Raw genomic sequence first — 47,282 nt, forward strand, 5'->3', positions numbered from 1 at the left:
GTTTCACTCCTACGGAGTGATTGATCTGCAACCGTATCAGAGCTACAAACTTCTCACTCCTACGGAGTGGTGATTTCCAACCATATCAGAGCTATCTCTTTTCACCCGACTAAAAACAGTTGAATGTTGTTGGTGTAAATTTTCATTTCTAAGAGCAGATCTGGCAAAAGGAAAGTTTTTTTTAAGATGGCATTCCTAAAGGAATGCAAACTTTCTTCGAACTATTTTTCTACACAGATACCGCTCCTCCAGAGCATTTCATGTTGTTTTTAGAAATAGAAACCCCGGTAAAATGGCGGAGTTACCCGTAAATTCTTGGTATCTTTAATGTGTTTCAACGTGGTTTTCTGTCCATCAAATCATTAAAAATAGAAAAACTCCGTAGGAGTTTAAAGTTTGTAGCCTACCATAAGTATAGCATGACGGCACTTCGTAGAAGTGCAAAGTTATTTTGGCGGTTTCGTATATGGAGGAAACCGGAAGGACAGCACCCAAACCGCATTAATCCCGCAAACGTTTCACTCCTACGGAGTGATTGATCTGCAACCGTATCAGAGCTACAAACTTCTCACTCCTACGGAGTGGTGATTTCCAACCTATCAGAGCTATCTCTTTACACCCGACTAAAAACAGTTGAATGTTCTGGACGTAAATTTTCATTTCTAAGAGCAGATCTGGCGAAAGGAAAGTTTTTTTTAAGATAGCATTGCTATGGAATGCAAACTTTCTTCGAACTATTTTTATACACAGATACCGCTCATTTCATGTTGTTTTTAGAAATAGAAACCCCGGTAAAATGGCGGAGTTATCTGTAAATCGGGACATCTTTAATGTGTTTTAACCTGGTTTTCTGTCCATAAATCATTAAAAACAGAATAACTCCGTAGGAGTTTACAATTTGTAGCCAACCGTAAGTATAGCATGACGGCACTTCGTAGAAGTGCGAAGTTATTTTGGCGGTTTCGTATGTGTAGAAAGCCGGAAGGACAGCACCCAAAAGGCGTTAATGGCGACAACGTTTCACTCCTACGGAGTGATTGGTCTGCAACCGTATCAGAGCTACAAACTTCTCACTCCTACGGAGTGGTGATTTCCAACCATATCAGAGATATCTCTTTTCACCCGACTAAAAACAGTTGAATGTTGTTGGTGTAAATTTTCATTTCTAAAAGCGGATCTGGCAAAAGGAAAGTTTTTTTGAGATAGCATTCCTATGGAATGCAAACTTTCTTTGATCTGTCTTTCTACACAGATGCTGCTCCTCCGGAGCAGAATCAAATCCTATTTATGGAGCGTTCCTGAGTAACGCTATCTCTTTTCAACCCACTTAAAACAGTTAAATATTGTGGTCGCAAATTATCATTTCTAAAAACAGATCTAACAAAAGGAAATTTTCTTAAGATAGCATTCCTAAAGGAATGCAAACTTTCTTCCATCTTTCTCTCTACACAGATACTGCTCCTCCGGAGCATTTGGTGGCGTTTTTGGGAAAGGAGGGATTTGTATTTATTAATCCTTCTCATATAGCGGAAACCTCTGTGAATTCGCGGTGATTTTAATGCGTTTGACTTGGGGTAATTGGGCGGGTAATCCTTAGCTATATTAAATTGCTTAGTTTTGCTCGAAATCCAACAATGAATTAAATTATGAAGAAACATGTACTCCTTTCTATCTTATTTTTGCAATTCCACTTATTTTATAGTCAGATTTCATCAAAAGAAAGGGATTATATCATTACATACCACCCGCAACGTATTGATATACAATTTACAAACCCTGTAATTGCGAAAGCCTATGGTGGTAAAAATCGCGACCTTGAAATACCGTTTGAAAATAAAGCATCTGATCAATACACCTATACCTTGCAGGATTTGCCGCCTAGCTCCATCATAAAATTGGACTATCAACTGCTTGGAGGCGGGGATGAGGGTTTTCGGACAGGCTTTATTGCGACACCCTCAAAATCATCGGGGACGATAGAGGTGTTTTTTAACCACCCTGTAGATACTAATTACAGCCAGGGCCAGAACGCGGTCAATCTGGGTAATACGCTGGATGACAAGCTGATATCCTATATCAATGGATGCAGCTCCACTTTGGACATTGCCATCTATAATTCGTTTTCGCCTAGCGCTACCGCAGGAATTGCAGGTGCGATAAATGATGCGTTTCAAAGGGGTGTGCAGGTGAGGGTGATCTATGACGGAGGCACGGGGAGTACGATGATCCCGCTGCTGAATAGTGCGATCCCTAAACTGGCAAGCCCCAAAAACATCAACTATGGACTGATGCATAATAAGTTTGTGGTGTTTGACGCGAATGCTGCCGACGCCAACAAACCCCTTGTGTGGACGGGTTCGACGAACTGGACGGTTGTGCAAATTGATGGGCCGGATAAGAATAGCGCCATTGTGATCCAAGACCAGTCGCTGGCTTTAGGATACCAGATAGAGTTTGAAGAAATGTGGGGTTCGTCCACCGCGACACCGATTCCGTTCAATTCCAGATTCGGGCCGTATAAATTGGATAATACGCCGCATACCTACAATATCGGGGGAAGAATTGTGAACAGCTATTTCAGTCCCAGCGACGGGGCGAATGAAAAGATCATTGAGGCGGTGAATAGTGCCGATACCGACCTGAATATCGCGACGATGCTCATCACCAGGACGGACATCAGCAGTGCCTTGATCGATAAGTACAGCAATGGCCTGCACGCCACGCAACTGGTGATGGATACGCAAAATCCGCAAGGGAACCAGAAGGCCCTGCTGCAAGCTGAGATTGGAGCGGCGAGAGTGCGGACAGATGCTTCAAAAGGGGTGATGCACCACAAGTTCATGGTGGTAGATAATTATAACAGTTTGTCGGATCCTTTGGTTCTGGTGGGTTCGCATAACTGGAGTTCTGCTGCGGAAACCAAAAACGATGAGAATACCCTGATCGTGCATGACCTGAATATTGCCAACCAATATTATCAGGCCTTTGCCTATCTGTACCAACTTTCGGGCGGAGTGATCATCAATCCGCTTTCGGTGGCCAATAGCCCGGAATTAGCCAACCACTATTTCATTTACCCGAATCCGAGCACCGGAATATTTAATATCAAGAGTGAAAAGGCGGTATCCGGAAATACCGATATAAGAATTTATGATGCCGCGGGGAGGAGAATTTATCATCAAATTGTTTCTCAATTCAGCAAGAGCAGCATTGATCTGACCAATCAGCCCAATGGAATCTATTATGTGGTAATTGCTAACGAAGCGGGGGTGAACCACCTGAAGATGATTAAGCATTAATGCGGTTTGGGAGCGGGTTTGCGGCGTTGGAGATGATGGTTTTTTGGTGAATAGCGGGTATGGGAATGGAATTGGGGTTTTGGTGGAGGGAGCTTTTACCGGAGAAATCCATGGCTAAACTTCGTTTTTTTCAGTATGTAAAAAAGAGCCAAAACCTGGCAATTTATTATTTAAAAACAAAGTAATAATACCTTTTGTGCAGCTCAACTATACACTTAAATCGCTAGAATACAATTGGTTATTTTAATGAAGTTTATTGAAAATATTGTTGAATGCAGATAATATGCATATATTTACGTGTTGGCAGCATGCTTAAAGACAACCTACAAAGACAAATTGACAAGAATGATTGACCGAGATTTTTGCGAATTTTTAGAATATGAAATGTGTAAAGTGTTTGAGCATTCAAACAATGACGAAATAAAGTGGTTTTGGTGTGACGGAGTTTTAACAGACCAACCAGACATTTACTACTCTCAAAAGTTTGTAAATGACAACAGACAGGTAAAATTGAAAGCTTTTATCGGCAATGACGGACAAACAGAATACGAATTGACTTTGAAATTTGGAAACAAGGCATTAAGCAGATATACAAGAAATTTGGACATTAAAGAATGTGTGCCAAACGCAGACAAACAAAACTGGTTTGACATTGACACTAAGCGAAATAAAATTGAGATACAACTTGACTAACGACAGAAAGCCAGCAGATAAAAGGCATTTGGCTCAATAGCGGGTGAAGTGGTTAACTGAACATTCTACCTCGCTTCAACTTTTGTGGTGTATTGACAGTTTTGTGCTCCGAAATCCGGCACTGCACCAAGCGCCAAAACGTTATCTGTAATTCCCCTACTCGAAAACGGAGTTGTTTTTAGCCGCTAACGAATAAAATTTCACTATTTTTATCTATCAAATATTAAAAATAAAAACACCTGATTACCAATGCTTTATTTTAACGTTAGTTAGGATCTCACAAAATATCACGTTTAATCGAATGGAAGAAGAATTATTAATTAGAAAAGAAGCAGAACAATTTTTTAAAGCAAAAATTGAGCGTTCAAGAAATTATTATCCAGTTCAAGATATTCATGAATTGAAAACAAGATTATATGATTTTTATTCAGAAGAAAATAAATCTATTTTCTTAGATGAAATTCTTAATCAAACAGTTTCATATTTTTCAAAACATAGAGATCAAGTTCATGGCGGGAAACCTGACCCTAAATGTTCAATAGATCAAAAATTTGAAAAATTATTATTCTACATAAAACAAGAAATAGATACTTTACCAAAAATTGCACATCAAAAATTTACTGATGAAAAAAACATTAGAGATAAGGTATTTATCAGTTATAGTCATGAAGACAAATCTTATTTAAAAGATATTCAAAGACATTTTAAACCATTTTTAGATAAAATCAACTATTGGGATGATTCAAGAATTGAACCTGGACAAAAATGGAAAGAAGAAATTGAAAAAGCATTGAAAGAAACAAAAGTTGGAATTTTATTGGTTTCAACCGATTTTTTAGGCTCGGATTTTATAAGGAATAAGGAGATCCCTGAATTATTAAACACAGCAGAAAAAGAAGGTGGCGTAATTTTAATCGTGATACTAAAACCATGTCTTTTCGAAGAATTTGATAAATTAAATCAATTTCAAGCAATGAATCCACCAAGCAAACCATTAAGTAAAATGTCAGAAGATGAAAAGGAGGAACTTTTGGTTAATCTGGTAAGACAAACAAAAAAAATTATTGAAAAAAGAGACTACAGCTAATAAGGGTAGCTGTTGCACAACCTCCCTTTTGAAATAAATTCAAGAATAAACGATAAAAAGCAGCCTCTTTTAAAATGATTTAAGGGAGGTTTTTATTTTTGCCGTTGAGAGGTTTCGGGGTTTCGGGTGGTTTTAAAGGAAGTGGTATGGTGGCTGCAAATGAATTAGCGATCACCGATTTCTTCGAAAAAAAATAGAAATAGAGGGAAGGCCCGTTGAGCGGGATTTTACTTCTGCTTGGGAAGAAATGGATATTTTTAAGTGGATGCGAATGGGTAATTCTTTGGAACACAATGGGATATTTGTTTTTTGGGTGGGAAATTTTTGTATATTTGGGTGTCATCTGCAAGCATTCACAAACTTTACACTAAATAAATATGGGATTAAAAATAAGTACAATCGCAGCTATTCCTGAAAATGTTGAAAGAAGTTATTATTTATATATTTTAGATTATTATAATTGGGATGAACCAATATCGAATACACTAAGAAACAGTTTTGACAAAATTGCAAAATTTGCTGCGGAAAATGATTCTGTTGCAATAACTGGAATTCCAGAAAGTCATTTTTATTCAGAATTATTATCATTTGATTCAATAAACGGCATTAAACCAGAAGATATACTTCCTGCTTTAATGATAACTACAATTCACCCTAAATATTTTGCACAAGGTGATGGAATACAAAGATATCGAGAGAAAAAACCAACTGACAAATTGATTTTCATTGAAATTGGAAAAATTTGTAAAAATCCAAACGATGTAATAAAAATTATTGAAAATATTTTCAAAGACATTAAAGAAAAAAAGGATTTAAAAGATTTTCAAATTAAGAAAGAACTAAAAGCTGGAGTTGGTCAAATTTTGAATGACACAATAATTCTAGAACCAAATATCGGAGGAATTGGTGTGAACATAAATAATATCTTTAAGTATTTTATGAAATGACACCTGCCGATAATAACTAAGCTTTAGCTTCGCCCAGTTCGGCTTCGCATCGGGTCGTTTTGTGTGAAAGATGGGAGATCGAAGGTTCGGAGGGGGTAAATGGGTAATCCTTTAGAACACAATAGGATATTTGTTTTTCGGGTGGGAGACTTTTGAATAGTTGGGTGTTGTAGGCAATTCTAAACAATACACTTTATGAATTTGAAGGCTAATTTTCAAATAATTTTTTTGACATTCATGATCCCTTTTCTCGTCACAAATTGCGGGAAATTTAGTCATGAAAAATTCAATTCTGAGACTTGGAAAAACGCAAACTTAACTTCTGAAGAAAATTTTAGTTTAAGATGGGATATGATGAACGATTTAAGAAATCATCATCAAATTATCGGAATGAATAAAACTGAAATCAAAAATCTTTTAGGAAATCCTGATTCTGAAACTCGTAATGAGTTTAATTATTATCTTGGATATTCCAAACATGGAATTAATACTGGAACATTATGGTTAATTTTCGACAAAAATAATAAAGTAGTAAAAATTTCTGTTTCCCAAGGATAAAATAAGAACTGCCTGCAACAGAGTATTTATACAAGCTGGTCTGAAGCTTTCATCGAAGATTTTTGCGATTAATTAAGATTTTAGCAAATAGAAAGATTTTGTATTTTTAGCCCGCCAATAGAAATACACAAACCGGTAGCAGCAACTGTCCTAAAAATCGTAACCAAATGAAATATAATAGATTATTGTTCATTTTTGCATTGTTGAGCTTTACAATTTTATACGCTCAAGTTAATTTGAAAGAACTAGAAAGAAAAGATGGAGTTTGGGCAAAAATTGGAGAAAAAAATAGTTATTCTGGTGAATTTATTGAAACTTTTGAAAATGGAAGTTTACAAGGAAAAGGAACTTTAAAAAATGGAACGCTAAACGGAGAAAGAATTTCATATTACGAAAATGGAAAAATAAAATTTCAAAGATTCTATAAAAATGGAATTACTGATGGAAAAAGTTTTGAAAATTTTGAAAACGGAACTTTAAAACAACAAGGAATTTTCAAAAATGGAAAAGAAGATGGTGAATGGAAATTCTATTATCCAAATGGAAAAATTCACGCAATTGTAAATTTCTCGGACGGAATTCAGCAAGGAGATTATTTTGAATATAATGAAGACGAAACACTAAAAGCACAATATTATTTCAGAGATGGAAAAGCGGGATATTCAGATGAACTTACAAAGCTTTCTGAAAAAGCATTGAGTTTAACTCGGAAATTTGAAAATGAAGAAGCTATAAAAGTTTACGACCAGGCGATTAAATTAAATCCAACTGTTGCGCAATTGTATTTCAATCGTGGTGTAACAAAAAGCAATTCATTTGACTTTGATTCTGCAATAAAAGATTATGACAAAGCAATCGAAATAAATCCAGATTATATGGAAGCTTACGGAAATCGAGGAAATGCGAAAATTAATATTCGAACATCAAAAGGAAATATTGATTTAACAAAAGAAGAGACTAAAAGTGCTTGTGAAGATTTTAAAAAGTCTGTTTCTCTTGGAGATTCTACAATGGCAACTGAAGACAATTTATATCTTTATTGCAGAGAAAAATAACTGCAGGTGACAGCGGCACAACCTCCCCTTTCAAATAAATCCAAGTAAAAACAATAAAAACCAACCTCTTTTATGCTTCGACAGGCTCGGCAACCGGAATTAAGGGAGGCGGAGGAAAAGCTGTTTTTCCATGACTAGAACTTTACCGGTGGAGCAGCCGCTCAGGAGGCATTGGCGCAGCTGATGGTTGTGCAGGATGGCCGCAATGATGCAAGCTGGTCTGCAACCTTAGGCAAAGAAAAGGTAGGCCAGAACCACCGAGGTAATGATCCCCACCAGATCTGCGAGCAGCATTGCGGTTACGGTATATCTGGTGTTTCTCACGCTCACCGCGCCGAAATAGACTGCGATCACGTAGAAAGTGGTGTCTGAACTGCCCTGTAGAACCGCCGCCAAGCGTCCCTGGAAACTGTCGGCACCGAAAGTCTGCATGGTGTCCACCATCATTCCGCGTGCTCCGGAACCGGAAAGCGGCTTGATCAACGCAGTGGGTAACCCATCTACAAACCGGGTGTCAAAACCTACGATGGACGCCACCCATTTCATCCCGTCAATGATCACATCGAACACGCCGGAAGTCCGCAGCAATGAAATCGCGATCAGCATCCCGACCAGGTATGGAATGATTTTCACGCAGGTCCAGAAGCCTTCTTTTGCCCCTTCGATAAAGGCATCGAACACATTGATCTTTTTGTAAACGGCTCCCAAAACGATGGCGAAGAAGATCAGCAGGATAATTCCGTTGCTCATCAGTTTGCTGAAATCATCCAACCCGTCCTTGCTTAAATTCACGAGGTAAACTACGAGCAGTGCTATGATGGCAGAAATACCGCCGACGTAGGCCAAAACAATTGGCTGGAAAAGGTTGATTTTCTGGTAAAGTGACACGATGATCATAGCGGCCATAGTAGCCGCGAAAGTGGCCATCATGCACGGCAGGAAAATATCGGTGGGTGTGTGCGAACCCATGGAAGCACGGATCGCGATGATGGAAACCGGAATTAAGGTCAGTCCTCCCGCGTGAAGGCAGAGGAACATGATTTGGGAGTTGCTCGCCCGCTCTTTGTCGGGATTTAAGGTTTGCAGACTTTCCATCGCCTTTAATCCAAATGGGGTTGCCGCATTGTCTAAACCTAAAAGATTGGCTGAAAAGTTCAGCAGCATGTGTCCAAAAGAAGGGTGGTTTTTTGGAATTTCGGGGAAGAGCTTGGAGAAGAAGGGCTGGATCAGGCGGGAAAGCAAATTGATACCGCCCGCTTTTTCGGCAATTCCCATGAAGCCCATGAATAGGGTCATGATCCCGATCAAGCCGAGGCAGATTTTCACTGCGGTTTCAGAAGTTCCGATGACGCCGTCGGTTTCCTGGACCCGGTAAACCTTTACCGCGGTTTTGGCGGAATCGGTTTTATAATGGATTCTGTTTTGCTCGAAATTGGGTTTTAATAAAAGGGAATTTTTGATTTCCGGATCCAGCTCGCTGATGTTTTTGGTAGCGATTTGCACGGTGTCGCCGCTTTTTCCAACGACCAAGTCGTTGTAGATCGCTTTGTAATTGGGAGAAAATAGATATTTGATGCTTGCGACGATGATCGCGACAATGATGAACGCGCTCCAAATCCTGCTTAAAACCATTTGCTAGAAATTTGGAGTAAATGTAATAAAAACTCGGAAGTCGCAAGGTGGAAGTAGGAAGAAATTCTTCGCAATTGATTTGCCGGCCGGAAGCATTGGGATGATTTGCCCCAAGTTTTCCACAAAAAAATCCTGACATCAGAGAAATCAGGACCGTCTTTGTTTAAAAAGAACAGTTTTACTGCATGGCCAAAAATTCCACTCCATGACTGCCGTCTTCACGGTGTTTTTTATCGAAATGGCGGTGGAAATCTGCATAGTAGTCCTCATAGTCTTTATGTCTTTTGAGCAGGAATTTTCTGATTCCAAAAATTCCTAACCCCAAGATTACCCCTAAACTTCCTGCCAATAATATTCCGGTTTCTTTTTTCATATTTAAAATTTTGCTGATAAAATTAAGCAATTTTTGTTCCCAACGTGGCCGGGAAAGTTTTAAAGTTTGTTAATGTTTGCGCAAATGGGCTAAAACCAATTAAAATCTCTATTTTTGAAAAAAGTTAAAAATGAGATTTAATTCACTGATTCTTTCTGCAGGCGTAGCTTTTTTGACGTCTTGCGGAACTCAAAAAATGACCAACAATTTTCATTATCCGGAAACCAAGAAGGTTTCCCACACGGACGAATATTTCGGCACCAAAGTAGAAGATCCGTACCGCTGGCTGGAAGACGACCGTGCCGAAGATACCAAAGATTGGGTAAAAAGGGAAGTAGCCTTTACCAATGACTATTTGGCAAAGATCCCTTTCCGGGAGGAAATCCGCGCCCAACTGAAAGATATCTGGAATTATGAGAAAATTGGGGCGCCCTTTAAAGAAGGAGATTTCACCTATTTTTACAAGAATGACGGCCTTCAGGCGCAATTCGTTTTATACAGAACCGATAAAAACGGAAACACGGAGGTTTTCCTGGATCCTAACAAATTTTCAGAAAAAGGAACCACTTCTCTGGCCGGAGTTTCCTTTAACAAGAAAGGAACTTTAGCCGCTTATTCTATTTCCGAAGGGGGAAGTGACTGGAATAAAATAATCATTATCAATGCTTTAACTAAGGAAAAGATTGATGAGACGATTGTGGATGTGAAGTTTTCCGGGGCATCTTGGCTGGGTGACGAAGGTTTTTTCTACTCCAGTTATGATAAGCCGAAAGGAAGCGAGCTTTCCGCGAAAACAGATACCCACAAAGTGTATTTCCATCAACTGGGGACCAAACAATCCCAAGATCGGCTGATCATCGGTGGTGAAAACTTCAAGAGGAGGTATATGAGCATTGGTGTTTCGGATGATGAACGCTTCGAAATCCTGAACGCATCAGAAGCAACGAATGGGAACGAATTGTATATCAAAGATTTAAGTAAGAAAACGGATTTTGTCCCGGTTCAAAAAGGATATGATTTCAATACCGATTTTGTGGATTCCAAAGGCGATATGATCTATGCTTTGACGGATAAAAACGCTCCAAATATGCGTTTGGTGAAATTCAATATCAATAATCCGGATGTTTGGACCGATGTGATTCCAGAAACCGAAAACGTGTTAAGCGTCTCTACCGGAGGAGGTTACATTTTTGCGAAGTACATGAAAGATGCAGTGACTTCGGTGAAGCAGTTTGATTATGATGGAAAACTGATCCGGGATATCCAGTTGCCCGGAATAGGAACTGCCAACGGATTCGGCGGCAAGGAAAAAGAGAAGGACTTGTATTTTTCGTTCACGAATTACATTACACCGGGAACCATTTATAAGTTCAATGCAGATGCCGGAAAATCAGAAGTTTACCAAAAACCGAAAGTGAAATTCAACCCGGAAGATTATGTTTCTGAGCAGGTTTTCTTTACCTCCAAAGACGGAACCAAGATCCCGATGATGATCAACTATAAAAAAGGGATCCAACTGGATGGGAAAAACCCCACGATTCTTTATTCATACGGCGGATTCAACATCAGTCTGCAGCCGGCATTTTCCGTGGTGAACGCCATCTGGATGGAAAACGGCGGAATCTATGCCGTTCCGAACATTCGTGGCGGCGGTGAATACGGAAAGAAATGGCACGATGCAGGAACGAAAATGCAGAAGAAAAATGTCTTCGATGATTTCATCGCAGCGGGAGAATATCTGCAGCGCAAAGGATATACATCCAAAGATTTCATGGCGCTTTCGGGAAGGTCAAACGGCGGACTTTTGGTGGGTGCAACCATGACGATGCGTCCGGACTTGGCGAAAGTCGCATTTCCGGGAGTGGGCGTTTTGGATATGCTCCGTTACAATAAATTCACGGCGGGAGCAGGATGGAGTTATGATTACGGAACAGCGGAAGATTCCAGAGAAATGTTTGAATATTTGAAATCCTATTCACCGGTTCACCAGGTGCGAAAAGGGGTTTGCTATCCTTCTACCATGATCATTACGAGTGATCACGACGATCGGGTGGTTCCGGCGCACTCATTCAAGTTCGGTGCGGAATTGCAGGAGAAACAAAGTTGTAACAATCCGGTTTTGGTAAGAATCGAAACCAACGCGGGTCACGGTGCGGGAAGAAGCACCGATCAAGTCATCGGCGAGAATGCGGATTTACTGAGTTTCGCACTTTATGAAATGGGCTTAAAAAATCTGAAGAAATAGAGCCAATTGTTGAAAACTTCCTGAGCACTTCGGGAAGTTTTTTCGTTTTAAAATGATTATTTTTGTAGGTTTAAGAAATGTCAGATATCATCAAACTTTTACCGGATCATGTAGCCAATCAAATCGCCGCCGGTGAGGTGGTTCAGAGACCTGCGTCCATCGTGAAGGAGCTGATGGAAAACGCGGTGGATGCCGGTGCCACAAAAATTGAACTCATTGTGCGGGAAGCTGGAAGGAACCTGATCCAGGTTGTGGACAACGGAATCGGGATGAGCGAAACCGACGCCAGAATGGCCTTCGAAAGACATGCCACTTCCAAAATCAGCACCACGGAAGACATCTTCCATATTTCTACCAAAGGCTTCCGAGGTGAGGCTTTGGCTTCCATCGCCGCAGTGGCTCAAGTGGAGTTGAAGACCAAAACGAAAGATGCCAAAACCGGAACCAATATCTATATCGAAGGGGGAGGTTTTCAGTTTCAGGAACCGATTCAGACCGCGGAAGGATCAAGCTTCTCGGTGAAAAATCTATTCTATAATGTTCCCGCAAGAAGGAAATTCCTTAAGAACAATAATGTGGAATTCCGCCATATCATCGATGAATTTCAAAGGGTTGCATTGGCGCATGAACATTTGGATTTCGAGCTTTTTCATAATGACGACATTGTATTTCGATTAAGGAAATCCAGTTTGCTGCAGCGGATCATCGATATTTTCGGGCGAAAACTTCAGCCGCTTTTGGTTCCCATTAAAGAAGATCTCGGTTGGGTAAAGCTCAATGGATTTGTGGCCAAACCCGAAGGTGCAAAAAAAGTCCGTGGCGAGCAGTTTTTCTTTATCAACGGAAGGTTTTTCAGAAGTGCCTATTTCAACAAAGCGGTTCAGGATGCATTTGAAGGTTTGCTTTTGCCTGGGTATATTCCGACTTTTTTCCTTTTTCTGGAACTCGATCCGGAAAAAGTGGACGTGAATATTCACCCACAAAAGACGGAAGTGAAATTTGAGGATGAAAATCTGATTTACGCACTGATTCGTTCCACGATAAAGAAATCCCTCGGGATTTACAATGTTGCGCCGAGTTTGGATTTTGACCGGGATTCCAGTATTGATGCCTTCATGCAGCAAAAACCCAATGCCGGAAGTTTCAAGGCGCCGGAAATTTCGGTGGATCGGAATTATAACCCGTTTATGGAAGAAGTTTCCGCAGGCGAAAAGATTGCGATGACCGAAATCTATCAGCAGAATATTCAGGCAGAGCCGTCCAAAATAAATTTGTTTGAAGACGAGGATTTCGACGAAGATCTGATGCGGCTTCCAAATGGCTACTGGCTTTTCAACCGGGGCGGGAAAACGCTGATGCTGGATTTGGGGAGAATGCACCGGTTGATCGTGAGCGAGCGGAATGCGAAGAAGAAAATCAGCAACGAAAGGCACGCACTGCTTTTTTCGCTGGAATACCACATGAATGAAATTGAAAAGAACAAGTTCCGTTCGATCAAGAAATATTTGCCGGAGTTGGGTTTTGAAATGGTGATTGCCAATGACAACGTATTGAGGATTGATGCGGTTCCAGAAGGATTGAAAGAAACCCAGGTGATGAAATTTATGGAAAACCTTTTCGATATTTTGGAATACAAAACCGAAGATGAATTCATGAATTTTTACCGGAATCAGTGGAACAAGATCCAGAGCAAATCCCGTTTCGATTTTCTGTATAAAATGGATGCCGAACAAGTCATCAAAGACTTCACGGAACTGGGTTTCCCCGAGTATTTACCCAATGGAAAAAGATGCTTTATCGAAATTCCATTAGAAGAATTAAAAAACAAATTTTAGAACATTATGTTTCCAAGACTTACACCGATCACGAAAAATATCATCATTTTAAATGTGGCATTTTACTTGGTTTCCAACTTTTTATGGCCGCAACTTTATGAGATCTTTTCCGCCTATTATATTGGTTCGCCGTTTTTCCGGGTGTGGCAGATTATCACGCATATGTTTATGCACGCACCGCTGGGACAAGGAATTGGCTTAACACACATTCTTTTCAACATGCTTACTTTGGCGAGTTTCGGGCCGGTTTTGGAGCAGGTTCTGGGCGAAAAGAAATATGTGATTCTTTATTTTCTGAGCGGAATTGGGGCCTATTTCTTGAACTGTGGCTGGAATTTTTTCGAAATTACGCAGGGTGTCGATTTACAGAAAATTTATTCCATACCCATGATGGGTGCTTCCGGCGCGATTTTCGGGGTTGTAGCTGCATTCTCTACTATGTTTCCGGATGCGAAGCTGTATTTCATGTTCATTCCTTTCGGGGTGAAATCAAAATACCTTTTGCCGGCCATCATCGTGATTTCGCTGTATTTAGGGTATAGCGGATCGATGGGGGGAATTGCTCATTTTGCACATATCGGTGGTGCGATCGTGGGATTTATTCTGGCAAAAATGTGGAAGGATAATGAATACAGGATTAATTAAATTTCATTTTCAATGGAGAAATTTCAGCGCATATTACTGGTGTTCCATTTCTTCATTGTCATTTTTTTGCTGGGAACTTTTCTAAACGGCTATATAAAGCCTGCCGCATTTCCGTGGTTGAATTTGCTTTCGTTGGCTTTTCCGGTTTTGATGCTGCTCAATATGCTGCTGATTATTTTTTGGGCTTTAGTTAAAAAGAAGACAGCCTTAATATTTATACTATGTTCTTTTTTTCTCATTCATCCTACAAGAAGGTGGGTAAATTTTAGCGGGAAATCGCAAGAAACGGGCAACCTGAAAATAGTCACCTTAAACGGACATTCCGGGATTATGGGCGAAGAGGCAATGCGAAGCTACTTGAACAGTGTACATCCGGATGTGGTTTTTTTTCAGGAATCCAGGTTTTATAAACATGAAAATCTGGAATTGAAAGATTTGAAATACCGTTACAAATGTTTCATTGTGGAACTGCATTCCAAGTATGAGATTTTGGAAGCCGGACCTATTTTGGACAATCCGCTTCAAGGCTCCTCCTTCTATGCGGACATCAAGATTAATGGTCAGAAGATTCGGTTGGTCAATGTGTACCTGGAACCATTTAGGTTCAATAAGAAAATGCTGAATTCTAATGTTTCGATTTCCACCGTCGGTCGGTTTATGAATACCTTTGAAAATATTTTCTTAGTTCATCAAGGACAAGTGAACATGATTAAGAAGTTTTTGGATGAATCGCCTTATCCTGTAATTTTGGCGGGTGATTTTAATGCGGTGCCGAATTCCTATGAATATTACCATTTGGGAAAAGATTTGAAAGATGTATTTATGGAAAGGGGGAATGGCATTTCAAGCAGCTTCCACGATTACAAATTCCCAATACGGATTGATTATGTTTTTTGTTCCCGGGAAATCAATCCGGTAAGTTATAAAGTGGACCGCTCGGTGAAGATTTCAGACCATTTTCCTGTAATTGCCGAATTTAAAATTGATTAAAAATGAAGGACCTATTATTTTTCACCCTTTTTTTGTTGCTTTTTTCATGTGGGAAAAACAACACTGAAAAAGTCATTTCCACGAATCAGGAAAGTGCAGTTCCACCTTATGACACCATTGCAAAGGATTCTTTTTCGGCGGGTGCGGTTTCTGTGGATGTGGCCAGAAGGATCAAGATGTCGTCTCAGAAATATCAGGACTCCTTGCGGGAAGTAAAAAGAAAATTGGAAGAAGAAAAATTGGCAAATAAATTGAAGGAAGAAAAAGATAAAGCAGACAAAAAATTGGAGGAGGAAAAGAAAAGAGCAGAGGAGGACGCCCGATTGAAAAGGGAAAAAGAAAAGCAGAAATCCGATGCGGGCATCTCTGAAACTCCCACCCATCCTTAGATTTAAGAACACCAAAATAAAATAGTATGAAAACCTTCTTTTTAGCAGCAGGATTTATTTCACTGAGTGTCATTGCCTGCAAAAAATCTGAAACTAAAATTGAAACCACTGAAAATCCGGATGGCAGTGTAACCACTACAACCATTGAAACCGAAAAAGCTACCACAGTGGATACCGCAAAAATCAATGCGACAATGGATCAGGCGAAAGAAAAACTGAACAAAGCCGGTGAAAAGATCGACGAAGCTGCAGACCATGCCGGTGAAAAACTGAAGAAAGCCGGTGAAGATTTGAAAGATGTCGCTGCAAAAGGTGCCGAAAAAGTGGAAAAAGGTGCCGAAAAGGTCAAGGAAGATCTTAAGAAAAAATAGCATTGAATCCGCTGATCTTTCCAGCGGATTTTTTTATTGATTCATTTTCAGGAGCGGATCGATATATTCTCTGTCATTGCTTAACCGGGGAACTTTATTTTGTCCGCCCAGCTTTCCGCGCTCAGACATCCATTGGTAGAAAAGCTGAGGTTTCGCAACGTGAACCACAGGTTTCTTTAGGGTCATGTTGTTATATCGTTTTGCTTCGTAATCGGAGTTGAGAGATTTCAGCTGATTATCGAAAACTTGGGTGAAATGATCCAAGTCTGCCGGATTTTTGCTGAATTCGAAAATCCATTCATGGGCACCGCTTTCGCCATTTTGCATAAAAACTGGTGCTCCGGTGAAATCGGTAACTGCGGAATCGGTAGCTTCACAGGCTTTAGTGAGCGCGGTTTCCACATTGTCGATCATCAGTTCTTCGCCGAATGCGTTGATATAATGTTTGGTGCGGCCGGAAATCCTGATCCGGTACGGATGAATGGAGGTAAACCGAACTGTGTCTCCGATGAGGTATCGCCAAAGTCCGCTGTTTGTGCTGATTACCATGGCATAATTTTTTCCAACCTCCACTTCTTCCAATGGAATCGCCTGTAAATTATTGGGATCAAATTTTTCCATCGGGATAAACTCGTAGAAAATTCCGTAATCCAGCATCAGGAGCATTTCATCACTCCTGGAAACGTCCTGGATTCCAAAAAATCCTTCGGAAGCATTATAGATTTCGTAGTAATTGATGTCTTTACCAATAATTTTCCGGTACTGTTCACGATAAGGTTTGAAACTGATTCCACCGTGAAAAAAAACTTCCAGATTGGGCCACAATTGCGCAATGGTGGAGTATCCAGTTTCGGCCAAAGTACGCTGAAGCAGAACCATCATCCAGCTGGGAACACCGGTCAAACTTCCCACATCTTCGTTTTTAACTTCGGAAATAATTGCTTTCAGCTTGCTTTCCCATTCAGACATGAGCGAAACCTTTTTACTGGGAGTGGTGGTGATTTCCACCCAAAACGGCAGGTTTTCGATCATGATGGCAGACAAATCGCCAAATTTCGTGTTGAAATTTTCATACAATTCTGAACTTCCACCGAGTCTGAGATTCTTATTGGAAAAGAGGTTGTTTTCGGGATGGTTGTTTGCATAAATCGAGAGCAGGTCTTTTCCCGCCTTGAAATGGCAGTCTTCCAGACTTTCCTCAGAAATTGGGATGAACTTGCTTTTTGCGTTGGTTGTTCCCGAGGATTTTGCAAATTTTCTGATATATCCCGGCCAAAAAATATCGGGATGTCCCTGTCTTGCCTTTTCAATGTAAGGCTCAAAATCCTCATAAGTGACGATGGGCACATTTCGCACAAAATCGCCATAATTTGAAATAGAGCTGAATCCGTGGATTTTCCCATAATCGGTATTTTCTGCGAAATAAAGCTGGGAAAAAAGCACGCCATTCTGGGTCTCAATCGGGTGTTTCATAAAGTTCTGAATCTGATCTATCCTTTGTCGGATAAACCAGTTGACCACCGTGTTGAAAAGAGCCTTTGTTGCCATCGAAAGCAAATATAATGTTTTTTGGCGGAATTAAATTGGCCGCAGCGGACGAATTTTTTTTTCCTGAATTTGAGGGGAATAAAAAAAAATTCCGCCCAGAACTGAACGGAATTTCATATCAACTAAAATTTTAGTTTAGCAGTATTCGTCATAAGCAGCCTGTAAATTTGCTGCGATTACTCCTGCCGGATTTCCCTCGATGTGGTGTCTTTCCAACATGTGAACCAATTCGCCATCCTTGAAAAGTGCCACACTTGGTGAACTTGGAGGAAATGGAGCCATGAATTTTCTGGCTTCTGCAACGGCCTCTTTGTCGTAACCTGCAAAAACGGTTACTAAATTGTCAGGCTTTTTATCGCCGGTCAATGAGAAAATTACTCCCGGTCTTGCTGCTCCCGCTGCACAGCCGCAAACGGAATTTACCATAACCAGGGTTGTTCCCTGTTTTTTGATGGCGTTGTCAACTTCTTCAGGAGTGGTTAAGTCCTGGAAACCTTTATCGGTAAGTTCATGCTTCATGGGCATTACTAAATCTTCTGGATACATATCTATATTTTTTTTTAAAATTAAAGCCCTCGAATTTGGAGCTTTGCTGGTGCAAATTTAGTAATTATTAAAATAATGTTCGTGTTAATATCCTTGCTAAAATTATTCCAAGTCCGCTGATTTGTCATTTTGTCATAGCTGGAACAGAAAGCAAGCCCCAGTAAAAAAGAAGCCCGGAACAGTTTTGCTCCGGGCTTCAACAATCAAATCGATATGCAAAGGTTGGATATCCCAGGTGAGTTAAGAAAGCAGTTTTTTCGCCATCTCCGAAATGCTTTTCCCGTCGGTTTTTCCTGCGAGGAGTTTGCTTGCGGTTCCCATCACTTTTCCTAAATCTTTGATGGTTTCCGCACCGGTTTCTGCGATTATTTTTCTAATTTCTGCTTCCAGTTCTTCCGTGGAAAGCTGTGCGGGAAGGTATTTTATGATTACCTGCATTTGGGCTTCTTCCACTTCCGCCAAGTCATTTCTTCCCTGTGCGGCAAACTGTTCGAACGAATCTTTTCGTTGCTTGATCATCCGTTGCAAAATGGCGATTTCCTGTTCTGCGGAAACTTCAGCGCCCTTTGCTTCGGTCTTTAATAATAAAATCTGCGATTTCACCGCCCTCAGAGCATCCAAAGCAACTTTGTCTTTCTCTTTCATGGCTGTTTTTATCGCTTCATTGATGGTATTTTCTAGACTCATGATGTTTTTTTTTAATCTGTATTTCTTGCCGAAATTCTGTTGGTGTTAATCAACATCCTTGTTCAAAAACCGGTTTTCTCTCACCTGCATTTTTCCGTCGTTTTCAGAGAGGAAATTGCTGATTCTTTGCTGAGATGCATTTTCGTTTCCGATGCTGATATTTTTTCGGCGGAATGCAGGTACCGACTCGAAATCGCTTTCTTCCTCAAGGTTTTGGTATCTTGAATTGAATTCCTTTAATTTATTTCTTCGCTCCTGCACTTTATCGTTTGGAGTTTTTTTGGTGATGAAAGTGAATTCGTCTTCTATCTCGAATTTCGTTAATTCTTCAGTTGCTGTCACCGGAATTTCTTGCACCTTTTCCACGATTCGCTGAACCGGTTCTTGTTTGATTTCTGCTTTTGGTTGCGGTGTTTCAACTTTCGGCTCCTCAATCGGTTCGTTTACGAAAAAACTGAATTCCATGGGCTTTTCTTCGGTGAAAGTAGTACTGCTATTCTCCGGTTGTTCTTCCACCTTGTGTTCTTCCACTTCAAAGCTGAAAGATTGTGAAGCAGGTTCTTCATACAAGTCGTCTTCGTAAGAAAACAGGTCCAGTTCTGCAGTGGTTTCTACTTCGGTTTCAAATTTCTGGTGGTGCTGTTCTACAGCTGGAGTGTCTTGAAGGTCAAAAAAACGAATTTCCGAAGGACTTTCTCTTTCGATGACCGCTTTCTTTTCAACAGATTTCACCTTAAAATCTGGAGTATTGAAGTCTTCTTCCTCATCCAGGACAAATAAGCTTCTGGTGGCGAAATCCTCTGTTTTGATTTCTTCTTTTTCAGCTCGCGGTTTAAAAGGAGAATCTTTTTTAACTGGTTTTTCCAAGGAGTCTGATAATGAAAACTTGATCGTTTCAGTGGTTCCGGAATGTTTGAGGTTGTCTTTTGCAAAACCGGTCGCGATCACCAAAACGCTTACGGAATCTCCTAATTCCTCATCGGAACCCACCCCAAAAATAATTTCAGCAGTGTGGCCTGCTTCTTTTTGGATGTGGTCCATAATGACGCCGATTTCATCCATGGTAACTTCTTCGGAACCACTTCTGATCAGGAGCAGCACATTTTTGGCACCCGTAATTTTATTGTCGTTCAGCAATGGGGAATCCAGGGCTTTTCTCACCGCTTCTTCTGCTTTATTTTCGCCGGAAGCAATTCCGGTGGACATCAATGCGGTTCCGGAATTTTGCAGCACTGTCTTTGCATCACGGAAGTCGATATTCACATCAAAATAACCGGTAATCACTTCCGCCATTCCTTTCGCGGCATTGGTCAAGACTTCGTCCGCTTTTGCGAATCCGGATTTAAAGCCCAGATTTCCAAACTGTTGGCGAAGCTTATCATTATTAATGACGATGAGCGAATCCACATTGTTTCTTAGTTTTTCAAGGCCTAATTCTGCTTGTTCAAGACGTCGTTTTCCTTCAAAACTGAACGGAACCGTCACGATTCCCACCGTGAGAATTCCCATGTCTTTTGCGGTTTTGGCGATGACCGGAGCGGCTCCGGTGCCGGTTCCACCACCCATTCCCGCAGTGATAAAGACCATTTTGGTATTTTGTCCCATCGCGGTTTTGATTTCCTCGATGCTTTCAATGGCTGCTTTTTCTCCTACTTCCGGGTCGGCTCCAGCTCCAAGACCTTCTGTGGTTGACATTCCCAACTGCACTTTGTTGGAAACCGGGTTATTGTCTAGAGTTTGCGCATCGGTATTGCAGATCACGAAATCCACACCGTGAATTCCTCTTTCGTACATGTGTTTCAAAGCGTTGTTTCCGCCTCCACCAACACCAATTACTTTAATGATGGATGAATTTCCCTTTGGCAAATCAAATTGAAATCCTGTGTCTGTTGTATTTTCCATTTCCTTTGTTTTTTTTTTGACTGTTTGATGAATGATAATTGGTTTTTTCTTTTGCAATGACAATCGATGGTTGAACTATCATTCATCAATTATCATCTATCATTGATTTTTATTCTACTTCCTCGAAAAACTTTTTTACGCTGGCCATGATTTTTTCGCCGATGGTCAGTCGATTCGGTTTTCTTTTTGCGGTCTGAATTTCCGGTTGCTCTTCGGTTCTGAATTCCGGTTGTTCCGCGGCCATGGTGTTTTCGGGCACCGTTTCGATGATTTCCACTTTTTCTTCCGGTTGTTCGGTTCCGTTTTTTCTATCGCGGATTTTCAAACTTTCCATTAAGAGTCCTATTGCGGTGGCAAATTCAGGCCCTTTTAGCAATTGGTTTTTATCATTGACGACATATTCATTTGCAAAGCCGATTCTGCTGTCAAAACCGGTGGTGTAATTGGCCAACTGACGAAGGTTGCGAAGATTGGAACCACCTCCTGTCAGAACGATCCCGGCAATCAGTTTTTTCTTTTGCTCAAAAGCGCCGTAAGCTTTCAATTCGGTATTGACCATTTCCAGGATTTCCTCCACTCTCGCGTTGACGATCTGGGCTAAAGTTTTCAATGAAATTTCTTTGTCGGGTCTTCCATGAAGTCCCGGAATGGTAACGAAAGTGCTGTCTTTTTCGAGATCGGGAACTGCAGATCCGAATTTCACTTTCAGCTGTTCGGCATGTTTTTCAATGATGGAGCAACCTTCCTTAATATCATCGGTGATAATTCCGCCACCATAAGGAATTACGCAAGTATGACGGATGATGTTATCCTTAAAAATCGCGATATCCGTGGTTCCACCTCCGATGTCCACGATCGCAACTCCTGCTTCTTTTTCCTCTTTGGTTAAGACCGCTTCTGAAGATGCAAGTGGTTCCAAAGTGAGCGCTTCCATTTCCAGACCTGCTTCGTGAACGCATCTTGCGATGTTTCGGATGCTTCCCATTTGTCCCACTACCACATGGAAATTTGCCTCCAATCGTTTTCCGTGCATCCCGATCGGTTCCTGGATTTCACCTTCGGAATCCACTTTATATTCCTGCGGAAGCACGTGGATGATTTCTTCACCCGGAAGCATTACCAACTTTTTCACCTGCTCTTTCAGGACTTCAATATCGTCTTCGGTGATGTATTGGTCCGGGTTTTCCCGCATGATATAGTCTGAATGCTGAAGCGAGCGGATGTGTTTTCCGGCGATTCCCACAGTAACTTTGTGAATGGGAACGCCAGAACTGGATTGTGCTTCTGCCACGGCGGATTTGATGGACTGAATGGTTTGGGAAATATTGTTCACGATTCCTTTGTGAACCCCCAAACTTTTTGCTTTTCCAACGCCGAGAACTTCAATTTTTCCGTGGGCGTTTCTTCTGCCGACGATCGCCACAATCTTTGTGGTACCGATGTCGAGGCCTACTGAATACTGGTGATTTTCCATTGTATGTCGATTTGATTTATTCAATTTTTATTTTTGCTTTGGGCTTGTTTTCCGGTTTTTTCTCGGGAGATTTGGCCGTGGTTTTTGGTTTTTCTGCCGGTTTTGAAGGTTCCGTTTTTGCAATGGCTTTTTTTGGGGTTGCTGCCGTGGCTTCTTTCTTCACTGGCGGTTTTGCGGGAACTTCTGTTTTCTTCTTTTCCGGTTCTTTGTTTTTTGGCTTTTCAGCAGTTTTTATTTCGGGTTTTTTTTCTGTGGGTTGATCTTCTTTTTTGATCATCGGAAGATTCAGCTTTTTCTCGGCTTCTTCCTTTTTTTGGTTCATGGCGGGCAGTTTCGCCAACTCTTTTTTCGCTACCGAAATGGCACTGTCATTTTCTTTAAAATTTGGATTTAAGGTGGTGACAATCTGATTGTTGTATTTCAGGGATATTTTTCGATATTTTTCCGGTTGTTGATAAACGAGGTATTTTTCAACAAAAGTTTTAAAACCTTTTACCTTAAGCTCAATTTGGTCTAAATCTCCAATTTCGATTTTGTAATTCCCTTGACTGGTCAATAGTTCATAATTGTCCTCTTCTTTTGAAATGCCGATGAAGTATTTATTGCTAAATTCATCGCTATTGATTTTACGGACCAACTCCGCCAGTTTAGGATATTCTGATTTTTTCACGTCTCCGGTGACCAACATGCATGGGAATGAAAAATTTTTGGAGATGGGGAACTCGGTTCCTTTTTCGTCCACGTAGAAGTCTCTGCCGTTGTGATTTAACCTGAAAGCCGGAACTCTTTGTTTAATGTCGAGATTCAGTTTTCCGTTGAGGTTCAGATAAACATTTGCACTGTCCACCGCCGGTAACTGGTTCAGCATTTTCTCCAGCTCCGGAATGTTGATGTCGCCGATTCTTTTGGTGGGGTTTGATTTTTTCACGATGTCTTTGATGTCTTTTTCGTCGATAAAGTACACCGGGCTTTTTGTTTTCACCATATTTACAGATACTTTCTCCATCGATTTGTCATTGAATCTTCTCAAAGAGAAGCTCAATAAAAATCCGAGGATGATTACCGTGATGGCAATTTTCAGTATTCTGTATTTGTTTTTCATTTTTTTCTGCCTTGTCTCGTTTTTAATTTCCGGTCAACCATTCCACAATCTCATCGTATAAGGTGTCAATATTTCCTGCACCTACGGTCAAAAGGACATCAAAATCTTTTTCTTTTATTTTGTTAAAAGCCTCTTCGAGTGTGGAGACTTCTTTTTTATCTAATATTACTTTATCCAAAAGCCATTTGGAGGTAACCCCTTCAAAATTTTCCTGTAATTCTCTTGCCGGATAAATGTCCAGCAGAAGAAGTTCATCGGCTTGGTTTAAGCTGTTTGCGAAACCCTCTGCAAAATCCCTCGTTCTGCTGAAAAGGTGAGGCTGAAAAACCACCAGCAATTTTTTTTCCGGATAAAAATGTTTGATCGAGCCGATCACCGCGTTCAATTCCGTGGGGTGGTGCGCATAATCGTCGATGTAGATTTTTCCGTTTGCAAATTGGTGTTTTGTGTATCTTCTTTTTATGCCTTTAAAATTGGCGATTCCACTTTTCAAAGTTTCCAGGTCCACCCCGAATGAATTCAACAGAGCGATTGCGGCGGTTGCATTTTCCACATTGTGGATGCCCGGTATTTCCCAGACAAAATCGCTTGCATCTGCGTTGGCTGAATGAAAATCAAAATAGATTTTGTCCCCAATTTCCCGAATGTTGTTGGAGTAGAAATCGGCTTCTTCATTGACCGCATACGTTTTTGCATTTCTTCCGATTTCAATTCCCTTTCGGATGAAAAGGTGGTTGTTTTCAGGAAGGAGTTGAGCGAAATCCCGGAATCCTTTTTCGAAGTTCGCTTTGTCTCCATAAATATCCAGATGGTCTGCATCCATGGAAGTCACAATCGCCCAATCGGGTGCAAGGTTTAGGAAACTTCTGTCGTATTCATCGGCTTCCACCACTGAAATTTCACTTCCATTGAAATGGAAATTCGATTTGAAATTCTCTGAAATTCCACCCAGAAAGCAAGAGAACGGAAGATTTGCCTCGTTGCACAAATGCGCCACCAAAGAGGAAGTGGTGGTTTTTCCGTGAGTTCCTGCCACTGCGATACAGTCTGTATTTTCGGTGATCATTCCGAGCACTTTTGCCCGCTTTAAAACCGTGAAGCCATGGTCATCGAAATAATGGAGGATGTCCAGTTTTTTGATGGCGGGAGTGTATATAACCAGAGTGTTTTCAGGAGTCAGGCTCCTGATTTCTGGGGAGATTTCGTCTTTAAAAACAATATCGATTCCTTCCGAAATCAGGGCGGAAGTGAGTTTTGTCTGGGTTTTATCATAACCCGCAACATTTCCTCCGATGGATTTGAAATATCTTGCTAATGCTGACATTCCGATTCCGCCGATTCCGATGAAGTAGAAGTTTTGATAAGTATTTAAAGGTTTCATTTTTTATCGATTTTGCTGCCTGACTCCTGTTTTTTTTATATTGTTATGCTCTTGATTATTTCGTCCACAATCTCCTCTGTTGCGTTAGGTTTTGCGAAGAACTTCAGGTTTTCGCTCATTTCTTTACGCAAGTTTTCATGATCGCAGATTTCCATTAATGTGGGAAAAAATTTTTCCTTCATTTCGGAATCCTTCACCATTCTTGCTGCATTTTTTTCTACCAAAGTCGTCGCATTTTTGGTTTGATGGTCTTCTGCTGCAAATGGGAACGGAATCAGCAAAACGGGTTTCTGCGCTACTGCCAATTCCGAGATGGCGATTGCTCCGGCTCTGGAAACGATCACATCTGCTGCGGAATAAGCGATCGACATATTTTTGATGAATTCCACAATCTGAATGTGGCGATGCTGTTTTGTTTCAGTTTCGCTCAGCATTGCATTAAAATCTGTTTTTCCGGTTTGCCAGATCAGCTGGAAATCTTTAGCGATAATTTGGTCGAAATGTTCTTTCCAGGTGTTGTTCAGGGTTCGGGAACCCAAAGAACCACCGACGGAGAGAATGGTCAACTTATTTTTGTCGAAACCTAATTTTTCTTTAGCCAAGTCACCGTCAATCAAATCGGTGATGATGTTTTGGCGAATCGGATTACCTAAAAACAAGGTCTTTGTTCCGTGGAAAAATCTGTCCATTTGCGGATATGCCGTAAAGACTGCTTTTGCCTTTTTAGAAAGGAAGATATTGGTTTTTCCGGGCAAGGAATTCTGTTCCTGCACAAAAATCGGAATGCCTAATCTGGATGCCACAAACAAAGCGGGTCCACTTGCAAATCCACCGGTTCCAACTGCAAAATCTGGCTTGAAATTCTTAATGGTATTTCTTGCCTTCATCAGGCTGGAAATTACCTGGAACGGGAGTTTAAAGTTCGCCAACAAATTCCCACGGTTAAATCCGGCGATGTTTAATCCCACGATTTTATAGCCTGTTTGCGGAACTTTTTCCATCTCCATTTTTCCTTTTGCGCCAATGAAGAGGAATTCCGCATTGGGGAACCTTTTTTTGATTTCATCTGCGATGGCGATTGCCGGGAAGATGTGTCCTCCGGTTCCGCCGCCACTCATGAGAACGCGAAATGCAGCCTTTTCCCCTACTGGGGTAAAAGCGTTTGACTGTATGTTTTCGTTAGTACTCAATTTTCTGTTTTTTTAGTCCCTTTTCCGGATTTAGATGTTTATGCGATATCGTTAATTTCCTCTATGCTTTGTTTTTTGCCCATTCCTTCCTCATCGTAGATTTGGATTCGGGAACTCACATTTAAAATCAATCCGAGCTGGATGTAGGTGACCAGCATTGAAGTTCCCCCATAACTTATTAGTGGCAATGGCTGTCCTGTGACCGGAATGAGATTTACCGCGACAGCAATATTTACGGTGAGCTGCACGAAAATCATGATGCCGAGACTTATGACGAGCAGGCTGCCAAAAAATGCCGGCATTTTACTGGCTATCATCACGATCCTGATCATCATTATGAGGTAGAGTGCAATCAAAATGGCTGCTCCAATGAATCCATATTCCTCCACGATAATGGCAAAAATAAAATCGGAGGCAGATTGGGGCAGCATTTGTTTCAGCGCGCTTTTTCCGGGTCCCATTCCGGTGATTCCACCGTGGACGATGGCTGCTCTTGCCTGCATGACCTGATAATTTTTTGCCTTTAGACTTTCGTCTTCCAATTCTGTTGTTTTTTTAGAATTGGTGAATGTTTCGATGCGGCTCATCCAGGTGTGGACACGGTTGCTTCCAATCAAGTCGGTCTTCAGCGCTAAAAATAAAAACATACCAATCGCAACAGCGGAAAGTCCGACAAATCCGAAAATATATTTCTTGCTCAACTGGCCAATGAGCATTACTGCCAATGAAACCATCAGAATCATCAACGCGGTGGAGCCGTTGTCTTTCGCAACCAGTCCAAAGACCAAAAGTACGGGACCGAATATGTATAAGATGTTCTCAATGGGAAGCCGTTCGCGCTTGATCCTTTTGGTTAAATACCTGCACAGATAGATGACCAGCATTAAATAGGCGAATGAAGAAGGCTGGAAAGAAATCGGTGTACCGGGAATTTTAAGCCAACGGGAAGCAGATGCGCCATCGATTTTTTGTCCGGTGAACATGGTTAAGCCTAAAAGAATGACCATGAATCCGAGAAGAATTGCGCTGAGCTTTCCAATGTATTCGTATTTGAAAACTCCCACTCCGCGCATAATTGCCAAACCGAGCACCACAAAGAACAAATGCTTAATCAAGTGCGAAGTGGTGGTTCCATTATTCACGATGTATTCCAGGTTGGAACTTGCGGAATATACCGGAAACACGGAAAAGAACGAGATTAATAAAATCACGCTCCAAAGCACTTTGTCGCCTTTCAAAAGTTCGAATTTGCTTTCTGTTTCGTTCATATTTTCTCCCAATTCGGGGATTGTTAATTGATGTTTTTTTGTTCAGCCGGCTTTAAAACTTCTTCTTTGAATCTTCTTCCCCGGTCCTCATAATTATCAAAAAGGTCGAAACTCGCACAACAAGGGGAGAGCAACACAGTGTCGCCGCTTTCGGCCAGTGATTTTGAAATTTTCACGGCTTCTTCCATGCTGGATGTGCTGTAAATCAACTCTTTTTTTGCTTTGAAAAAATCTATAATTTTTTGGTTATCAATGCCTAAACAAACGATTGCCTTTACTTTTTTCTTAACCAGATCTTCAATTTCCGAGTAATCGTTTCCTTTGTCTGTTCCGCCCACAATCCAAACTGTTGGCTGTTTCATGCTTTCCAGCGCATAGTAGCAAGCGTTCACGTTGGTTGCCTTGCTGTCATTGATGAAGTTTACTCCGCCGATAGTCGCTACTTTTTCCAACCGGTGTTCCACTGCCTGGAAAGTCATCAGGGAATTTCGGATACTTTGGTTGCTGATATTCAATATTTTACCCGCAATGGAAGCGGCTAAACTGTTTGCAACATTGTGATTTCCAACCAAGGAAAGGTCTTCAATCCTCATTGAAAAATCATCTGCCCATTTGATTTCTATATTTTCACCTTGCACAAAGCCTCCTTCGTTCAGCATAACTTTTGTGGAAAATGGAATCATCTTAGCTTTGATTTCCAGTTTTTCCAGAAGGTTCATGCTCATTTCGTCATCTTTATTGTAAATGAAGAAATTGTCATTTTCCTGGTTTTCTGCGATGCGGAATTTGGCCAGCGCATATTCCTCGTAGTTGTAATTGTACTGATCAAGATGGTCTTTACTCAAATTCAGCAATAGGGAGATATAAGGTCTAAAGTTCTGGATATCATCTAATTGGAATGAACTCACCTCCAAAACGTAATAGTCGAAGTTTTCATCTGCGACCTGTCCTGCGAAACTTTTCCCGATGTTTCCGCCTAAACCGACATTGAAACCGTCATTTTTCAAGATGTGGTAAATCAGAGCGGTGGTGGTGGTTTTCCCATTGCTTCCGGTGATCGCGATGATTTTGGCGTTGGTAAATTCCGAAGCGAATTCGATTTCTGAGGAAAGCCGGATTCCCTTTTGATGGATTTTTTGGATGATTTCCGCCTTTTTTGGGATTCCCGGTGATTTCACGATCCAGTCAGCGCCCAAAATTTTTGTTTCGTCGTGTTGGCCTTCTTCGTACTCAATTCCGGCTTCGTTCAGAATCTTTCTGTATTCTTCTTTGATCGTGCCTTTATCGGAAAGGAAAACTTCCATTCCTTTCTTTTTCGCGAGACGGGCTGCACCCACTCCACTTTCGCCGCCACCTAAGATTACTATTTTCATTGTTTTTTCCAATCTTGATACTTAATGATAAATGAATAGCTGACTATCTGCACTATTATCTGATTTTCAAAGTGATTACACAAATGATCGCGAGCATTAATCCAATGATGATCATGCGGTTGACGATTTTGCTTTCGTGATAACCCTTTTTTTGATAATGATGGTGCAGCGGAGACATTTTAAATAACCTGTTGTTTTGGGCATATTCCAACCCATATTTTTTCTTTCTGTATTTGAAGACTCCTACCTGCAGCATCACAGAAACATTTTCGACCAAGAAAATGCCGCAAAGCACAGGAATCATGAGTTCTTTTCTTAAAATAATCGCCAAAACCGCGATCACTCCTCCTAACATCAGACTTCCCGTATCGCCCATAAACACTTGGGCCGGATAAGTGTTGTACCAGAAAAAGCCGATGACTGCTCCCACCATAGCTAGCGCGAAAATGGTGGTTTCACCCATATTCGGCAGAAACATGATGTTGAGGTAATCTGCAAAAATGATGTTTCCCGACAAATAGGCGAAAAGCGCCAAAGTGAGCAGTATGACGACACTGGTTCCCGCAGCGAGCCCATCGATTCCATCGGTGATATTGGCTCCGTTTGAAACTGCGGTCACTATGAAAATTACAATCGGGATAAAAACGATCCAAGACCACTCGTGAGCTTTTTCAGGTGACATCCAAAAGAGCATTCCGCTGTAATCGAACTCGTTGTTTTTGACAAATGGAACAGTGGAGACGGTTGATTTTTCGGTCGGCATGAAGTTTTTTTCCACATTGTTCCGATTCACCACTTGCGCATCTGCATATTTCCTTTTCACGGTAATATCTGGATGGAAGTACATGGTGATTCCCACGATCAAACCTAGTCCGACCTGTCCAATGACTTTGAATTTTCCGCTTAAACCGTCCTTATTTTTTTTGATCTTCTTCAAATAGTCGTCCACAAATCCGATCGCTCCCATCCAAAGCACCGAAATAATCAGCAATACGATATATATATTGAAGATTCGGGTAAATAGCAAAACCGGAATCAGGGTTGCGAGAATAATAATCAGGCCGCCCATTGTCGGGGTTCCTTCTTTTTGTTTCTGGCCTTCTAACCCCAAATCCCTCACGAGTTCACCCATCTGTTTATTTCTCAGATAGTTGATGATTGTTTTGCCATAAATTAGCGCAATGACCAGTGACAATAGAACTGCCATTCCTGCACGGAAGGAGATAAATCTGAACATCCGAAGTCCCGGAATGTGGATTCCGTTGGCGGTTAAATATTCGTATAAATAGTATAGCATCTTTGTTGGAGGTTTTAGGTTAAAGTTTTAGGTCCTACAGGTTTGTATTTGCCATTTTCAAATTATTTCGACATTAATCTTGAAAGTTCCATTACCATTTCTTTGTCGTCAAAATGGATTCGTTCGCCATTAATTTCCTGATAATTTTCATGACCCTTCCCGGCGACCAGAATGATGTCTCTGGGTTCCGCGAACTTGATCGCCATTTTTATGGCTTCTTTTCTATCCGGAATTGTAGTGTATTTGCTGAAGTTCTGCGGTTCCACGCCAGCTTCGATTTCTTTGATGATCTCATTCGGATTTTCCGTTCTGGGATTGTCGGAGGTGATGATGGCCAAAGTGGATTTCCGGGTGGCAATTTTTCCCATTTCCGGTCGTTTCGCGTGGTCCCGGTCGCCACCGCAACCGAAAACGGTGATTAATCTTTCGTTCTTGGTTCGGATTTCATTGATGGAATCCAACACATTTTCCAATGCATCCGGAGTATGCGCATAATCCACCACGAAGAAAATTCCGCCGTCGGATTTCAGGGTTTCAAATCTTCCTTTCACGCGCTGAAGTTTTGAAATGGCCTGTAAAACATCATCTTCGTGAAAACCACATTCCATTGCCACTGCAAATGCCAGAAGCAAATTGTAACCATTGAATTTTCCGGTCAAAGTTGTCCAGAATTCCTTTCCGTTAAAGTTCAGCAACATTCCGTTAAAATCTGCTTCCAAAATTTTACCGTGGAAATCTGCCATGGTTTTTAAAGCATAGGTTTTCTTTTTCGCTTTGGTATTTTGGAGCATCACCAATCCATTTTTATCATCTGCATTCGTGATGGCGATTGCTTCGGGATTCAATTCGTCGAAGAACCTTTTTTTCACTTTCAGGTATTCATTGAAAGTTTTATGGTAATCCAGATGATCGTGGGTAATATTGGTGAAACCTGCCATTTTGAAATGCAGCCCTTCAATTCTGTCTTGGTGGATTCCATGCGAGGAAACTTCCATAAAGGCGTATTCACAACCGGTTTCCACCGCCTTGCTTAAAATTTTGTTTAAAGTCAAGACATCCGGCGTGGTGTGCGTGGAAGGGATAACTTCCTCGCCAATTCTATATTCCACGGTTGAAATCAATGCCGATTTATATCCAAGAATTTTGAAAATCTCAGACAGCAGAGTGGTTACCGAGGTTTTTCCATTAGTTCCGGTGATTCCGATCAAATTGAGTTTTTCTGATGGATTTCCGTAGAAATTGGAAGCAATTTGTCCCAATGTTTTCGAGGAATTTTTCACTTTTAAATAAGTGGTTTTTTCATCCAAATTTTCCGGCAAGTCTTCGCAGACGATTACTGTTGAACCTTTCTCAATGGCAGCATCAATATAGGAATGGCCATCAGAAACAGTCCCCTTCACTGCGACGTACAGCGAGTTCGCGACTGCTTTTCTGCTGTCGAAAACAATTTCAGAAACTTCGGGGTTTTCATTTCCATGAAGTTCCAGAAATGGGGTTCTGTTTAATAATTCTTTTAGGTTCATTTTTTTTTCAGATTTTTGGTTTCCGGTTTTTAAATAATCATTTTGATGAACGAGGAAACGCTATGAGCTGTTCTTCTATTGCAGCTGCAGATAAATTTTCTGGTTTTTGTTGATAATTGTTCCTTCCAGCGGGAATTGTTCTTTTATCCTTCCAACACCTTTAAAGTCCACCCGATAACCGGCGTTTTCCAGTTGTGGAATAATATTTTTCCCGATCATTCCGACTACGTTGGGCATTTGGTTTTCATTGATGGCCAAAGTGGCGTTGGGTTCTATCATTTTGCTTAAGTCCACTTTTTTGTCGACCAGCATTTCCTGCTCCACGTTTTGTGGGGTTTTGAGGAATGTTTTTCCTGCAATTTCTTTAAAGACCGGTGCGGAAACTGTCGCGCCGTAAAATCCTTTGGAATTATCCGGCTGATTGACCATCACGATACAGGTGTATTTTGGATGGTCACTGGGATAAAATCCGGCAAAGCTCGCCTGATATTTTGGTGGTCCAGCTTTCCAGTATTCAAATCTTGCGGTTCCGGTTTTTCCGGCCATTTTCAGATTTGGCGTGAAGATACTTTTTGCCGTTCCTTTCTCTACCGCTTTGGTGAGCGAGGAAGTCATGAGTTCAATGGCTTTTGTGGATGCCATTTTGCCGACCATCACCTGTGGTTTTGCTTCATACAGCACTTTTCCGTCTTTCATTATTTTTTCGATGAAGAGGGGTTTCAGCATCTTTCCCTTATTGGCGATTCCGTTGTAGAATGTGGTCATTTGCAATAAGTTAAATCTGGATGAATAACCGTAAGCGAGTGATGCCAAGGTAGCCGCATTCCATCTTTTATCCTGTGGTGTTACAATATATGGTTTTGTAATTCCCGGAATTTCGATATCCATTTTGTCGAACATTTTCCATCTTCGCAGGTGGTCCAGGAAAACTTTTGGTTTGTCCGCATAAAATTTGGTGATCAGTTTGGCGGAGCCCACGTTGCTTGATTTTGCCAAGACGTCGGAAATCTCATAAATTCCGCCGCCGTGACCATCTGTGATTTTTTGTTTTGCGTAGGTCCAGATACCGTTTCCCACATCCACTTTTGTTTCTTCATCAATGAAACCATCGTCCATTGCGGCCAAAAGAGAAACGGTTTTGAAGGTGGATCCCGGTTCTGTAGCATCTTTCAACGCATAATTATAGGCATCCACATAAATTCCGGGTTCGGTTCTTCTCAGGTTGACCATGGCTTTCACTTTTCCGGTTTCCACTTCCATCACCAACACGCAGCCGTGGTCTGCATCGAATTTTATCAGCTGTTTTTCCAGTGCGGAATGGGCGATATCCTGGATTCGCAAATCGATCGTGGTGTAAACATCCTGTCCGTCGATGGGTTCTTTTACCTTCCAGTAATCAATTGGTTTCCATTGACTGGAGTTCACTCTTTGTTCCAAACGGGTTCCGTTTGTTCCGGTCAAATATTTTGAAAAAGCGCCTTCTAATCCGGATTTTGTGATGCCATTGTCCATTCCGATGGTTCCTGCTCCGATTTGGGTGGTTGCCAATTCTCGTTTAAAATTTCTGTCAATGATGAAACCTCCTTTGTTTTTTCCTTTTTTAAAGATCGGAAAGTTTCTGATTCGGTCATATTGATCAAAATCAAGTCCTTTGACTAACGAGTAATATTGGTTTTTTGCCTTTTTTTGTTGGTCTAGCCTGTCGCGGAAATAGCTTCTGGGTTTGCCGAACATTTTTGACAAAGAATCTGTCAAGGCCCCTATATTGTTGTTGTAAACAGTGTCTTTAATTACTTTGAAATCAAGGTAAACATCGTATCGCATCACGGTGGTGGCCAAGATGGATCCGTCAGAGGCGTAGAGATTTCCGCGGGCGGCATTCAGGGTTGCTTCGCGGTAATTTTTGTTGATGTAGTCGTCTTTAATTTCTTGTACGTTTGTGTTTTGGAGAAATAGAATTCTACCAAGAAACACCACAAACAGAATGAAGGCAAATCCTGCGAAAAGATAGCCCCATCTCAATGTCCTTGAGCGTTTTTTTTCAAATTCATTTTGCACCGCCATCAGTACTGTCTAGTTTTATTAAAAGTTTATGCGGGTGATTTTCCAGCGACAAAAGGGAATCCTGAACCATTTCTTTTCCCAGTTCGGACTCCAGTTTCACTTTGATCAACCTGCTTTGTGCATAAGCGTTTCTGGATTTATATTCTTCGGTCTGTTCTTTTAAATCGTTGACGTGCTCGATCTTTTTGCTCACCAAATGATTGCTGTAAATCATGATCATCAGCAGCAAAAACACGAGCAGGAAATATTTGTAATGAATTTTCACTTCATCACGGTTCAGAAAATTTCCTTTTATGATATCAATAAAAGTGAGTTTTTTCTGTGGGCGATATGTCCTCTTCTTGATTGCCACTTTCTGTTCCTTTTAAAATTCGCTATTTCCCTTTTGGAAATTCGATGCGATTCACAATTTTATTCCCGTTCTCAGTTTTGCACTTCTGGCTCTGGAGTTTTCCTCAATTTCTGCTTCATCGGGAACGGTTGCCTTGGTTTGCAGGAGCTCGAAAGCCTTGTCATAATTTCCGTAAATGTCTCGTTTTGGTTCGCCTTCGAACATCCCGTTTTTTAGGAATCTCTTTACCAACCTGTCTTCGAGTGAGTGGTAAGAAATCACCACCAATCTTCCTCCCGGTTTCAAAATCTTATAGGACTGCAGCAGCATTTCTTTCAAAACCTCCAGTTCCTGGTTCACTTCAATTCTGACGGCTTGAAAAACCTGTGCAAAAAACTTATTTTGCTTGTGCGGCGGAATATAACTGAAGAGTTTTTTCAGCTCTTCGGTGGTTTCAATCGCCTTTGTTTTTCTGTGGTGCACGATTTCTCTTGCCAGTTTTCTGGCTTCCCGCAGTTCGCCGTAATGATAAAAAATGTCCGCCAGATGTTCCTCTTCATAATCATTGATGACTTTTTTGGCATCCAAACTCTGCATCACGTTCATTCTCATATCTAAAGGAGCGTTGCTTCTGGTAGAGAATCCACGTTCCGCTTCATCGAATTGGTGTGAAGAAACTCCCAAATCGGCCAGGATTCCATCCACAGCGGTAATTCCGTAGATCAGCAGCGAGTTTTCCAGAAACCTAAAGTTCTGGTTGATCAGGGTAAACCTTTCGTCTTCGATGGTGTTTTCCAGGGCGTCTAAATCCTGGTCAAAGCTGAAGAGTTTTCCTTTATCTGAAAGTCTTTTCAGGATTTCCCTTGAATGGCCGCCTCCTCCAAAGGTTACGTCCACATAGATTCCGTCAGGATTTGTTACCAAATCATCAACACTTTTCTTCAGCAATACGGGGTTGTGGTAGCTCATTGTCAATTTGCTTTGCAGAGAATATGCAAATCGCTGCGCGGGCAATTTTTAGGTTCTGTATTTTTATCTAATTCGAAGTGAAATCAACCCTTCACTCCGAGGGAAGTTCACCGTTCACACCAAAATTTCCCATGATTTTCTCAGTCAATTGCGCGAAATCATTTTCATCGGTTTTGATGTTTTCTTCATAGCCGGATTTATCCCAGATTTCGAAATAATCGATCATTCCGGCGATTACTACTTCTTTTTCCAGGTTTGCGAAAGATTTTAAATCTCTGGCAATCAAGATCCTTTCGGCTTTGTCTATTTCCACGGTTTTTAGTCCCGCGGTATATTTCCGGATGAATTCTAGGTTTTGCTTCACAAACCGGTTCAGTTTTCCGATCGTCTCCATTCTTTGGTTCCACGATTCCATCGGATAAACTTCCAGGCAACTGTTGAAAACCGAACGTTTCACCACAAATTCACCGCCGAGATTTTCCAACTGCTTTACCAGTGACGAAGGCAGTTTCAGGCGGCCCTTGTCATCGATTTTACATTCGTATGTCTCGTAGAAATTAATCATTTGGGACAAATTTATATAATAATTTCGAAACTTTCCCACTTTTTCCCACTTTTTGACTTAATGTTAATAAGTTTTGAAAATGCGGGTTAATCTGCTGATAAAAAAGAAGTTAATGAAAGGTTGCGGTTTCGAAAAGCAAAATGAGGTGAAAATCATCCTATTAATTGATAATGGTCATATTAATCAATACTTTTGATAGGAAAAAAATTAATTTTGATGTTAAATTTGTATTTTTGCAATCGCCTATTGAGGAAAATCTATGTTATTTAAGAAGAAAAAGAATAAACAATTCAAATATCTCGCCGAAGGTGAAGGGCGCCCGATCGTGCTTTTACAGGGATTGATGGGGGGTCTGAGCAATTTCACCAAACTGATTTCCTATTTTTCAGCGAGGGGATACCGTGTATATTTTCCTGATTTACCCATTTACGATTTGCCTGTGCTCAATACCAATCTTACCTCCATCGCAAAGTTTGTGGCGAGGTTTATAGAAGAAGAAGTAGGGGAGTCTGCAATTGTGGTGGGAAATTCAATGGGTGGACATGTCGGTTTGATTTTAACTTTGGCTCGTCCGGATGTGGTGACGCATTTGGTGCTGACCGGAAGTTCGGGACTGTATGAGCGGTCTTTCGGTGATAGTTTTCCGCGAAAAAGTGACCGGGATTACATCAAGAAAAAGGCTGAAGAAGTTTTCTATGATCCGGAAATTGCCACTGAAGAATTGGTGGATGAGGTTTTTTCGATCGTGAATGACCGGGGAAAAGGGATCAAGACCGTGATGCTTGCAAGAAGTGCCATTAAACATAATATGGAAAAGGAGCTCCACAAAATCCAGGTTCCAACCTGTCTGATTTGGGGAAAGCAGGATAATGTGACTCCGCCGGAAGTGGCCATAGAAATGGATAGGCTGATTCCGGATTCCGACCTTTTTTGGCTGGATCAATGCGGTCATGCCGCCATGATGGAAAAGCCGGATGAATTCAATGAAATATTGTTCAAGTGGCTGGAAGGTCGAAAAAAATAGTGGAGGTGGAAGTTTAAACTTCCATTTCTTGTTTTACTGAATTTGAAAATTATAGAGATGCTTATCAAGACCGCCGAATTTGTAAAAAGCAGTGAGAAGTGGCAAAACTGCCCGGAACCGAATCTGCCTGAATATGCCTTCATTGGAAGGTCAAATGTGGGAAAGTCATCGCTGATTAATGCGCTGATGAACCGCAAAGATTTGGCGAAAACCTCTCAGACTCCCGGAAAAACGCAGCTTATCAACCATTTTTTGGTTAATGGCGAATGGTATTTGACCGATTTGCCAGGTTACGGTTACGCGAGAGTTTCGAAAAGCAGCCGGAAAGATTTTGAAAAACTGATCACGAATTATATCCTAAACCGGAAAAATCTTGTAAATCTTTTTGTTCTGGTGGATTCCAGACATTCCCCGCAAAAAATTGATTTGGAATTCATCGAGTGGTGTGGCGAAAACTCCATTCCGTTTTCAATTGTCTTTACCAAATCAGATAAACTGAAACCCAAGGAAACTGCAACGAAAGTGGAGGATTACAAAGCGGAACTTCTGAAAACTTGGGAAGATTTACCGGAGACTTATCTCACTTCGGCCGAAAAGAAAACCGGCGGTGACGAAATCCTGAACTTTATCGAGAAGACGAATGATTTCCTGATAAAAAATTATGTCAGTTTCGATTGATTTCGCGTTCCGGCTGATGATTATAAATAATTGATTGGAAATGAATGTGCTCTGGAAAATAAAGTCTTTCGAACAGCTGACCACAGATGAGCTTTACCGCATTATGAAAGCAAGGGTTGATGTTTTCGTGGTGGAACAAAACTGCCCATATCCGGAGCTTGACGGATTTGATGATAGGGCGGTTCACATTTGGGCTGAACTTCAGGATAAGGTGGTTGCATACTGCAGGGTTTTCGACAGGGATATCAAGTATCGTGAAGCGTCGATTGGAAGAGTGCTTACCGATCAAAAATACCGGAATTTGAAGCTCGGCAAAACGCTGATGGCAATTGCAATATCCGCCATTGAGGCCAGATTTCGGACTTCTGAAATAAGGATTTCCGCACAGGATTATCTTTTAAAGTTTTACACTGATTTGGGATTTAGAGACACCGGCAAAAAGTATTTGGAAGATGACATCCCCCATACCGAAATGCTGAAAAAGACACTGGATTTTTAATTTTAACGAGATAAAAAAGACGTTTCTGTGCTTTTTTTCATTTCGTCAAATTTGTTGTAATTTCGCCTGATAATCAAATTTATCACAACATTATTTGCATATTAATTCCGAATTATATACTTTTACAAAAAATCATTAAACTTATAAGATTATGAAAAAACTTTTACTTTCAGGTTTTGCCTTAGCAGCAATGATGACTCAGGCACAAAACAGCTGGATCGATCAAGGAACTAAGTTTGCAACAAGTTTTGGTGTTGATGAATTGGTTATCGTTGATGCGAACACTGCATGGGTCAATGCTTATGATGGAACTGGCGCCGGTACTTATCCTAAAGTAGTTTCTAGGACTACCAACGGTGGAACTACATGGACAGCATTTCCAATAACCGGACCTGGTACCAACAGTTTGGTTGGTGACTTGGCAGCCGTGGATGCTAATACCGCATGGGTGGCTACAGCCGGAACCAGTGCGTCACCGAACTCCAATGCGATCTGGAAAACTACAAACGGCGGATCAACATGGACCCGACAAACAATCGGTTATACAGGTGCATCCTTTACCAACTTGGTGTATTTCTGGAATGCCAACGAAGGTTGGACAGGAGGAGATCCTAAAGGTGGAGTGTTTGAAACCTACAAAACAACTAATGGAGGTACCACATGGACCGCTGTTACTGGTCTGCCACTTCCGGATGCTGCAGATGAGTACGGTCTGACAGGTGCGAAAACCGTGACAGGTGATCATATTTGGTTTGGAACCACAAAAGGGAGAATTTTCCATTCCACCAACAGAGGTGCTACCTGGACTGCCAATTACTCACCGGCTCTTGACTTCGGAGGAGGTGCTGCCGGAGGAGGTGTAGATGGATCATCTGCAAAAATGACTTTCAAAGACGGACTGAACGGATTCTTATTGACGGTTGACGGTCAGACTACAGGAGGAACGCCAAGTGCTGCCCTTTACAGCAGTTCAGACGGAGGAGCAACATGGGTGCCAATAACCCCTACAGGAACATGGTATTTCGGAGACATTACTTATGTTCCAGGTACGACCAATACTTTGGTTACAACAGGAATTAACGGAGCAGACGCAAGCTATATGGGATCGGCTTATTCCACAGATGGTGGTTTAACCTGGACCGGCATTGACGCAGGATCGCAAAGAGGTAAAGTGAAATTCCTTAATACTACAACAGGTTGGGCAGGACAGTTCAGTGACGGTCCTTCCGGAACTAAAGGAATCTTGAAATTCTCGGGCAATCTTGCATTGGCCACTTCAGAAAACGCTGTAAAATCTAGCTTGAAAGTTTATCCTAACCCTGCTACTGACATCGTGAACATTTCTTCAAACAGAAACATAGAATCAGTAACCATTACTGATCTTTCCGGAAAAAGAGTTGACAGTGGAAAAGGAAGCCAGATCAATGTTTCTAAATTAGCTAAAGGAACATACATCCTGCAGGTGAATTATGGCGGAGGTGCTGTTGAAAACACTAAATTGATCAAGAAATAATTTTTTCTAAATCATAATTGTTAAAAAGGGTCTGATTTTTCAGACCCTTTTGCTTTTCGGAATTCGAAATGATTTGCTTAAATTAGCGCAATTAAAATTTTACTTATGAAGCGAATATTATTACTGCTCACCTTTATGCTGAGCTTTTTACAAATCAGAGCAGATGAGGGAATGTGGCTTCTGTCTATGATCAAACGTCTCAATGGAGTTGATATGCAGAAGGAGGGACTAAAACTCACCCCCGAAGAAATTTATTCGGTAAACAGTTCTAGCTTGAAGGATGCCATCGTGCAGTTTGGCGGTGGATGTACCGCCGAAATCGTTTCCAAAGAAGGATTACTTTTTACCAATCACCACTGCGGTTACGGGCAGATTGCTGCGCTTTCTACACCGCAAAAGGATTATCTGACCAACGGATTTTGGGCGATGAAAAGATCTGAAGAAATTCCTGCAAAAGGACTTTCTGTAAGGTTTTTGGTCAGAATGGACGATGTTTCGGCAAGGATTAATTCAAAATTAAACAACAACCTTTCAGCCGAGGAAAGAAAAAACATCATCGATACAGAATCTAAGGCCATTCAAAACGAAAATTCCGAAAACGGAAAATACACCGTGGTAGTGAGAGATTTCTTTAATGGAAATGAGTTTTACTATTTCGTTTACCAAGATTTTAAAGATGTAAGACTGGTTGGTACCCCACCCAATTCATTGGGTAAATACGGAGGGGATACCGATAACTGGGAGTGGCCAAGACATACAGTGGATTTCTCTGTCTTCAGAGTTTATGCAGATGCCAATGGAAATCCTGCGGAATATTCACCGAGCAACGTGCCGATGAAGCCTAAACATGCGCTTCCGATTTCGCTTAAAGGCTACAAGCCAGGCGATTTCACCATGATTGTGGGTTATCCGGGAAGAACAAACCGCTATTTGACTTCGTTTGGAATTGAGCAAATGGTCAATAAAGATTATCCGGCTTGGGTTCAGTCGTCTAAATTGGCTATGGATGTGATGAAAAAGTACATGGACAAAGATCAGGCGACCAAACTTCATTACGCCTCCCAATATGCATCTGTGGCAAACTACTGGAAAAACCGACAAGGGACAATCGATGCTGTGGAAAAAAACGGAACGATTGCCGATAAAAGAGCTTTGGAAGAGAAATTCCAAACCTGGGCACTGCTTCCGGAAAATGAGCCTGTTTACGGAAGTGTCTTAGCAGAAATCCAATCCAATTACAAGCAGTTCTCTGACAGAAATGTGGAGCGAAATTATTCTTCCCAGTTGCAGCGAAATGCCAAATATCTGGGAATTGCATACCAGCTGGGTTCATTGCTGAAGACTTACGTGGATCAGGATGATGCAGGAAAAGCCGCGATGAAAACAAAAGTAACCGACGGAATTGCCAGAATGTATGACGGGCTGAACACTGAACTGGAAGGCGAAATGATCAATTCCATGGTAGCTCTTTATCAGCAGAAAGTCAGCAAAGACGTTGCTTCACCAACGCTTTTGTCAGTGGATGCAAGCACCCTTTCCACCGTTGCTTTTTCTTCCATTTTCGCTACCAAAGAATCTGCCACCAACTTTTTGAATAACCCAGACAAATTAAAACTGGATTCAGACCCATTATTGAAAATCGCTAATGGTTTCAGTGTAGATCAAAAATTATTGACCGAAAAATATTCGAAAATTGATGAGGCATTTGCGAAAAACAGTAGAATATTCCTGGATGGACTTAGAAAATCACAGCCGGAAAAATCTTTCTACCCGGATGCGAATTCAACGATGAGATTGACTTACGGTTCTGTAAACACTTTGCCAGAAAGAGCGGACAGAAACTATTATGGAATCAGTGAAAAAAACAACTATTACACCGATACCAGAGGAATGGTGGCCAAATACAAGAAAGGTGATGAGGAATTCGATCTGCCCCAAAGATTTTTGGATCTGGTGAAGAAAAAAGACTTCGGGCAATACAAAGACAAAAAAGGATTTATGCCTGTAAACTTCCTTTCCAATAATGACATTACCGGTGGGAACTCTGGATCGCCAATTCTGGATGCTCATGGAAACCTGCTGGGTCTGGCTTTTGACGGAAACAGTGAAGCATTAAGTGGAGATATCATCTTCGACAAAAAATGGCAGAAAACCATCAATGTGGATGTAAGAATGGTTCTTTGGACGATTGACATTTACGGAAAAGCAGGTCACTTGATCAGTGAAATGACTTTGGTAAAATAGCTATTTTATCATCAATAATAGGAAAGCCGCAATTTGAGTTGCGGCTTTTTTGATGTCTTAAAAATCAGGTTTTAAAATCATTTATGCATAAAATCAAATCAAGTGCTAGAAGGGGAGATCGATTTTTTCCGGATCAATAAAGTCATGAGAATACGGATCCTGAAGAAAACTGAGCATCGGTCTTTGGTGCCGGATGATATCCTCCTGCCGAATTCCGTAAACTTCCCAGTAATTGGCCAGCAATTGTGCGTAAACTTTTTGGTCCCAAAACCCGAAGAGAGGCCGATTCTGGTCAGCGGACATGGGAACCGACTCGATGATTACCTGGTTATCGGTAAATTCTATATTGTATTTTGGCCGGTATTGCAGAAGATAATCGGAATAGTGGAATTTGGCGTATAATTCCTCATATTGAACCGGGTGCAAAACGTAACCTTTCATTTTTTCCAAAAGTTCCTGCTCCCGCTCGGCAATCGCGCCGTTATCCTGCATGTGGATGATGAACCCGAATTGATCTACCCCCATCGTGAAAAGCAGGTTGATCATGTCATCGCGGTAGCTGAAAATATCCGCGGAGTATTTTAATGGAAAAACCACCAAAGACCAAGGTTTTCGCCCTTTGAATTTCACAGGTTTAATCACCGACTGAAGCATCAAATGAAATAAACCAAACCGTTCTTTCAGGTCTTTTGAAATCTGGAATTCTTCACCCCTTCGCGCCATCCTTTTCTTTTCGTGCTGGAATTCGTGGTGCATGATCCCATAAACGATTTTTGCCGACCACTGAAAAATCAGTTCCTCCTCCAACGCGGCAATTCCTTCATAGCCCTTTTGGTAGGCTTCGCGAAATTTTTCGTCCAGTTGGTCGAAAGCGTTTTTGACTTCAGAAGTGCACGGAAGCCGCAAATCCCTGTAGCGAAATATTTTTTCCTTTTCCATCATTTCAAACGGGTCGTCGCCAATTTTAAAATGATCCAGCAACCATTCGGGAAAAACTGAGACCGACTCCAGACTTAGCTTCCCGGTGAGGAAACAGAAACTTTCATCAAAAATTAATTCATCGAATGGGTTGTAAAGCTCTAATGCCATGAGGTTTTGTTTTGCCGATTTTGAAAGTGCAAAGATAGGGCTTTTCAGAAACTGGTCTGTCATGGAGCGGCTTTAAAATAGATTTCGAGGCTAAAGGGAAATCAACCAAAAACGCTCCAGCCTTTCCATAAAAAAAGTGGAGACTTATGCTCCACTTTAATTATTTTACCGCTTCCGGTTTCAGCATTCCCAATTCGCCGTAATGTTTTTTGAACTTGGCCACTTTCGGAGCCACTACTGCGCTGCAGTAAGGTTGGTTCGGATTGGCGTCAAAATATCCTTGGTGATAATCTTCAGCGGGCCAGAATTTCTCAAATTTCACAATTTGGGTCACGTATTTTCCATGCCATCTTCCGCTGGCTTCGGAGGTTTTCAGGGCTTGTTCTGCTCTTGCTTTTTCCGCTTCGTCTTTATAAAAAATCACTGACCGGTACTGGGTCCCGATATCGTCTCCCTGTCTGTTCAGTTGAGTAGGATCGTGCAGAAAGAAAAACACGTCCATCATCTGCTCATAAGAAATAACTTTCGGGTCATATCCCACCTGCACCACTTCGGCATGTCCTGTTTCTCCAGTGCAAACTTCCTGATAAGTGGGATTCGCTTTGTGTCCGCCGGAATATCCGGAAACGACCGATTCCACTCCTTTCAGGTTTTCAAAAACACCTTCTACACACCAAAAACATCCGCCACCAAAGGTGATGTATTCTAAATTCTGTTTATCCATTTTTTGATTTTTATTTAAAGGCCTTTTAGGTTCCTGTCCGTTGCAGCAAACTAGAATAAGGCAGGTCAAAATTACTAAAATCTTTTGCATATTTCCATAACGTTTTTCTATGGTGAAAATTTTGTTTTTTGATTAAAAATTTGCTGCGAGGTTAATTCTGGTGAGAATGTTTATTTTTGCCTTAAATCTTTAGATCCATGATTTTAGTAGAAGAAATTCAAACTGCATTAAAGGAATTGTCTTTGCCTGAAAAGAAAGATTTTTATCCCAGATTCTTCAAAGCGGGAAAAGGCGAATATGCGGAAGGCGACGAATTCATTGGAGTAACCGTTCCAGACCAAAGGAAAGTGGTGAAAGCTTATTTCCAAAAGATTTCTTTGCCGGAATTGCAGCAACTCCTCTCTTCAAAAATCCACGAACACCGGCACAGCGCAATATTGATGCTTGTTTCAAAGTATGAAAAATCAAAGGATCCGGGCGAAAGGTTAGAAATCATAAAGTTTTATTTAAAGAATAAGAAGCGCATCAACAACTGGGATTTGGTGGACAACTCCTGCTATAAGATTTTAGGAAGGCATTGTTTTGAAAATCAAGATGATGGGTTGCTCCGGGGGCTTGCCGAGGAAGATTATTTGTGGTCAAAGCGAATGGCGATCGTTTCCACCATGTTTCATGTCAAAAAGGGAAAATTCGAGTTGCTTAAAGAACTGGCGCTGAAGAATCTGTCTCACGAACACGATTTGATGCACAAAGCAAACGGCTGGCTTCTGCGCGAAATGGGACAAAAAAATCAAGGGGAACTCTTAACGTTCCTGAAAGCGCATTATGGCAAAATGCCCAGAACCACACTCCGATACGCTATTGAAAAACTGGATGAAGATTTGAGGCAGCAGTTTTTAAAAGGAACATTTTGATGGAAAATCTGGTCATTCTTCGGGAAGCCTTTCATTATTTTCTGCATTTGGTCTTTCCGGTTTTCATTGCAAAAGTTTTTTTCAGAAAAGACTGGCGAAAAGCTTACTTCATCTTGTTGGCTACGATGCTTGTGGATCTGGATCACCTTTTGGCAAATCCTATTTTTGACGCCAACAGGAACAGCATTGGGTTTCATCCGCTGCATACTTATCCCATGATTGCACTGTATTTTCTGGGAAGTATTTTTTTGAGGGGAAATTTCCGGATCATCGCGATTGGTCTTTTTGTTCACATGCTTACCGACTTCCAGGATTATTTTGTTTGGAAACAAATGTTAAAAATTTATTAATAAAATCAATTATCCGATAACTTTTAATAGATTTTATTTATTTTTGTGCCTGATATGAAATTCAAAAAACTACTTCACTGGACCATTGTTCTTCCCATCATTTCGGCTATTTTTTATCTTGCCGGATTTCTGAACGGTGGGAATGTTGGAAATGTTTTAGGGATAATTTTGCTTTTTGGGACGGTGTTTGCGGCGGTTCACCATGCAGAAGTGGTGGCGCACAAAGTCGGTGAACCGTATGGAACTATTATTTTGGCGATATGCATCACGATTTTAGAGGTAGGATTGATTATTTCATTCATGCTGTCCGGGACCGAAGGTGCAATGACTTATGCACGGGATACCGTTTTTGCTGCGGTCATGCTTATTCTCAATGGGATTCTGGGAATCTGTATTTGGCTCGGGAGCAGAAAATACAAGGAGCAGTTTTTCATCACCAGTTCGGCCACCACTTATTTGGTGAGTCTCATAGCCATTTTGGTTCTTACGCTCATCTTACCGAATTATACGCAAAGTATTCGCGGGCCGTTTTATTCTAATGCGCAGTTGGTTTTTGTTTCGTTGGCCTGTCTCACTATTTATGGCAGTTTCCTGATGTTTCAAACGGTGCGTCACCGAAACTATTTCGTGGTGGAAGAAGCGGACCATACTGCACATGAAGCCGAACCTCCTTCTGTTTTGCGTACCCTTATTAGTCTCGTTCTGCTTATTGTTTGTCTTGCTGTGGTGATTTTAATGGCCAAAGGACTTTCGCCAGTTATTGAGCATTTTGTAGAGACCATGGGAGCTCCCAGAGCTTTGGTGGGCGTGATTATTGCATCGGTTGTGCTATTGCCGGAAGGTTTGGCGGCCATTCGGGCGGCAAGAAATAATCAGATTCAAACATCGATCAATTTTGGGTTGGGTTCTGCTCTGGCCAGTGTGGGATTAACGATTCCAGCGGTTTCAGTAGTTTGTGTGATTTATGATATCCCTTTCGTTTTGGGATTGGATATGAAATCCATTATTTTGCTGGCACTTTCGGTATTCATCGTCATGCTGTCGCTCAGCCGTGGAAAGACGAATCATCTGTACGGAACGGTTTTGCTGGTGAATCTCGCGGCCTACATTTTCACGGTGATTGTGCCTTAAACACTCGTAGCCTTCTCGCCCACATCTCAAACCCGCCTTGCGATTTCCATTTTGTGTCCCATCAAAGTGGCAATATTACTGGCTTTGTAGATCGCCATTTCCGCCATTTCACCCTCAAAATTTTCTTCTACTGTTTCCGTCCATAGTTTTACCCAGTGCGCAAAATGATGTTTTTCCAAAGGAACTTGGGCGTTAATAGGAAAATGCACCGCCATTGGATTTCCTTTATAAGAAATCTGTCCAAAAAGCAAAGTCTCCCAAAATGCGTACATTTTCGGCAAGTGGTGGCTCCAATCCGTTTTCGCTACGTCATTAAAGAAAAACCCGATGGTGTCATCTTTTTGCACCTTCGTGTAGAAACTGTTGACCAAAAGTTCAATATCTTCCCTAGTCTTTAATTTTTTCATGTCTCAAAATTACTGAATTTAAAGCCAATCAAGGTATGACTGCGGTCAGCAATGATTTGATCGAACATCTCGCTCTATTCACTGTCTGCAGACAAGCAGCGTTCTTTATTCCTCGTTTGGCGGCTCCACTTCATTCCATCACTTCTGTGAAGTAACCGGTTCTATCGCGGCCACAGATCCGGCATTTTTCAATTGCATAAATAAAGCTTGCTTCATCTCATTGAAAATAATTTAGGTTAAGAGAAAGCAGTTTGCTTACCGGTTAAAGAAAAAATTTGTTTGGCTTAAAAAAAAATGATTCCGGAGGAATCTTATCTGTGTAGCTGAATCAAATCCTATGTATGGAGCATTCGGGAGGAGCGTTATCTCTTTTCAATCCACTTAAAAAAGTTGAATATTTTGGTCGCAAATTTTCATTTTTAAAAACATATCTAACAAAAAAAGTTTCTTAAGATGGCATTCCTAAAGGAATGCAAACTTCTTGCAGTCAGTCTTTCTACACAGATGCTGCTCCTCTGGAGCATTTCATGTTTTTTTAGAAATAGAAATCCCGGTAAAATGGTGGAGTTATCCATAAATTCGCGGAATCTTTAATGTGCTTCAACCTGGTTTTCTGACCACCAAATCATTAAAAACTCCGTAGGAGTTTGAAGTTTGTAGCCAACCGTAAGTATAGCATGACGGCACTTCGTAGAAGTGCGAAGTTATTTTGGCGGTTTCGTATGTGTAGAAAGCCGGAAGGACAGCACCCAAAAGGCGTTAATCCCGAAAACGTTTCACTCCTACGGAGTGATTGATCTGCAACCGTATCAGAGCTGCAAACTTCTCACTCCTACGGAGTGATTGATCTGCAACCGAATCAGAGCTACAAACTTCTCACTCCTACGGAGTGGTGATTTCCAACCATATCAGAGCTATCTCTTGTTGCCCAACTTAAAAAAATTGATTGCTCTTCTTGCAAATTACCGGTTCTAAAAGCAGATCTGGCAAAAGGAAAGTTTTTTTGAGATAGCATTCCTGTGGAATGTCCCCCCCTGCAGTCAGTCTTTCTACACAGATAGCGCTCCTCCGGAGTATTTCGTGTTGTTTTTAGAAATAGAAATCTCGATAAAGTGGCGGAGTTATCCGTAAATTCGTGGCATCTTTAATGTGTTTCAACCTGGTTTTCTGACCACCAAATCATTAAGAACAGAATAACTCCGTAGGAGTTTAAAGTTTGTAGCCAACCGTAAGTATAGCATGACGGCACTTCGTAGAAGTGCGAAGTTATTTTGGCGGTTTCGTATGTGGAGAAAGCCGGAAGGACGGCACCCAAAAGGCATTAATCCTTCAAACGTTTCACTCCTACGGAGTGATTGATCTGCAACCGT

The 47,282-nt window shown here is 41.2% G+C and carries 42 protein-coding genes; 21 read left to right on the plus strand and 21 right to left on the minus strand.

Annotated features, from left to right (window positions below):
- The first annotated feature begins 438 nt into the window (after positions 1-438).
- From ACM44_RS15365 to ACM44_RS11835, 7 genes are all read left to right on the plus strand, one after another.
- Positions 439-588 carry a hypothetical protein gene (locus ACM44_RS15365; protein ID WP_160304030.1) on the plus strand — a complete coding sequence of 50 codons (150 nt, stop codon included), beginning with the start codon at positions 439-441 and terminating at the stop codon, positions 586-588.
- Positions 589-1,646: 1,058 nt separating this feature from the next.
- The gene (locus tag ACM44_RS11805; RefSeq protein WP_048500256.1) at positions 1,647-3,299 is read left to right on the plus strand and encodes a phospholipase D-like domain-containing protein; all 1,653 of its coding nucleotides are present in this window, start codon (positions 1,647-1,649) and stop codon (positions 3,297-3,299) included.
- A 384-nt stretch (positions 3,300-3,683) separates the two neighbouring features.
- Positions 3,684-3,992 carry a hypothetical protein gene (locus ACM44_RS11810; RefSeq protein ID WP_206540196.1) on the plus strand — a complete coding sequence of 103 codons (309 nt, stop codon included), beginning with the start codon at positions 3,684-3,686 and terminating at the stop codon, positions 3,990-3,992.
- Positions 3,993-4,293: 301 nt separating this feature from the next.
- Positions 4,294-5,079 carry a toll/interleukin-1 receptor domain-containing protein gene (locus ACM44_RS11815; RefSeq protein WP_048500258.1) on the plus strand — a complete coding sequence of 262 codons (786 nt, stop codon included), beginning with the start codon at positions 4,294-4,296 and terminating at the stop codon, positions 5,077-5,079.
- Positions 5,080-5,456: 377 nt separating this feature from the next.
- Entirely contained in the window at positions 5,457-6,026 is a 570-nt protein-coding gene (locus ACM44_RS11825) for a hypothetical protein (protein ID WP_048500260.1), read from the plus strand.
- A gap of 195 nt (positions 6,027-6,221) precedes the next feature.
- Entirely contained in the window at positions 6,222-6,584 is a 363-nt protein-coding gene (locus ACM44_RS11830; RefSeq protein WP_241477180.1) for a hypothetical protein, read from the plus strand.
- Between the two features lie 167 nt (positions 6,585-6,751).
- Positions 6,752-7,639 carry a tetratricopeptide repeat protein gene (locus tag ACM44_RS11835; RefSeq protein WP_083993725.1) on the plus strand — a complete coding sequence of 296 codons (888 nt, stop codon included), beginning with the start codon at positions 6,752-6,754 and terminating at the stop codon, positions 7,637-7,639.
- A gap of 228 nt (positions 7,640-7,867) precedes the next feature.
- Here ACM44_RS11835 and ACM44_RS11840 read toward each other — a convergent pair whose 3' ends face one another.
- Positions 7,868-9,271, minus strand: a complete 1,404-nt coding sequence (locus tag ACM44_RS11840) for a nucleoside recognition domain-containing protein (RefSeq protein WP_048500262.1) — start codon at positions 9,269-9,271, stop codon at positions 7,868-7,870.
- 178 nt (positions 9,272-9,449) lie between these two features.
- Positions 9,450-9,644 (minus strand): hypothetical protein, encoded by a 195-nt coding sequence (locus tag ACM44_RS11845; protein ID WP_048500263.1) that lies wholly within the window; start codon positions 9,642-9,644, stop codon positions 9,450-9,452.
- Between the two features lie 130 nt (positions 9,645-9,774).
- Here ACM44_RS11845 and ACM44_RS11850 point away from each other — a divergent pair, with 130 nt between their 5' ends.
- The 6 genes from ACM44_RS11850 (at position 9,775) to ACM44_RS11875 (ending at position 16,119) form a co-directional block, all read left to right on the plus strand.
- Positions 9,775-11,889 (plus strand): prolyl oligopeptidase family serine peptidase, encoded by a 2,115-nt coding sequence (locus ACM44_RS11850; RefSeq protein WP_048500264.1) that lies wholly within the window; start codon positions 9,775-9,777, stop codon positions 11,887-11,889.
- A 77-nt stretch (positions 11,890-11,966) separates the two neighbouring features.
- Positions 11,967-13,724, plus strand: coding sequence for a DNA mismatch repair endonuclease MutL (gene mutL, locus ACM44_RS11855; protein WP_048500265.1), 1,758 nt, complete (start codon positions 11,967-11,969; stop codon positions 13,722-13,724).
- 6 nt (positions 13,725-13,730) lie between these two features.
- Complete coding sequence (locus tag ACM44_RS11860) at positions 13,731-14,369, plus strand: rhomboid family intramembrane serine protease (RefSeq protein WP_048500266.1); 639 nt, start codon at positions 13,731-13,733, stop codon at positions 14,367-14,369.
- 12 nt (positions 14,370-14,381) lie between these two features.
- A complete protein-coding gene (locus ACM44_RS11865; RefSeq protein WP_048500267.1) occupies positions 14,382-15,359 on the plus strand; it encodes an endonuclease/exonuclease/phosphatase family protein in 978 nt (325 codons plus the stop codon).
- A gap of 2 nt (positions 15,360-15,361) precedes the next feature.
- The gene (locus ACM44_RS11870; RefSeq protein ID WP_048500268.1) at positions 15,362-15,748 is read left to right on the plus strand and encodes a hypothetical protein; all 387 of its coding nucleotides are present in this window, start codon (positions 15,362-15,364) and stop codon (positions 15,746-15,748) included.
- 26 nt (positions 15,749-15,774) lie between these two features.
- On the plus strand, positions 15,775-16,119 hold the full coding sequence (locus ACM44_RS11875) for a hypothetical protein (RefSeq protein ID WP_048500269.1): 345 nt from the start codon (positions 15,775-15,777) through the stop codon (positions 16,117-16,119).
- 33 nt (positions 16,120-16,152) lie between these two features.
- Here the strand turns inward: ACM44_RS11875 and ACM44_RS11880 are convergent, their stop codons facing one another.
- The 16 genes from ACM44_RS11880 to mraZ all read right to left on the minus strand — a co-directional run bounded on the left by ACM44_RS11880 (position 16,153) and on the right by mraZ (position 35,339).
- Entirely contained in the window at positions 16,153-17,667 is a 1,515-nt protein-coding gene (locus ACM44_RS11880; protein WP_048500270.1) for a GH3 auxin-responsive promoter family protein, read from the minus strand.
- Between the two features lie 135 nt (positions 17,668-17,802).
- On the minus strand, positions 17,803-18,213 hold the full coding sequence (locus ACM44_RS11885) for a BrxA/BrxB family bacilliredoxin (protein WP_048500271.1): 411 nt from the start codon (positions 18,211-18,213) through the stop codon (positions 17,803-17,805).
- Positions 18,214-18,453: 240 nt separating this feature from the next.
- The gene (locus ACM44_RS11890; protein ID WP_048500272.1) at positions 18,454-18,900 is read right to left on the minus strand and encodes a GatB/YqeY domain-containing protein; all 447 of its coding nucleotides are present in this window, start codon (positions 18,898-18,900) and stop codon (positions 18,454-18,456) included.
- Positions 18,901-18,945: 45 nt separating this feature from the next.
- On the minus strand, positions 18,946-20,802 hold the full coding sequence (gene ftsZ / locus ACM44_RS11895) for a cell division protein FtsZ (RefSeq protein ID WP_048500295.1): 1,857 nt from the start codon (positions 20,800-20,802) through the stop codon (positions 18,946-18,948).
- 109 nt (positions 20,803-20,911) lie between these two features.
- A complete protein-coding gene (ftsA, locus tag ACM44_RS11900; RefSeq protein WP_048500273.1) occupies positions 20,912-22,276 on the minus strand; it encodes a cell division protein FtsA in 1,365 nt (454 codons plus the stop codon).
- A 16-nt stretch (positions 22,277-22,292) separates the two neighbouring features.
- On the minus strand, positions 22,293-23,378 hold the full coding sequence (locus ACM44_RS15040; protein ID WP_048500274.1) for a cell division protein FtsQ/DivIB: 1,086 nt from the start codon (positions 23,376-23,378) through the stop codon (positions 22,293-22,295).
- Positions 23,379-23,400: 22 nt separating this feature from the next.
- Complete coding sequence (gene murC / locus ACM44_RS11910) at positions 23,401-24,759, minus strand: UDP-N-acetylmuramate--L-alanine ligase (protein WP_048500275.1); 1,359 nt, start codon at positions 24,757-24,759, stop codon at positions 23,401-23,403.
- Positions 24,760-24,794: 35 nt separating this feature from the next.
- Complete coding sequence (murG, locus tag ACM44_RS11915) at positions 24,795-25,877, minus strand: undecaprenyldiphospho-muramoylpentapeptide beta-N-acetylglucosaminyltransferase (protein ID WP_048500276.1); 1,083 nt, start codon at positions 25,875-25,877, stop codon at positions 24,795-24,797.
- Between the two features lie 110 nt (positions 25,878-25,987).
- Positions 25,988-27,217, minus strand: coding sequence for an FtsW/RodA/SpoVE family cell cycle protein (locus ACM44_RS11920; RefSeq protein WP_048500277.1), 1,230 nt, complete (start codon positions 27,215-27,217; stop codon positions 25,988-25,990).
- A 23-nt stretch (positions 27,218-27,240) separates the two neighbouring features.
- On the minus strand, positions 27,241-28,590 hold the full coding sequence (gene murD / locus ACM44_RS11925; protein WP_048500278.1) for a UDP-N-acetylmuramoyl-L-alanine--D-glutamate ligase: 1,350 nt from the start codon (positions 28,588-28,590) through the stop codon (positions 27,241-27,243).
- A 55-nt stretch (positions 28,591-28,645) separates the two neighbouring features.
- Complete coding sequence (mraY, locus tag ACM44_RS11930; protein WP_048500279.1) at positions 28,646-29,887, minus strand: phospho-N-acetylmuramoyl-pentapeptide-transferase; 1,242 nt, start codon at positions 29,885-29,887, stop codon at positions 28,646-28,648.
- Between the two features lie 62 nt (positions 29,888-29,949).
- The gene (locus tag ACM44_RS11935) at positions 29,950-31,410 is read right to left on the minus strand and encodes a UDP-N-acetylmuramoyl-L-alanyl-D-glutamate--2,6-diaminopimelate ligase (RefSeq protein ID WP_048500280.1); all 1,461 of its coding nucleotides are present in this window, start codon (positions 31,408-31,410) and stop codon (positions 29,950-29,952) included.
- A 75-nt stretch (positions 31,411-31,485) separates the two neighbouring features.
- Complete coding sequence (locus ACM44_RS11940) at positions 31,486-33,474, minus strand: penicillin-binding transpeptidase domain-containing protein (RefSeq protein ID WP_048500281.1); 1,989 nt, start codon at positions 33,472-33,474, stop codon at positions 31,486-31,488.
- The gene (locus ACM44_RS11945; RefSeq protein WP_048500282.1) at positions 33,458-33,826 is read right to left on the minus strand and encodes an FtsL-like putative cell division protein; all 369 of its coding nucleotides are present in this window, start codon (positions 33,824-33,826) and stop codon (positions 33,458-33,460) included. The genes ACM44_RS11940 and ACM44_RS11945 overlap by 17 nt, the downstream gene beginning before the upstream one ends.
- A gap of 51 nt (positions 33,827-33,877) precedes the next feature.
- Entirely contained in the window at positions 33,878-34,774 is an 897-nt protein-coding gene (gene rsmH, locus ACM44_RS11950) for a 16S rRNA (cytosine(1402)-N(4))-methyltransferase RsmH (RefSeq protein WP_048500283.1), read from the minus strand.
- Positions 34,775-34,865: 91 nt separating this feature from the next.
- Positions 34,866-35,339, minus strand: a complete 474-nt coding sequence (mraZ, locus tag ACM44_RS11955) for a division/cell wall cluster transcriptional repressor MraZ (RefSeq protein ID WP_048500284.1) — start codon at positions 35,337-35,339, stop codon at positions 34,866-34,868.
- 259 nt (positions 35,340-35,598) lie between these two features.
- Here mraZ and ACM44_RS11960 point away from each other — a divergent pair, with 259 nt between their 5' ends.
- The 5 genes from ACM44_RS11960 to ACM44_RS11980 all read left to right on the plus strand — a co-directional run bounded on the left by ACM44_RS11960 (position 35,599) and on the right by ACM44_RS11980 (position 41,297).
- Positions 35,599-36,363, plus strand: a complete 765-nt coding sequence (locus ACM44_RS11960; RefSeq protein ID WP_048500285.1) for an alpha/beta fold hydrolase — start codon at positions 35,599-35,601, stop codon at positions 36,361-36,363.
- Positions 36,364-36,420: 57 nt separating this feature from the next.
- Positions 36,421-37,041, plus strand: coding sequence for a ribosome biogenesis GTP-binding protein YihA/YsxC (gene yihA / locus ACM44_RS11965; RefSeq protein ID WP_048500286.1), 621 nt, complete (start codon positions 36,421-36,423; stop codon positions 37,039-37,041).
- A gap of 40 nt (positions 37,042-37,081) precedes the next feature.
- Positions 37,082-37,540: a GNAT family N-acetyltransferase gene (locus ACM44_RS11970; RefSeq protein ID WP_048500287.1), complete on the plus strand. Its 459-nt coding sequence runs from the start codon at positions 37,082-37,084 to the stop codon at positions 37,538-37,540.
- Positions 37,541-37,691: 151 nt separating this feature from the next.
- Complete coding sequence (locus ACM44_RS11975; protein ID WP_048500288.1) at positions 37,692-39,053, plus strand: T9SS type A sorting domain-containing protein; 1,362 nt, start codon at positions 37,692-37,694, stop codon at positions 39,051-39,053.
- 105 nt (positions 39,054-39,158) lie between these two features.
- Entirely contained in the window at positions 39,159-41,297 is a 2,139-nt protein-coding gene (locus ACM44_RS11980; RefSeq protein ID WP_048500289.1) for a S46 family peptidase, read from the plus strand.
- Between the two features lie 105 nt (positions 41,298-41,402).
- On the opposite strand, the gene ACM44_RS11985 is transcribed toward ACM44_RS11980, so the two are convergent.
- Entirely contained in the window at positions 41,403-42,449 is a 1,047-nt protein-coding gene (locus ACM44_RS11985) for a hypothetical protein (protein WP_241477181.1), read from the minus strand.
- A 97-nt stretch (positions 42,450-42,546) separates the two neighbouring features.
- The gene (gene msrA / locus ACM44_RS11990) at positions 42,547-43,200 is read right to left on the minus strand and encodes a peptide-methionine (S)-S-oxide reductase MsrA (RefSeq protein WP_048500290.1); all 654 of its coding nucleotides are present in this window, start codon (positions 43,198-43,200) and stop codon (positions 42,547-42,549) included.
- Positions 43,201-43,307: 107 nt separating this feature from the next.
- On the opposite strand from msrA, the gene ACM44_RS11995 reads away from it, so the two are divergent.
- From ACM44_RS11995 to ACM44_RS12005, 3 genes are read left to right on the plus strand one after another with little or no spacing between them, the layout of a single operon-like run.
- Entirely contained in the window at positions 43,308-44,024 is a 717-nt protein-coding gene (locus ACM44_RS11995; protein WP_048500291.1) for a DNA alkylation repair protein, read from the plus strand.
- On the plus strand, positions 44,024-44,374 hold the full coding sequence (locus ACM44_RS12000) for a DUF6122 family protein (RefSeq protein WP_183325334.1): 351 nt from the start codon (positions 44,024-44,026) through the stop codon (positions 44,372-44,374). Before ACM44_RS11995 ends, ACM44_RS12000 begins: the two co-directional genes overlap by 1 nt.
- Positions 44,375-44,428: 54 nt before the next feature.
- Positions 44,429-45,505, plus strand: a complete 1,077-nt coding sequence (locus ACM44_RS12005; protein ID WP_048500292.1) for a calcium:proton antiporter — start codon at positions 44,429-44,431, stop codon at positions 45,503-45,505.
- 26 nt (positions 45,506-45,531) lie between these two features.
- Here the strand turns inward: ACM44_RS12005 and ACM44_RS12010 are convergent, their stop codons facing one another.
- Positions 45,532-45,912 (minus strand): group III truncated hemoglobin, encoded by a 381-nt coding sequence (locus ACM44_RS12010; protein WP_048500293.1) that lies wholly within the window; start codon positions 45,910-45,912, stop codon positions 45,532-45,534.
- Between the last annotated feature and the right edge of the window lie 1,370 nt (positions 45,913-47,282).

The organism is Chryseobacterium koreense CCUG 49689 (assembly GCF_001045435.1).
In the GTDB taxonomy this organism is placed as follows: Bacteria; Bacteroidota; Bacteroidia; order Flavobacteriales; family Weeksellaceae; genus Kaistella; species Kaistella koreensis.

Excerpts from the sequence above, each read along its gene's own strand:
- ACM44_RS11805 (WP_048500256.1), top strand. The coding sequence starts at position 1,647 with ATGAAGAAACATGTACTCCTTTCTATCTTATTTTTGCAATTCCACTTA.
- ACM44_RS11810 (WP_206540196.1), top strand. The coding sequence starts at position 3,684 with ATGTGTAAAGTGTTTGAGCATTCAAACAATGACGAAATAAAGTGGTTT.
- ACM44_RS11815 (WP_048500258.1), top strand. The coding sequence starts at position 4,294 with ATGGAAGAAGAATTATTAATTAGAAAAGAAGCAGAACAATTTTTTAAA.
- ACM44_RS11825 (WP_048500260.1), top strand. The coding sequence starts at position 5,457 with ATGGGATTAAAAATAAGTACAATCGCAGCTATTCCTGAAAATGTTGAA.
- ACM44_RS11830 (WP_241477180.1), top strand. The coding sequence starts at position 6,222 with ATGAATTTGAAGGCTAATTTTCAAATAATTTTTTTGACATTCATGATC.
- ACM44_RS11835 (WP_083993725.1), top strand. The coding sequence starts at position 6,752 with ATGAAATATAATAGATTATTGTTCATTTTTGCATTGTTGAGCTTTACA.
- ACM44_RS11840 (WP_048500262.1), bottom strand. The coding sequence starts at position 9,271 with ATGGTTTTAAGCAGGATTTGGAGCGCGTTCATCATTGTCGCGATCATC.
- ACM44_RS11845 (WP_048500263.1), bottom strand. The coding sequence starts at position 9,644 with ATGAAAAAAGAAACCGGAATATTATTGGCAGGAAGTTTAGGGGTAATC.
- ACM44_RS11850 (WP_048500264.1), top strand. The coding sequence starts at position 9,775 with ATGAGATTTAATTCACTGATTCTTTCTGCAGGCGTAGCTTTTTTGACG.
- mutL (WP_048500265.1), top strand. The coding sequence starts at position 11,967 with ATGTCAGATATCATCAAACTTTTACCGGATCATGTAGCCAATCAAATC.
- ACM44_RS11860 (WP_048500266.1), top strand. The coding sequence starts at position 13,731 with ATGTTTCCAAGACTTACACCGATCACGAAAAATATCATCATTTTAAAT.
- ACM44_RS11865 (WP_048500267.1), top strand. The coding sequence starts at position 14,382 with ATGGAGAAATTTCAGCGCATATTACTGGTGTTCCATTTCTTCATTGTC.
- ACM44_RS11870 (WP_048500268.1), top strand. The coding sequence starts at position 15,362 with ATGAAGGACCTATTATTTTTCACCCTTTTTTTGTTGCTTTTTTCATGT.
- ACM44_RS11875 (WP_048500269.1), top strand. The coding sequence starts at position 15,775 with ATGAAAACCTTCTTTTTAGCAGCAGGATTTATTTCACTGAGTGTCATT.
- ACM44_RS11880 (WP_048500270.1), bottom strand. The coding sequence starts at position 17,667 with ATGGCAACAAAGGCTCTTTTCAACACGGTGGTCAACTGGTTTATCCGA.
- ACM44_RS11885 (WP_048500271.1), bottom strand. The coding sequence starts at position 18,213 with ATGTATCCAGAAGATTTAGTAATGCCCATGAAGCATGAACTTACCGAT.
- ACM44_RS11890 (WP_048500272.1), bottom strand. The coding sequence starts at position 18,900 with ATGAGTCTAGAAAATACCATCAATGAAGCGATAAAAACAGCCATGAAA.
- ftsZ (WP_048500295.1), bottom strand. The coding sequence starts at position 20,802 with ATGGAAAATACAACAGACACAGGATTTCAATTTGATTTGCCAAAGGGA.
- ftsA (WP_048500273.1), bottom strand. The coding sequence starts at position 22,276 with ATGGAAAATCACCAGTATTCAGTAGGCCTCGACATCGGTACCACAAAG.
- ACM44_RS15040 (WP_048500274.1), bottom strand. The coding sequence starts at position 23,378 with ATGAAAAACAAATACAGAATACTGAAAATTGCCATCACGGTAATCATC.
- murC (WP_048500275.1), bottom strand. The coding sequence starts at position 24,759 with ATGAAACCTTTAAATACTTATCAAAACTTCTACTTCATCGGAATCGGC.
- murG (WP_048500276.1), bottom strand. The coding sequence starts at position 25,877 with ATGAGTGGCGGCGGAACCGGAGGACACATCTTCCCGGCAATCGCCATC.
- ACM44_RS11920 (WP_048500277.1), bottom strand. The coding sequence starts at position 27,217 with ATGAACGAAACAGAAAGCAAATTCGAACTTTTGAAAGGCGACAAAGTG.
- murD (WP_048500278.1), bottom strand. The coding sequence starts at position 28,590 with ATGAAAATAGTAATCTTAGGTGGCGGCGAAAGTGGAGTGGGTGCAGCC.
- mraY (WP_048500279.1), bottom strand. The coding sequence starts at position 29,887 with ATGCTATACTATTTATACGAATATTTAACCGCCAACGGAATCCACATT.
- ACM44_RS11935 (WP_048500280.1), bottom strand. The coding sequence starts at position 31,410 with ATGAACCTAAAAGAATTATTAAACAGAACCCCATTTCTGGAACTTCAT.
- ACM44_RS11940 (WP_048500281.1), bottom strand. The coding sequence starts at position 33,474 with ATGGCGGTGCAAAATGAATTTGAAAAAAAACGCTCAAGGACATTGAGA.
- rsmH (WP_048500283.1), bottom strand. The coding sequence starts at position 34,774 with ATGAGCTACCACAACCCCGTATTGCTGAAGAAAAGTGTTGATGATTTG.
- mraZ (WP_048500284.1), bottom strand. The coding sequence starts at position 35,339 with ATGATTAATTTCTACGAGACATACGAATGTAAAATCGATGACAAGGGC.
- ACM44_RS11960 (WP_048500285.1), top strand. The coding sequence starts at position 35,599 with ATGTTATTTAAGAAGAAAAAGAATAAACAATTCAAATATCTCGCCGAA.
- yihA (WP_048500286.1), top strand. The coding sequence starts at position 36,421 with ATGCTTATCAAGACCGCCGAATTTGTAAAAAGCAGTGAGAAGTGGCAA.
- ACM44_RS11970 (WP_048500287.1), top strand. The coding sequence starts at position 37,082 with ATGAATGTGCTCTGGAAAATAAAGTCTTTCGAACAGCTGACCACAGAT.
- ACM44_RS11975 (WP_048500288.1), top strand. The coding sequence starts at position 37,692 with ATGAAAAAACTTTTACTTTCAGGTTTTGCCTTAGCAGCAATGATGACT.
- ACM44_RS11980 (WP_048500289.1), top strand. The coding sequence starts at position 39,159 with ATGAAGCGAATATTATTACTGCTCACCTTTATGCTGAGCTTTTTACAA.
- ACM44_RS11985 (WP_241477181.1), bottom strand. The coding sequence starts at position 42,449 with ATGACAGACCAGTTTCTGAAAAGCCCTATCTTTGCACTTTCAAAATCG.
- msrA (WP_048500290.1), bottom strand. The coding sequence starts at position 43,200 with ATGCAAAAGATTTTAGTAATTTTGACCTGCCTTATTCTAGTTTGCTGC.
- ACM44_RS11995 (WP_048500291.1), top strand. The coding sequence starts at position 43,308 with ATGATTTTAGTAGAAGAAATTCAAACTGCATTAAAGGAATTGTCTTTG.
- ACM44_RS12000 (WP_183325334.1), top strand. The coding sequence starts at position 44,024 with ATGGAAAATCTGGTCATTCTTCGGGAAGCCTTTCATTATTTTCTGCAT.
- ACM44_RS12005 (WP_048500292.1), top strand. The coding sequence starts at position 44,429 with ATGAAATTCAAAAAACTACTTCACTGGACCATTGTTCTTCCCATCATT.
- ACM44_RS12010 (WP_048500293.1), bottom strand. The coding sequence starts at position 45,912 with ATGAAAAAATTAAAGACTAGGGAAGATATTGAACTTTTGGTCAACAGT.